General features: G+C 51.7%; 54 protein-coding genes, 3 tRNA genes, 1 other RNA gene and 1 riboswitch. Of the genes, 37 read left to right on the plus strand and 21 right to left on the minus strand.

Features of this window, described 5'->3' with window-relative positions; genetic code table 11:
* Window positions 1-209: 209 nt before the first annotated feature.
* Together PsAD5_RS06550 and PsAD5_RS06555 are read right to left on the minus strand one after the other, a co-directional pair.
* Window positions 210-584: a hypothetical protein gene (locus PsAD5_RS06550; protein WP_153040818.1), complete on the minus strand. Its 375-nt coding sequence runs from the start codon at window positions 582-584 to the stop codon at window positions 210-212.
* Window positions 585-1091: 507 nt separating this feature from the next.
* A complete protein-coding gene (locus PsAD5_RS06555) occupies window positions 1092-1901 on the minus strand; it encodes a metallophosphoesterase family protein (RefSeq protein ID WP_244272067.1) in 810 nt (269 codons plus the stop codon).
* Window positions 1902-2095: 194 nt separating this feature from the next.
* Here PsAD5_RS06555 and PsAD5_RS06565 point away from each other — a divergent pair, with 194 nt between their 5' ends.
* Window positions 2096-3202, plus strand: a complete 1107-nt coding sequence (locus PsAD5_RS06565; RefSeq protein WP_063291517.1) for an Acg family FMN-binding oxidoreductase — start codon at window positions 2096-2098, stop codon at window positions 3200-3202.
* Window positions 3195-3662 (plus strand): MarR family winged helix-turn-helix transcriptional regulator, encoded by a 468-nt coding sequence (locus tag PsAD5_RS06570; protein ID WP_063291518.1) that lies wholly within the window; start codon window positions 3195-3197, stop codon window positions 3660-3662. Before PsAD5_RS06565 ends, PsAD5_RS06570 begins: the two co-directional genes overlap by 8 nt.
* 128 nt (window positions 3663-3790) lie before the next feature.
* Here PsAD5_RS06570 and PsAD5_RS06575 read toward each other — a convergent pair whose 3' ends face one another.
* Window positions 3791-4303 carry a DUF2938 domain-containing protein gene (locus PsAD5_RS06575; protein WP_063291519.1) on the minus strand — a complete coding sequence of 171 codons (513 nt, stop codon included), beginning with the start codon at window positions 4301-4303 and terminating at the stop codon, window positions 3791-3793.
* Between the two features lie 96 nt (window positions 4304-4399).
* Window positions 4400-4945, minus strand: coding sequence for a TetR/AcrR family transcriptional regulator (locus PsAD5_RS06580; protein WP_063291520.1), 546 nt, complete (start codon window positions 4943-4945; stop codon window positions 4400-4402).
* Between the two features lie 130 nt (window positions 4946-5075).
* Between PsAD5_RS06580 and PsAD5_RS06585 the strand changes: the two genes are divergently transcribed.
* The 3 genes from PsAD5_RS06585 to PsAD5_RS06595 all read left to right on the plus strand — a co-directional run bounded on the left by PsAD5_RS06585 (window position 5076) and on the right by PsAD5_RS06595 (window position 8698).
* Entirely contained in the window at window positions 5076-5489 is a 414-nt protein-coding gene (locus tag PsAD5_RS06585) for a putative quinol monooxygenase (RefSeq protein WP_063291521.1), read from the plus strand.
* Between the two features lie 241 nt (window positions 5490-5730).
* Window positions 5731-6156, plus strand: a complete 426-nt coding sequence (locus tag PsAD5_RS06590; RefSeq protein ID WP_208988517.1) for a hypothetical protein — start codon at window positions 5731-5733, stop codon at window positions 6154-6156.
* Between the two features lie 112 nt (window positions 6157-6268).
* Window positions 6269-8698, plus strand: a complete 2430-nt coding sequence (locus PsAD5_RS06595; RefSeq protein WP_208988519.1) for a hypothetical protein — start codon at window positions 6269-6271, stop codon at window positions 8696-8698.
* Window positions 8699-8828: 130 nt separating this feature from the next.
* Here the strand turns inward: PsAD5_RS06595 and PsAD5_RS06600 are convergent, their stop codons facing one another.
* From PsAD5_RS06600 to tkt, 8 genes are all read right to left on the minus strand, one after another.
* On the minus strand, window positions 8829-9623 hold the full coding sequence (locus PsAD5_RS06600; protein ID WP_063291523.1) for an inositol monophosphatase family protein: 795 nt from the start codon (window positions 9621-9623) through the stop codon (window positions 8829-8831).
* Between the two features lie 68 nt (window positions 9624-9691).
* Window positions 9692-10258 (minus strand): elongation factor P, encoded by a 567-nt coding sequence (efp, locus tag PsAD5_RS06605; RefSeq protein WP_057462058.1) that lies wholly within the window; start codon window positions 10256-10258, stop codon window positions 9692-9694.
* Window positions 10259-10543: 285 nt separating this feature from the next.
* Window positions 10544-10756: a hypothetical protein gene (locus tag PsAD5_RS28235; RefSeq protein ID WP_208980557.1), complete on the minus strand. Its 213-nt coding sequence runs from the start codon at window positions 10754-10756 to the stop codon at window positions 10544-10546.
* Window positions 10757-10935: 179 nt separating this feature from the next.
* The gene (locus tag PsAD5_RS06615) at window positions 10936-12018 is read right to left on the minus strand and encodes a tetratricopeptide repeat protein (RefSeq protein WP_208982039.1); all 1083 of its coding nucleotides are present in this window, start codon (window positions 12016-12018) and stop codon (window positions 10936-10938) included.
* Between the two features lie 4 nt (window positions 12019-12022).
* Window positions 12023-12664, minus strand: coding sequence for a thiamine phosphate synthase (locus tag PsAD5_RS06620; protein ID WP_063291524.1), 642 nt, complete (start codon window positions 12662-12664; stop codon window positions 12023-12025).
* A gap of 213 nt (window positions 12665-12877) precedes the next feature.
* Window positions 12878-14068, minus strand: a complete 1191-nt coding sequence (locus tag PsAD5_RS06625; RefSeq protein WP_063290228.1) for a phosphoglycerate kinase — start codon at window positions 14066-14068, stop codon at window positions 12878-12880.
* 182 nt (window positions 14069-14250) lie between these two features.
* On the minus strand, window positions 14251-15258 hold the full coding sequence (gap, locus tag PsAD5_RS06630; protein ID WP_057461993.1) for a type I glyceraldehyde-3-phosphate dehydrogenase: 1008 nt from the start codon (window positions 15256-15258) through the stop codon (window positions 14251-14253).
* Between the two features lie 124 nt (window positions 15259-15382).
* Window positions 15383-17383, minus strand: coding sequence for a transketolase (gene tkt, locus PsAD5_RS06635; RefSeq protein WP_063291525.1), 2001 nt, complete (start codon window positions 17381-17383; stop codon window positions 15383-15385).
* 556 nt (window positions 17384-17939) lie between these two features.
* Here tkt and PsAD5_RS06640 point away from each other — a divergent pair.
* Together PsAD5_RS06640 and PsAD5_RS06645 are read left to right on the plus strand one after the other, a co-directional pair.
* Window positions 17940-18236, plus strand: a complete 297-nt coding sequence (locus PsAD5_RS06640; RefSeq protein ID WP_057461991.1) for a DUF4164 domain-containing protein — start codon at window positions 17940-17942, stop codon at window positions 18234-18236.
* Between the two features lie 5 nt (window positions 18237-18241).
* The gene (locus PsAD5_RS06645; protein WP_063290226.1) at window positions 18242-18679 is read left to right on the plus strand and encodes a cell division protein ZapA; all 438 of its coding nucleotides are present in this window, start codon (window positions 18242-18244) and stop codon (window positions 18677-18679) included.
* Here PsAD5_RS06645 and nagE read toward each other — a convergent pair.
* Window positions 18676-20094 carry an N-acetylglucosamine-specific PTS transporter subunit IIBC gene (gene nagE / locus PsAD5_RS06650; RefSeq protein ID WP_063290225.1) on the minus strand — a complete coding sequence of 473 codons (1419 nt, stop codon included), beginning with the start codon at window positions 20092-20094 and terminating at the stop codon, window positions 18676-18678. The genes PsAD5_RS06645 and nagE overlap by 4 nt on opposite strands.
* A 267-nt stretch (window positions 20095-20361) precedes the next feature.
* Here nagE and ssrS point away from each other — a divergent pair.
* From ssrS to PsAD5_RS06675, 5 genes are all read left to right on the plus strand, one after another.
* Window positions 20362-20521, plus strand: a non-coding RNA gene (gene ssrS / locus PsAD5_RS06655) — 6S RNA.
* A gap of 105 nt (window positions 20522-20626) precedes the next feature.
* On the plus strand, window positions 20627-21220 hold the full coding sequence (locus PsAD5_RS06660) for a 5-formyltetrahydrofolate cyclo-ligase (RefSeq protein ID WP_063291570.1): 594 nt from the start codon (window positions 20627-20629) through the stop codon (window positions 21218-21220).
* 242 nt (window positions 21221-21462) lie between these two features.
* Window positions 21463-22299, plus strand: a complete 837-nt coding sequence (locus tag PsAD5_RS06665; RefSeq protein ID WP_063291526.1) for a TIGR00282 family metallophosphoesterase — start codon at window positions 21463-21465, stop codon at window positions 22297-22299.
* A 235-nt stretch (window positions 22300-22534) separates the two neighbouring features.
* A complete protein-coding gene (locus PsAD5_RS06670; protein WP_063291527.1) occupies window positions 22535-23278 on the plus strand; it encodes a YebC/PmpR family DNA-binding transcriptional regulator in 744 nt (247 codons plus the stop codon).
* 158 nt (window positions 23279-23436) lie between these two features.
* A complete protein-coding gene (locus tag PsAD5_RS06675; RefSeq protein ID WP_208988523.1) occupies window positions 23437-24021 on the plus strand; it encodes a hypothetical protein in 585 nt (194 codons plus the stop codon).
* A 4-nt stretch (window positions 24022-24025) separates the two neighbouring features.
* Here the strand turns inward: PsAD5_RS06675 and PsAD5_RS06680 are convergent, their stop codons facing one another.
* The 3 genes from PsAD5_RS06680 to PsAD5_RS06690 all read right to left on the minus strand — a co-directional run bounded on the left by PsAD5_RS06680 (window position 24026) and on the right by PsAD5_RS06690 (window position 26358).
* Window positions 24026-24523, minus strand: a complete 498-nt coding sequence (locus PsAD5_RS06680) for an Lrp/AsnC family transcriptional regulator (RefSeq protein WP_057461985.1) — start codon at window positions 24521-24523, stop codon at window positions 24026-24028.
* 130 nt (window positions 24524-24653) lie between these two features.
* Entirely contained in the window at window positions 24654-25415 is a 762-nt protein-coding gene (locus PsAD5_RS06685; protein WP_208980554.1) for a sulfite exporter TauE/SafE family protein, read from the minus strand.
* A gap of 187 nt (window positions 25416-25602) precedes the next feature.
* Window positions 25603-26358, minus strand: a complete 756-nt coding sequence (locus PsAD5_RS06690) for a sulfite exporter TauE/SafE family protein (RefSeq protein WP_063291529.1) — start codon at window positions 26356-26358, stop codon at window positions 25603-25605.
* Between the two features lie 123 nt (window positions 26359-26481).
* On the opposite strand from PsAD5_RS06690, the gene ruvC reads away from it, so the two are divergent.
* From ruvC to PsAD5_RS06775, 17 genes are all read left to right on the plus strand, one after another.
* Entirely contained in the window at window positions 26482-27003 is a 522-nt protein-coding gene (ruvC, locus tag PsAD5_RS06695; RefSeq protein WP_082827053.1) for a crossover junction endodeoxyribonuclease RuvC, read from the plus strand.
* Window positions 27000-27614 carry a Holliday junction branch migration protein RuvA gene (gene ruvA, locus PsAD5_RS06700; protein ID WP_057461983.1) on the plus strand — a complete coding sequence of 205 codons (615 nt, stop codon included), beginning with the start codon at window positions 27000-27002 and terminating at the stop codon, window positions 27612-27614. The genes ruvC and ruvA overlap by 4 nt, the downstream gene beginning before the upstream one ends.
* On the plus strand, window positions 27614-28660 hold the full coding sequence (gene ruvB / locus PsAD5_RS06705) for a Holliday junction branch migration DNA helicase RuvB (RefSeq protein WP_063291530.1): 1047 nt from the start codon (window positions 27614-27616) through the stop codon (window positions 28658-28660). The genes ruvA and ruvB overlap by 1 nt, the downstream gene beginning before the upstream one ends.
* 9 nt (window positions 28661-28669) lie before the next feature.
* Window positions 28670-29131, plus strand: a complete 462-nt coding sequence (gene ybgC, locus PsAD5_RS06710; RefSeq protein WP_063291531.1) for a tol-pal system-associated acyl-CoA thioesterase — start codon at window positions 28670-28672, stop codon at window positions 29129-29131.
* A gap of 245 nt (window positions 29132-29376) precedes the next feature.
* Window positions 29377-30162 carry a protein TolQ gene (gene tolQ / locus PsAD5_RS06715; protein ID WP_063291532.1) on the plus strand — a complete coding sequence of 262 codons (786 nt, stop codon included), beginning with the start codon at window positions 29377-29379 and terminating at the stop codon, window positions 30160-30162.
* Between the two features lie 3 nt (window positions 30163-30165).
* Window positions 30166-30624, plus strand: coding sequence for a protein TolR (gene tolR, locus PsAD5_RS06720; protein ID WP_057461980.1), 459 nt, complete (start codon window positions 30166-30168; stop codon window positions 30622-30624).
* Window positions 30625-30630: 6 nt separating this feature from the next.
* On the plus strand, window positions 30631-31566 hold the full coding sequence (locus tag PsAD5_RS06725) for a hypothetical protein (RefSeq protein WP_063291533.1): 936 nt from the start codon (window positions 30631-30633) through the stop codon (window positions 31564-31566).
* Between the two features lie 55 nt (window positions 31567-31621).
* Window positions 31622-32959 (plus strand): Tol-Pal system beta propeller repeat protein TolB, encoded by a 1338-nt coding sequence (gene tolB / locus PsAD5_RS06730; protein ID WP_063291572.1) that lies wholly within the window; start codon window positions 31622-31624, stop codon window positions 32957-32959.
* Between the two features lie 140 nt (window positions 32960-33099).
* A complete protein-coding gene (gene pal / locus PsAD5_RS06735) occupies window positions 33100-33582 on the plus strand; it encodes a peptidoglycan-associated lipoprotein Pal (RefSeq protein ID WP_063290216.1) in 483 nt (160 codons plus the stop codon).
* Between the two features lie 218 nt (window positions 33583-33800).
* Window positions 33801-34688, plus strand: a complete 888-nt coding sequence (gene ybgF / locus PsAD5_RS06740; RefSeq protein WP_057461977.1) for a tol-pal system protein YbgF — start codon at window positions 33801-33803, stop codon at window positions 34686-34688.
* Window positions 34672-35997 (plus strand): tRNA lysidine(34) synthetase TilS, encoded by a 1326-nt coding sequence (gene tilS, locus PsAD5_RS06745; protein WP_063291534.1) that lies wholly within the window; start codon window positions 34672-34674, stop codon window positions 35995-35997. Before ybgF ends, tilS begins: the two co-directional genes overlap by 17 nt.
* A 270-nt stretch (window positions 35998-36267) precedes the next feature.
* A complete protein-coding gene (gene ftsH / locus PsAD5_RS06750; RefSeq protein ID WP_063291535.1) occupies window positions 36268-38196 on the plus strand; it encodes an ATP-dependent zinc metalloprotease FtsH in 1929 nt (642 codons plus the stop codon).
* A 253-nt stretch (window positions 38197-38449) separates the two neighbouring features.
* Complete coding sequence (gene glmM / locus PsAD5_RS06755; RefSeq protein WP_063291536.1) at window positions 38450-39799, plus strand: phosphoglucosamine mutase; 1350 nt, start codon at window positions 38450-38452, stop codon at window positions 39797-39799.
* 268 nt (window positions 39800-40067) lie between these two features.
* Window positions 40068-40859: an outer membrane protein gene (locus PsAD5_RS06760; RefSeq protein ID WP_063291537.1), complete on the plus strand. Its 792-nt coding sequence runs from the start codon at window positions 40068-40070 to the stop codon at window positions 40857-40859.
* Window positions 40860-41142: 283 nt separating this feature from the next.
* Window positions 41143-42315: a phosphoserine transaminase gene (locus PsAD5_RS06765; protein WP_063291538.1), complete on the plus strand. Its 1173-nt coding sequence runs from the start codon at window positions 41143-41145 to the stop codon at window positions 42313-42315.
* A gap of 128 nt (window positions 42316-42443) precedes the next feature.
* Window positions 42444-44042: a phosphoglycerate dehydrogenase gene (gene serA / locus PsAD5_RS06770; RefSeq protein WP_057461971.1), complete on the plus strand. Its 1599-nt coding sequence runs from the start codon at window positions 42444-42446 to the stop codon at window positions 44040-44042.
* Between the two features lie 143 nt (window positions 44043-44185).
* On the plus strand, window positions 44186-45232 hold the full coding sequence (locus PsAD5_RS06775; protein ID WP_063291539.1) for a M42 family metallopeptidase: 1047 nt from the start codon (window positions 44186-44188) through the stop codon (window positions 45230-45232).
* A gap of 68 nt (window positions 45233-45300) precedes the next feature.
* Here the strand turns inward: PsAD5_RS06775 and PsAD5_RS06780 are convergent, their stop codons facing one another.
* A complete protein-coding gene (locus PsAD5_RS06780) occupies window positions 45301-46221 on the minus strand; it encodes a DMT family transporter (RefSeq protein ID WP_063291540.1) in 921 nt (306 codons plus the stop codon).
* Between the two features lie 367 nt (window positions 46222-46588).
* Between PsAD5_RS06780 and PsAD5_RS06785 the strand changes: the two genes are divergently transcribed.
* The 4 genes from PsAD5_RS06785 to PsAD5_RS06800 all read left to right on the plus strand — a co-directional run bounded on the left by PsAD5_RS06785 (window position 46589) and on the right by PsAD5_RS06800 (window position 51772).
* On the plus strand, window positions 46589-47881 hold the full coding sequence (locus PsAD5_RS06785) for an adenylosuccinate synthase (protein WP_057461970.1): 1293 nt from the start codon (window positions 46589-46591) through the stop codon (window positions 47879-47881).
* 37 nt (window positions 47882-47918) lie between these two features.
* Window positions 47919-49685 (plus strand): hypothetical protein, encoded by a 1767-nt coding sequence (locus tag PsAD5_RS06790; RefSeq protein WP_063291541.1) that lies wholly within the window; start codon window positions 47919-47921, stop codon window positions 49683-49685.
* 129 nt (window positions 49686-49814) lie between these two features.
* Window positions 49815-49922: riboswitch (TPP riboswitch) on the plus strand.
* Window positions 49923-50096: 174 nt separating this feature from the next.
* The gene (locus tag PsAD5_RS06795; protein WP_063291573.1) at window positions 50097-50807 is read left to right on the plus strand and encodes an ABC transporter permease; all 711 of its coding nucleotides are present in this window, start codon (window positions 50097-50099) and stop codon (window positions 50805-50807) included.
* Window positions 50808-50833: 26 nt separating this feature from the next.
* Complete coding sequence (locus PsAD5_RS06800; RefSeq protein WP_063291542.1) at window positions 50834-51772, plus strand: ABC transporter substrate-binding protein; 939 nt, start codon at window positions 50834-50836, stop codon at window positions 51770-51772.
* A gap of 72 nt (window positions 51773-51844) precedes the next feature.
* On the opposite strand, the gene PsAD5_RS06805 is transcribed toward PsAD5_RS06800, so the two are convergent.
* The 3 genes from PsAD5_RS06805 to PsAD5_RS06815 form a co-directional block, all read right to left on the minus strand.
* Entirely contained in the window at window positions 51845-53908 is a 2064-nt protein-coding gene (locus tag PsAD5_RS06805; RefSeq protein ID WP_063291543.1) for a CHASE2 domain-containing protein, read from the minus strand.
* A gap of 261 nt (window positions 53909-54169) precedes the next feature.
* A complete protein-coding gene (gene rpoH, locus PsAD5_RS06810) occupies window positions 54170-55063 on the minus strand; it encodes an RNA polymerase sigma factor RpoH (RefSeq protein ID WP_057461965.1) in 894 nt (297 codons plus the stop codon).
* A 150-nt stretch (window positions 55064-55213) separates the two neighbouring features.
* The gene (locus PsAD5_RS06815; protein WP_057461964.1) at window positions 55214-56263 is read right to left on the minus strand and encodes an RluA family pseudouridine synthase; all 1050 of its coding nucleotides are present in this window, start codon (window positions 56261-56263) and stop codon (window positions 55214-55216) included.
* Between PsAD5_RS06815 and PsAD5_RS06820 the strand changes: the two genes are divergently transcribed.
* From PsAD5_RS06820 to PsAD5_RS06835, 4 genes are all read left to right on the plus strand, one after another.
* Complete coding sequence (locus PsAD5_RS06820; RefSeq protein ID WP_057461963.1) at window positions 56262-56618, plus strand: hypothetical protein; 357 nt, start codon at window positions 56262-56264, stop codon at window positions 56616-56618. The two genes, PsAD5_RS06815 and PsAD5_RS06820, sit on opposite strands and share 2 nt — an antisense overlap.
* Window positions 56619-56708: 90 nt before the next feature.
* A tRNA-Glu gene (locus PsAD5_RS06825) sits at window positions 56709-56783 on the plus strand.
* A gap of 72 nt (window positions 56784-56855) precedes the next feature.
* Window positions 56856-56930, plus strand: a tRNA-Glu gene (locus PsAD5_RS06830).
* Between the two features lie 71 nt (window positions 56931-57001).
* Window positions 57002-57076 (plus strand) — tRNA-Glu (locus PsAD5_RS06835).
* A 193-nt stretch (window positions 57077-57269) separates the two neighbouring features.
* Here the strand turns inward: PsAD5_RS06835 and PsAD5_RS06840 are convergent.
* Window positions 57270-57539: a hypothetical protein gene (locus PsAD5_RS06840; protein WP_208988525.1), complete on the minus strand. Its 270-nt coding sequence runs from the start codon at window positions 57537-57539 to the stop codon at window positions 57270-57272.
* Window positions 57540-57671 lie beyond the last annotated feature (132 nt).

A 57671-nucleotide genomic window follows, 5' to 3' on the forward strand; every position in this document is an offset into this window, starting at 1 on the left:
CACTCTCGCCATACGTCCCTCAGACAAACCTGAGATCTTCAACGTATGTTTTGCAGCAAACACAGTCGCAAAAATCGACTTAACATCATAACATGACCGTCACCCATGTCCCCGAACAAACGTCAACTATCTCTCCGGGACAAACATCTACGCCCGGGATGATAGCGTGGAGGAGCTGCCAATGGCTTATCTGCGCAGCTCCAAGTCGCTTACGTCTTTTGATCGAAGAACTGGAACGTCATGCACCGGCCTGTATAGAACGTGTTGCCGGTTTCTGCATCGAATGCTGGTCTGTAAGGTCGCCCATGCGGGTAGGTTTGGATCTTGCTATCTGCTGCATGGATTACACCAGTCGTATATCCTTTGTCCTTACAAGCTTTGTCGATTGCAAATCTGGCGGCTTTCTCAAGCGTTCCAGCATTGTCTGGACCGCCTTTTATTGCCAACCCAATTTTTTCGTCTTTGACTGATGTGTAACGCACGCGCAAACCATTGTGCTTTACTGAATGGCGCAGTTTGTGCTGCTTTACACCCTCAATCGGATCATACAATTGTGAAATGGGTATTCCCGGTTGTGGTCCCAAAATTGCGTCTCTGAATGAAGATTTAACATTTTGCTTGGCAGTCTCACTGCATCCAACCAGGAGAAGGCTGCATGTGATCAGTGCGGTAATTTTTTGCATGTTTCTGTTTCTTTCACGATTGTCTCAAAGAGCAATGTAGAGAAAGCTTCGTGTGTAAAAATGGATTGTGTGATTGGATCAAAAACACAAGTAACTTGGCTCGTGTGGGTATAGGTCCCGGCTCGAGGGCCGGGATGACACCGTGGGGCGCAGTTGAAGGTTTAACCGTACCGCTCTGGTTCCAGCGTCGCTGCGTTTGCGTGAGATGGCAGCGTGCCCTAAAGCAGTTCGCATTTAAGTTGAAATACCTGGACTGCTTTAGCTCTGCTTTTGCGTATCTTTACCCGAAAACCGGATGCCACTTTTCGGCGATACGCCGCATATACCCCCTTGCTCAGCCCGAAATGGGTGCCCTGCTGGTCTGCGGAGCTGTCATCCTTCTGCAGGCCAGTGCTTTGTTATGGGGGGCTACTTGTGGGTGGGGATGAAGTCGAAGAGGTCCCAGCCGTCGGTGGTGGCGGTGATGAACTTCATGTCGGCGCCTTCCAGCACCGCGCAGGTGAGGCGGCCTGAGGCGTAGGCTTCGGTGTCTACGTCGAGCCGGTTGGAGCGGCGGTCGATGTGTTCGACCGGGGTGTGGCCGTGGACGACGAAGACGCCGAAGTCCTCCTGAGAGCCGAGGAAAGGGCCGCGGATCCACATCAGCTCCTCAGCGCGTTGGTCTTCCAGTGGAACGCCAGGGCGAATGCCTGCGTGGACGAACAAGTAGTCTCCGCATTGGTAATGGAGCGGCAGAGATTCGAAGAAGGTTTCGTGTAGCTTGGAGAGGTTTTCCTTGAAGATAGTCTGCACGCTTTCCGCACCTGCTGAGCCCATGAGATCGTGAATGGAAAGGCCGTAGGAGAGCAGGGTTTCTGTGCCGCCCAGATCCTCCCAATGGTAGAGCGTGCCTGCGTCTTGCAGAAACTCCAGAAGCGAGGCTTCGTGATTGCCTTTCAGACAGACCTGGCGCGGGGTGCGGTGGTGGTGATCGACAAGGAAATCGATAACGCCCTGACTGTCCGGGCCGCGGTCGATGTAATCGCCAAGAAAGATGGAGACCGGGTCCGTGATCGGGCGGTTTTTCAGGTCGCTCTCAATGGCTTTGCCCATGACTTCCAGCAGGTCGAGCCTGCCGTGAATGTCTCCCGTCGCATAAACGCGTGTCCCTTCCGGAAGAGTTGGATGGGTGTTTTGCATGGTCGTCCCGTTCCAAATGCTTGTCTGTGTCGCGGTCACTGGTGGTCCAATCTACTTTAAGAAAACGAATGAGGAGCAAACCCACAGCCTCAATTTGTTGGCTTTGAGGCTGTGGGAAGTGGGCAAGTTGATGGGTGTTGAAAATTGGTTCAATAAGAATAGTTCGATATCGCACTTGTTTTGTGTGCGGTGTTATGTGTATAGTTCGATATCGCACTAAATGGAGTTGAACGATGAACCTTTCCAGACGCAAGATGATTGGCCTTATGGGTGGTGGTGTGGTTGTGGCAGCGACTGCCTCGGCTGGTGCATTTCTGGCGACCCGTCGTCCAACGCGGGCGCTGGCTCCCTGGGAGACTGCGGGCGCTTACACTGAGCCGCGGATGAAGGCGCTGTCCTACGCCTTGCTTGCGCCCAACCCTCATAACCGTCAGCCGTGGGTGGCTGAGCTGCGCGGAAGTAACATGCTGGCCATTTACCGTGACAAGAGATTGAACCTGCCAGAGACTGATCCGTTTGACCGCCAGTTGACCGTTGGCATGGGGTGTTTTCTTGAATTGTTGCGCATGGCTGCGGCGGAAGATGGGTACGATTTGCAGATGGAGCTGTTTCCACTGGGAGAAGATGGGCCCGTTGCAACGGCTTACTTTGCGAAGGGGGGCACGCCTGATCCGCTGTTTGCGCATGTTTTTGAGCGTCATACCAACCGTAACGCTTATAAGGATATGTCTGTTTCAGCAGAAGCGCAGGCGGTTTTGGCTGACTATGCCACGATCAAAAGCAGCAAGGCTGAGGTTGCGGCCCTGCGGAAGCTGACGTGGGAGGCGATGGATGTTGAGCTGACAACGCAACATGTGATGATGGAAAGCGTTGATCTGATGCGGTTTGGTAAAGCCGAGATTGAAGCGAACCCGGATGGCATTGCGCTGAGTGGTCCGTTTTTGGAGAGCCTGATGCTGGCTGGGATGTTAAGCCGCGAAGATCAGGCAGATCAGACCAGCTCAAGCTTTCAGCAGGGACGGGATATGATCCGGGAGGCGATGAACGCGACACAGGCGTATGCGGTGGTCACCAGTCCGGACAATTCGCGGGTCGATCAGATTAAAGCAGGGTATGACTGGATCAGGTTGCAACTGGCAGCTACTGGATTGGGCCTTTCCATGCAGCCGGTTAGTCAGGCGCTGCAGGAGTTTTCTGAAATGGCAGAGCATTATTCTGCGGTGCACGAAATGCTGGCCGGTCCGGGTGAGACTGTTCAAATGCTTGCACGATTGGGGTATGGTCCCAAAATTGATCCCAGCCCGCGCTGGCCTTTGGAAACACGAGTACCGAATGTCTGACGATATCCCCTCCCAAGATCTGACGCCCTACTTTTCTATGTTTGTTGAGGTGGGGATTATAAACCAGATCGGCTCTGCGTTTTTAGAAGCGCGGCTGCCAAAGGGCCTTCTGGTTTCGCATTTCGGGGTGACCAGCCATTTGAGCCGTGGATTTGATGGGGCCACTCCGCTGGAATTGGCCCGGTCGTTTCAGGTTGCGAAAACAACCATGACGCATACGCTGAGCGGTTTGGAAAAGCATGGCTTCGTGGAACTGCGCCCTAACCCAGATGACGGGCGCTCCAAGCGGGTGTGGCTGACACCAGAGGGGCGGCAGTTTCGTGATGATGCTGTGCAGCAGCTGGAGCCGCTGTTTCAAAAGCTGGCCGAGCGGTTTCCACCTGAGCAGGTCTCTGCCTTCTTGCCGGGCATAAGTGAATTTCGTGCGGTGATTGACCAGCTGCGGGAAGAGGAGAAGTAGCAGCAGGTGTTGCTGCTCTTCGTGCCTTAGAGCGTGTTGCGTTTATATGTAGTCACGCACCAAGCTCTAACTCTTTATTTTTTGCGTATTCTTATCCTAAAACCGGAGTTGCTTTTCAGGAATGCATTCTAAGATGTTGCTCCTGTTACCAGCAGCAGGCTGAGGCAAAGCCCGGTGAGGTATAGGCCCAGCCCAAATGAAAGATGGGCGATAAGACTTCTTATTCTTGCGATTGTCGGGGTTGGTGTTTTGGAGGCGGCAACTCCAAAACCGAATGCTGGCTGCATGAAGAAGAAGGGGAACCCCACTGAAAGCAGACCGATTAGGAACGGCATCAGGATGGTTGGATTTTGCAGCCAGTTTGGTCCGGTCAGAGCAAGCAAAACGAGCGCAAATACAGCACCGATGACGTAATGAGCGATCCAACCGATGGAGCGTTCAAACGGCTGTGGAGGGCTCTGTATGATGTTCTGATGCTGGAAACGCCCGCGCAACATGCTTAGCATCCAACGGCCAACCAGTCGGTAATCCAGAGCTGGAATAGCGAAAAACCGAAGTCGCACCCAGGCGACCAGATCCATGAAAATTGTTGCGCCAATGCCAAGCAGGGCAGCATTGATCAAAAGACTTGTTGTGTGCACGGTTTTGCCTTTCCTGATAGGTAGTTGGCGGCACCGTGCCACTTCAAGTCGACTTGAGGTCAAGAGAATTCTCTAGATTTTGATGGATAATATTTCTCAGGTTAACAGTGCTATTAAGCCTGCCTTTTGGGTGTTCAGGAGGGTGAGAAGCTGGGTCTCATCCCGCGCGTGATCGCGAATTCCAAGTGAGGAAAGTACCAGATATTCTGCGAGTTGCTCAGCGCTGTGTCCCTGAAAGCTATAGTGCGCCAGCATTTCGACACAGGCGGTGATGTTGGTCGCTTGTGCTTCCAGTGTGGCCGCTTTGCCTTCTGCATTGAACCCACCGATCATGTCTCTTGCATCAGGAGATGCGGTGATGACCTTGAAGGATGGGATGATGGAGTGCTTGTAGTAGGCACTTAGCTTGTCTTCCAGAGTTTCCAGAGCGGACCATTCTTTTTGCACGGCTGCCAGAGACTGGTTAGAAAAGTGCCTGATGGAGGCGCACAGGATCTCGTTTTTGTTCTTGTAGTTTGAATAGACTGTCTGGCGCGCAACGCCTGCCTCTGACGCGATGTCGTGCATGCGGGTGCGGTTTACGCCAAAGCGCATGAAGGCCCGCACGGCGGCTTCCAGAATCTTCTCTCGCAAATTTTCCATGGATGCATCTTGACAAAAAATGTCATTTTGTCAAGAATTACAAAAATACGAAAAATGTCATTTTGTAATTTGCAGAAGAACGCTTCCTACATGGACATGCAAAGCTTTGGAGCTGAAGAGGACATCGAGAATGGAAAGACGCGCCGTATCGCAGGCACTAGCTGCAAGCATCGTGACTGGCTTGGTGCCAGGGCATGTTTTTGCAGCCGCACAGAAATTGGAACAGAAGGATAGAGCTATGATTATTGTCACTGTTGAAGTTGAGTTTGAAGACAACCAGATTCAGCAAAAACTTGCTGCTGTTCAGCAGATGGATGCGGCAACTGCTGAAGAGGCTGGATGTATTTCCTACAAGTCTTCTCTGGATGCGACCAATCCGAACATCCTGAGAATCTATGAAATGTGGGAGAGTATGGATGCTCTTATTCCGCACTTCCAAACGCCACATATGGCGGCGTTTCAGGCAGAACTTAGCTCGTTAAAATCAAAAGGCATGACGGCAAAAGTCTTTGAGGTCAGCAAAGAACTGCCGTTTCCAAACTAACTGGCAGGCCATCTGGATCAGCTTGCAGGCAGGATTGAGGTTTAAGCTGGTCCAGAGCTTTCGAGTTTAGGTTATTTTATTTCAATGATTCCAATTTTAGGGAAATAAAATATCAATTTTGTCGTTTGGTTGTGCTCTTCGATACACTTGGTGCTTAGGTGCTTCTTTACGCTTGTTCTGTTCGCTTTTGCTTCATGCAGTTGTTTGGGAGAGCATTTTGGAGCGATGTCAGGAAACGGAATTGCAAGACCTATTTGATGGTTTGGCGGCGGGGCTCCAATTGCCTGCTCTGGCGCCGAATACTGCGGGGCAAGTTGCCCTTCACTCTGAGGAGCATCATCTTACGACATTGATTTCGGCGCGGTTTCAGGAACGGCGCTATGAGGTGCAGCTGGAAGCTGATGTCTTTCCAGAAAATGATCTGGAGATGCCTCAACTGATAACTCTGTTGGCTCGTGTGGGCCAACTAACGTCCTGTGGCCTGATACTCGATGCTCAGCAGCGATACGCTGTGCGGCAACACCTCCTTTTGCAAATGACTGACCCGGTTGAACACCTGATGGAGGCTTTGAAGAGCTTTATTGGTGAGGCATTGCAGCTGCGCCATTCGCTGATCAACGCCGGAGACGCAGAAAGCCAGTGGTCCTCAGAGCATATTTTGGTCTGAGTGGTTTGGGAGGGACGCCACGATGAGGAATACCGGAATATCAACGCAGTTCAGCACGGCCAGTTCAAATGTTAGTCAGGCTTCCGAGCAAACAGGGGTTAGGCCGGAAAGGGTGCAGTCCAATACTCAGTTTGCGCGGATGCCTTACCGGCTTTGTGCAGTGCCTGTTGCTGGTGGGCATGAGCGGCGGGCACCTCAACAGCAGAGCAGGGTTTCTCTGGTAAGTTTTCAGCCCCGGCGTGTTCCTGCTTCTGGCGTGTCCGGGCAAAATGCACGGTCAGAAGCAGGGCAAGGTGTCTCCTCCATGGAGCGAGCGCTGCTGGATGCTCGCCTTAAACTTCAGCCTGTTCAGCGTGATTATCTGGGTCAGACGGCCCGGTTTGGTGACAAGGTTGCTGGGGTTGGGGCTGAGAACCGGATGCTTCAGGAGCTGCAGGCCTTTGCAAAAGACCCAAGCTTGTTGACGAAAGAACGGGCTGCAGAGCTGCATAAGCAGTTAGGGGCTGTGTCGTTCTCTGACCCTGAACAGGCAGAGACAAAACAAACACTGGTCGATCACTTCAAAAGGGTTGCACGAGGCGCGACGCCTAACCGGCAGACTGTGCGGGTTCTGCGTCCAGTTGTTGAAGATTTGCAGCGCCACATTGAGGACAGACAACCCGCGCTTGATCGGGCGCTGGGTGGTGGCAGGGCGCAGTCGCAGCTGCGTGCCAGCCAGAGCGAATGGAATGAAGTCCGGACCAAGCAGCTTTCTGAGATTGCGGGTGGGCAGGACAAGGACGCCGGGTACCATCCCTCCCGTGTGACTGCACGGGGCGCCGTTGTTGAGGGCGTACAGACAGAGGGGCTCGTTAGGAATGTTCTGGGCAAGTTTCCTCACAATGTCACGCCGCTGATCAACGGTGCTGTGAATGGCCGAGCAGAGATTTTTCGTGGTGAAATCCCGATTACGGACGGCGTTGCCTATGGCCGCTTTGGGTTTACCAGCTTCTATTATGCTTTGGGGGCGATCCAGAGTCTGATCTCTGCACGCTCTGCTTACACCAGCATGAAGGCCGCAGATGCAGCGCTGGATACTTTTCACTCTGAAGGGTCCCAGTTTATTGAGGCGCAAAAGGACATTGCTGAAGTGGCTGCGTTGTCCCGCATGGTCAAGGATGTGCAGAAGAGTGGTGGTTCTCCTCTGACATTGTTGGATACGTTGGCTCAGGCGGTCAAAGCCGGCAAGGTTTCTCAGAGGGGGCTTGGTGTTGCTCTGCGCGGGATGTTTCCTGAGTTCTCGCCGCGTGCGACTGCTGCTTTGGAGGCTTACGTTAACGCTGAGAAGGGAACTGCTGGAGAGACTGAGTGTCTGACCGCTTTGCGTAATGAAGTGGCGCTGCATTACGGTGAGAGTTCCACCAGTGACAGCGCGCATTTGAAAGGCGGTCTAGATCATCTTGAGGGCGCGCTTAAGATGAAGATGCGAGAGGCTGATCGGGCCCACAAAGCGTTGACCGGGCTTGTTGCCAATTACGGCAAGAATGCTGAGTTGGCGAAGGCCATGCGGGATGACTACCACAAACAGATGCATGTGAATATTTTCTCTGCTGAAGTGTGGGGACTTGCCATGGTTGCAGATGGCATGGCGATAGCGGAAAGAGCGCTTTCCTCTAATGTTGAGGGGATTTCTCTAGTCACGACCGGGTTAGGCTATGCCGCTGGCACTGTTGGAGCGGGCGTTGGTGTGCTTGCGGTTGGCCTGTCGGCTTATGATGCCAGTGTCACGGCTATTCGTGCTTTCAAGCATCATCAGACCGGGAAGAAAGCGCAGGCTCTGCATCGCTTGTTCTCTGAGCGGCAAGAGGCGCCGGTTTCCGGTCTGGACAGTTCGCGGAAGGTTTCTCAGCCGCGGGACGCGGAGTTGGCGATGATTACGAAGACCATTGCGAACAACCAGTCCAAGGCGCGAAACACCAAGATTGGTAAGGCTGTTTTGTCTGCAGTTGACGGGCTTGGGTTTGCTGCGCTGACTGTAGGTGGCGTTGCGGGTGTTGTTGCGACTGCCACTGGCGGCGTTGCTGCTGCTGGCGTTGCTGCTGCGGCTGGACCGGTTGGGGCTGCAATTGGCGGGGCGTTTGTTTTGGGCTCAGTGGCCTTTGTAGCCACACGGTTGATCAGGTGGGGTGTGCATCACTATCAAAGCAAGCAGCTTCAGAAGGTGATTGCGGGTGATCAGCAAGCCATGCAGAAATATGCAAGGAAGCACAATATTACGACTGGGCAGGGGGGCTCTGCGCGGCGAAGTACCGTTGTTGCGGAGATCAAGAGACATGCCATTGATACGCTGACCAAGCACAGCACAAAGTTTGCTCTGCACCGGTTCCATCAGCGGCTCATGCAGGAGATTTCGCATGTGGACAGAGCACATTGGGATCAATCACCTGCGATTGCAGTGATGAAGTGCTTCTTCGATGAGCCTGCACAAATTCAAGCTATCGCAAGCCTGAGCGAAGATGCCGCTGTGAAGGTGCTCGCGAAGAAGTTTCAGGTGCGGACGTAGGTGAGTTGTTGTCGTTTGATTGAAGCCAATCAAACGGAACGCGCTCCAGAGGACAACAAAAAAGGCAGCTTGCCGGAGTGATCCGAAGCAAGCTGCCTTTTGGAATTCTTAGGTTTGGGTGCTGTAAGCCTTATGCTTTAGCTTTTGCCAGCAGTTCACGCATCTGAAGGTGTGTGAATTCGTTGCCTGCGATGATGGAGCGGGTTTCGAACATATCGTCCTTACCGTTGGCATCGGACACGAAACCACCAGCTTCACGCACAAGCAGAACGCCTGCTGCCATGTCCCAAGGATGCAGACCGTTTTCCCAGAATGCATCGAGGCGACCAGAGGCAACCCATGCCAGATCCAGTGCAGCTGCACCAGCGCGGCGGATACCTGCAACTTCACCCATCACGTGGCGGATTTCCTTCAGCGCGCGGCCATGGTCGCCAACACCGATGAATGGAATGCCGGTGCCGATCAGGCAGTCGGTCATGTCTTTACGGGCTGCAACGCGGAGGCGGCGGTCATTACAGAATGCGCCAGCGCCTTTTTCTGCGGTGTAGAGCTCATCCATGATCGGGTTGTAGATCACGGCTGCTACGATCTGACCTGCACGTTCCAGAGCGATGGAAACACCAAAGATCGGAATACCATGAAGGAAGTTTGTTGTGCCGTCGAGCGGGTCAATGATCCAGCGGTGCTGACCATCTGTGCCTTCGATCTCGCCGGATTCTTCCATCAGCAAGCCGTAGGTTGGGCGTGCTTTTTGAAGGTCTTCACGAACGATTTTTTCTGCTTTGTGATCTGCCTGAGAGACAAAGTCACCTGGGCCCTTGCGGGATACTTGCAGATTTTCAATTTCGCCGAAGTCCCGTGCCAGAGAGCGACCAGCTTTTGTCGCAGCCTGAACCATTACGTTGAGAAGGGCCGTACGTGCCATTTTTTATTCACCGTTCCTGAATGGGTAATGAGGCAACCGTATGCTGCCTCATCTTTATTGCTTTTAGATTATTTCTCTGCGCGACGAACGTATTCAACGGAGTCGGTGTCTACAATGATCTTCTCACCGGAGGTGATGAATGGAGGCACCATACAACGTACGCCGTTTTCCAGAACTGCTGGTTTGTAAGAGGAAGACTGGGTCTGGCCTTTTACAACTGCGTCAGCTTCTACGATTTCCAGAGTGACGTGGGTTGGGAGAGAAATGCCGATTGGCTTTTCTTCGTGCAGTTCAACAGTCACGGTCATGCCATCCTGCAGGAATGCTGCGCGCTCACCAACGAATTCCTTCTGGAGTTCGAGCTGCTCATATGTTTCGTTATCCATGAAGACCAGCATGTCGCCTTCTTCATAGAGGAACTGGAAGTCTTTCTGCTCAAGGCGAACACGCTCAACGGATTCAGTTGCGCGGAAGCGTTCGTTCAGTTTGCGACCGTCGAGCAGGTTTTTCATTTCGACCTGAGCGAATGCGCCGCCTTTGCCTGGCTTGACGTGCTGAACTTTAACCGCAGCCCAAAGTGTGTCCTGGTGCATAAGCACGTGGCCCGGCTTAATTTCGTTGCCATTGAGTTTCATAGAACTACCAATCAGTTTGATAAGTTCAGAGTATGTCGCGTTCACTTGGATTGACGCGCCACATTCTTAACTTTTGTTTTCATGCGTATCCTGATCTGAGGTCCGGTTGGCCCTTGTCAGGGATATGCTTTAGCAAAGGCTGGCACGGATTGGCGCTGGGCCTAGGATCGCAGCCTGTCTGGAGGTCTGTGCAACATAATTTCGCGCGATTTTCAAGGAAAAAGAGCGGATGCTCACCGTGAACCTACATTCCGGTGCATATCCACAAGGTTAGTGCGGACAACCTTAGGGCTTTTTATCGCTTCTGCGCTTGGTAATCTGTTCAACAAAGACGACGCTGAGAACGAAAGTCGCCACCTTGCCCAGCCCAGCTATTGCGGTGGTAGCGCCAATATCAAGTAAGCCAGTTCTGACCATTTCTCCAAATGTCAGAAATGAAATTACACCAATTCCTAAGGCTAGCGCCAAGCGACTGATGAATATACTTATTTGCTTCATGGGTTTTCTTTTGCGATTAAAGTACCGGAGTATTTTAATTGCCTGACGTTGCGCGAAGCTGGGTGTTGGTAAGTTGATTATGGTGTGTGTTGGAGTCTACCTGTCCTTCTATACTTCGACTGGAGATAATTTTACATAAAAACTCATCGGTTTTTCATTAAGAGGATTGCGGTTAAGCGTTAGCGAGCTGGCTGGAGAACTGGAGAGGCGCCGATTTTTATTCCAATTTCTGCCGCTCGTTTGCTGGCTTGCTCTTGCTGTTCGAGAGAAAGAGAATTGGAAATAGCTTCCAACTCACTGTCCAAGATGCCTTGACGGCCTGCGTGGAACTGCCAGGCAGAGGCTTCAATCAGATCAACCGGTCGACCGCGGCCATTGGCGTAGATGCGGGCGAGGCGGTTCATGGCGATTGGGTTGCCTTTGGTTGCTGCACGCTCGAACCAGTCTGCGGCCTCGGTTTCATTCGGGACAAGACCTTCGCCTTTGAACAGCAGGGTTGCGTAGTAAATCTGCGCAGGGACCAGTCCGCGGCGGGCGGCTCGGCCCATCCAGAAGGCCGCGCGCAGTGGATCGCGGATTTCCTCCGGGCCATCCTTCAGGTAGATGCCAAGTTCCAGCATAGCGTCGGCATCACCGGTTTCTGATGCGCGTTCCAGCAGGTCTTTGATCTGCTTGGGATCATTCGGGCGGACTTTGCCTTCCTGATGCAGGAGGGCGAGATTGTAGAGTGCTTCGGGGATGTTGACAGCAGCAGCTTTTTCCAGTTGCTGGGCGGCCTTGTTCTTGTCAGCTGTTGTGCCAGCACCAGCCAGATAAAGCAGGCCGAGGCGCAATGCTGCTTGTGGATCGCCATCATTGGAGGCGAGTTCGTACCAGCTTGCGGCCAGTGGTAGATCCTGAGGGACACCTCTGCCGGATTCGTAAAGCACGCCGAGCAGTGTCTTGGAGCTGGTGATGCCAGCTTCTGCCTGACGGGTTGCCAGTGCCAGAGCTGTCAGATACCACCCGCGCTGGAATGCACCATAGGCCGGATCGCCTTTTATAGTCTCCGGCGTTGGAGCAACCTGCGGAATGAATGGTGCTTTTGAAAGAGGAGAGGGCAGCAGGATTGATCCGTTTGGATTATACGGATCAACAGTTCTTGCGCCTTGAGGTGTGGTTCCACCGCTCGGAGTTGTTTGTGCAACAGCCATGCCCTGTAAGCCGAGCAGACCGGTCACAGCTGCGACAGTTACGAGTTTGATAGAACCAGACAACTTCAAGATATCAGTCCTCAGCTTCTGCCAGTGTGTGTGTTGAGAGGATTGCATTGGCCTGCTCAACAGCTGCTTTTGGCCCTTCAGGGTGATTCCAGACAGCTTCACGTACTGCTACGAATTCAGCGCCAGTTTGGGCTGCGGTGTCAACTGAGGAAACTGAGGTGCCCGCCAGGATGACACATGGCGTTTCGAACACTTCAGACCACCAGTGCCCGTAGTCCAGTGATTTACGATGTGGCTCTTCTTCCTGATTGAGTGAAAGCAGGCCGAAGAACATGTAATCGACGCCCATAGAAGCAACAGTCATCGCTTCGTGGCGTGTTTTGATGCCAGCGTGCCCGATGATGCGGTCTTCCGAGAAGGACTGCATGGCTTCTTCCAGATCCTTGTCAGAACCGGAAACGTGCAGGCCATCTGCGCCGGAGCGACCCATGATCTGGGTGTTGTTTTCAATCAGAACAGCAACTTCTTTGGCCTGTGCCAGTGGCACCAGACGCTTTGCAGCCGCCTGCAGGTCGCTTTCGTTTGCGTCCGGCATGGAGATCAGCAGGCTCGCAATGTCGCCACCTTCCAAAGCTTGATTGAGTTGTCCTTCGAATTCGTCGAGGTCAAAGGTTGGCGGTGTGACAAGATACAGACGCGGATGCACTGAGGTTGCTCCTGATAAAATTCCAGTAAAAAGAGATCATGGCGGTAGTGTAACCTACGTCAAGCCTCTGGCCCATTCATTGGGATAAGTTCTAAACAGCGTCTTGATCTCTTTTTCAAGAGGCTGTGTCAAATTCTAGGCAAAAGCGAGAATAAAACGAAAAGAGGGACCAAAAAGGCCCCTCAATCCATAATAATGTAAGAACTAACTGTCTTATGCTTCCAAAGCAACAACGCCAGGTAGTGCTTTGCCTTCCAGCCACTCAAGGAATGCGCCGCCAGCAGTGGAGATGTAAGAGAAGTCTTCACTTGCTTTTGCGTGGTTGAGGGCTGCAACGGTGTCACCGCCACCAGCAACAGTTTTCAGCTTGCCTTCTTTGGTGCGTGCTGCTGCATGCTGTGCTGCTGCAACAGTTGCCTTGTCGAATGGTGCGATTTCGAATGCGCCGAGAGGACCGTTCCAAACGAGTGTCTTCGCGGTGTCGATTTTTGCTTTCACAACTTCGATGGACGCTGCGCCAACATCGAGCATCATTGCGTCTGCAGGGATTGCATCGAGAGCAACAGTTTCGTTCTTGGTGTTGGCTGCAAATTCCCATGCAACAACAGCATCTGTTGGCAGAACGATTTCGCAGTTTGCTTTTTCAGCTGCCGCCATGATGCGGATTGCTGTGTCAGCCAGATCGTGCTCGCACAGGGATTTGCCAACGTTCACGCCTTTAGCCGCGAGGAAGGTGTTCGCCATGCCGCCGCCGATGACCAGGATGTCTACTTTAGACACGAGGTTTTCGAGCAGGTCGATCTTGGAGGAAACCTTTGCGCCGCCAACAACTGCCAGAACCGGACGCTCAGGCGTGGAAAGTGCGGAACCGAGTGCTTCCAGCTCTGCCTGCATGGTACGGCCTGCGAATGCAGGAAGCAGCTTTGCAATGCCTTCGGTGGAACCGTGCGCGCGGTGTGCTGCTGAGAATGCATCGTTTACATACAGATCGCCGTTTGCAGCCAGTGCTTTTGCAAATTCTGGATCGTTCTTTTCTTCACCAGCATAGAAACGGGTGTTTTCCAAGAGGAGAACGTCGCCGTCAGCCATTGCATCAACGGCAGCTTTGGCTACGTCACCGGTGCAATCAGTCGCGAAAGCAACTGGTTTGCCAAGCAGGTCAGCAACAGGGCCAGCAACAGGCGCGAGGCTCATCTCTGCAACGACCTGGCCTTTTGGACGGCCAAAGTGTGCGAGAAGGATGACTTTGCCGCCAGCCTCGGAGATTTCGCGGATGGTTGGCAGGACGCGTTCGATGCGTGTGGCATCGGTAACGATGCCATCCTTCATCGGGACGTTGAGGTCTACGCGGACGAGAACACGTTTGCCGGAAAGCTCGGCATCGCTAAGAGTTTTGAAAGACATAAAAATCTCCGGAATTTCTGTCTGTGACCTTATACTGGTCGACTTACTTACAGAAAGACTTTGCGGAGTTCGTGATCAAATCTATGGGAGACATCGCACTGAATGGTGCGGCTCAGGGATTGGATCACTCCGCACTGGTATATGTGAGAAAAAAGGGCCGCTTAAAAGCGGCCCCTTTCTGATTAGATGAGCTTTGCCATCGCAACAGCGGTGTCCGCCATGCGGTTGGAGAAGCCCCACTCGTTGTCGTACCAGGTGAGGATACGAACCATTGTGCCTTCCATGACCTTGGTCTGGTCCATGTGGAAGATGGAAGAGTGTGGGTCGTGGTTGAAGTCGCAAGAAACGTTTGGCACTTCGGTGTAACCAAGAACGCCCTTCAGTTCGCCTTCAGCCGCTGCTTTGATTGCTGCGTTGATTTCTTCTACGGAAGTTTCTTTCTTCGCGATGAAGGTCAGGTCAACAACAGAAACGTTTGGAGTAGGTACGCGGATTGCAACGCCGTCCAGTTTACCAGCCAGCTCAGGCAGAACCAGGCCAACAGCCTTAGCGGCACCTGTGGAGGTTGGGATCATGGAAAGAGCTGCTGCGCGGCCGCGGTACAGATCCTTGTGCATTGTGTCGAGAGTAGGCTGATCACCGGTGTAAGAGTGAACGGTGGTCATGAAGCCTTTTTCGATGCCAACCAGTTTGTCCAGAACGTAAGCTACCGGAGACAGACAGTTGGTGGTGCAAGATGCGTTGGAAACAACCAGATCTTCAGAAGTCAGGGTGTCGTGGTTTACGCCGTAAACGATTGTTTTGTCAGCGCCTGCTGCAGGAGCAGAAACCAGAACGCGCTTTGCGCCAGCTTCCAGATGCAGGGAAGCTTTTTCTTTTGCGGTGAAGATGCCGGTGCACTCCAACGCAACGTCGATACCCATTTCACCCCAAGGCAATTCTTTAGGATCACGGATAGCGGTTACTTTGATTGGACCACGACCACAATCGATTGTGTCGCCGTCTACGGTCACTTTTGCAGGGAACTTGCCGTGTACGGAGTCAAACTGCAGCAGGTGTGCGTTCGTTTCAACCGGGCCGAGGTCGTTAATTGCTACAACTTCAATGTCGGTACGACCGGATTCAATGATTGCACGGAGAACATTACGACCAATGCGACCAAAGCCATTGATGGCTACCTTGACTGCCATTTAAGAACCTCTTTCGGTACGGCGCCTTAAAAAACGCCCTCGTTTTATATATTCGCCAGCTCTTGCCGGCCGTCTTCTGAGAGGCCTCTGGCTGAGAGGAGCCAGAAGCTTCATTTAGTCAGCTTTAGGCGTTATCGCTATCGCCAAGGCGCTTTTCTGCCTCTTGGACCACTGCATCAGCAGTAATCCCGAAATGCTCATAGAGCTCCTGGTAAGGGGCGGAGGCACCAAATCCTGACATGCCTACGAAACCACCATCAGAACCGACAAAGCGATCCCAACCCATACGAACGCCCGCTTCCACAGCGATCTTCACCGGACTACCACCAATGATGGCATTCTTATATGCGTCAGATTGTTGCTCGAAGAGTTCGAAGCTAGGGACGGAGACCACACGGGTCGCAATTCCCTTACCGTCGAGCTCTTTTTTCGCGTCGACTGCGATCTCAACTTCGGAGCCGGTTGCGAACAGAGTAACGGTCGCTTCTTCTTCACAATCAGCGATGATGTATGCGCCTTTGGCACACAGGTTTTCGCTTTCGTAGTGAGGACGAAGGGACGGCAGGTTCTGACGGGTCAGAGCCAAAACGCTTGGATTATCAGCGGCTTTCATTGCCAACTGCCAGCATTCCAGGGTCTCAGTGATGTCCGCTGGGCGGAAGAACTGCAGATCTGGGATACAACGTAGAGCCGCGAAGTGCTCCACAGGCTGGTGCGTTGGGCCATCTTCACCCAAACCGATGGAGTCGTGGGTCATTACGTGAATGACGCGCTGCTTCATCAGGGCTGCCAGACGCAGAGACGGACGGCAGTAATCGGAGAAGATCAGGAAGCCACCAGAGTAGGGGATAACTCCGCCGTGCAGAGCCATGCCGTTCATTGCTGCAGCCATGCCGTGCTCACGGATGCCCCAGTGAATGAAGCGGCCGGAGAAATCGTCCGGAGTGACTGGTGGTGTATGCTCGGTGTTGGTGTTGTTGGAACCAGTCAGGTCAGCAGAGCCGCCGATGGTTTCAGGCACAGCACCTGTGATCACTTTCAGAACAGCCTGGGACGCCTTACGGGTCGCAATTTTTGGCTGGGTGTCTGCAAGCTCTTTCTTGTAGGCGTCGATTGCTGCATCGAAGCCGGATGGCAGATCGCCACGGCAACGGCGTTCAAACTCGCCACGCTGCTCAGGGTTTGCTTCGTTGAAGCGCTGTTCCCACTCTTTGCGAGCGTTTGCGGAACGCAGACCTGAGATGCGCCATGCATCGAGAACGTCGCTTGGTACTTCAAACGGCTCAGCAGACCAGCCAAGAGCTTCGCGGGTTGCTGCAATTTCTTCAGCGCCCAGAGGAGCACCGTGCACTTTGTTAGTGCCGGATTTGTTTGGAGACCCGAAGCCGATTGTGGTTTTCGCCGCAATCATTGTTGGCTTGTCGCTCTTGCGAGCTTCGGTCAGCGCTGCTTCGATTTCTTCCGGATCATGACCATCGATTGAGATGGTGTTCCAGCCAGATGCCTTGAAGCGTGCAATCTGATCGGTGCTGTCTGACAGATCTACGGAACCATCAATGGTGATGCCGTTGTCGTCCCAGATGAGGATCAGCTTGTTCAGCTTGAGGTGACCTGCCAGAGAAATAGATTCCTGAGAGATACCTTCCATCAAGCAACCGTCACCTGCGAGAACGTAGGTGTAGTGGTTTACGAGATCTTTGCCGAAACGCTCTTCCTGCAGACGCTCAGCGATTGCCATGCCGACTGCGTTGCCAAGACCTTGACCAAGAGGACCAGTGGTGGTCTCGATGCCTGCGCCATGACCGTATTCCGGGTGGCCGCATGTCCGTGCGCCAAGCTGGCGGAACTGCTGAAGCTGTTCAATGGAGAAGTCTTCGTATCCCAGCAGATAGAGTGTGGAATACAGCAGCATGGATCCGTGCCCTGCGGAGAGCACAAAGCGATCGCGGTCTGCCCATTTCGGGGAGTTCGGATCAAACTTCAGAAACTTGGAAAACAGGACCGTTGCGATGTCAGCTGCACCCATTGGAAGTCCTGGGTGGCCAGATTTTGCTTTTTCAACGGCATCCATTGAAAGAAAGCGTATCGCATTCGCCATGCGAGAGTGCTTTTCGAGATCGGTCATCTTATTCCCGCTGTCGACCCGGCAGGGCAGCCGGTTCTTTACTAATAGCTAGTGTAAATTCGATGACAGTTGCCATAGTCTTTGCCCCAGACTAATGCGAATTGGCAGTTGTCCACGAACGAATAACGGAAGGAGACATAGCAGGTCAGAAAGTTGAGTCAATGAAACTGAGCTCTTCTGGTGCCGTTTATTGCGTAAGTTGAGCGCTTTTGAAATTTGAATAGCATTTGTCAACATAAGTTATGTTGCCAAGGTCTCTTTAATGAGTGAATTTGCTTAGCGTAAAATGCGTGTTCATTAGATTTTTATGGTGGCGAAGCTTGTATTTTGTTCACGAATGTTGCGTCGGGTAATTTTCCGAGTCGAAGACCTTTGTAAGTTCTGTAATCACTGATAAATGAGATGGTTCTCGCACATTCCTAAGATATGATGTGAATAAAGCTCGACGATTCCCTCCAGCTAATGGATAATTGTCTTCCGCTTCCCTAGACGGGATTAGGTCGGGTTGCCATCTCCCAATGGTAACTGATGTTTTGGTGAGTACGGATACAGGTAGATGTCAGAGGTGAAGATGGATAGTGGGCAAGATCTGGATCATGCGCTGGATCGTATTACTGCCTCCATCACGAAGCTTGAGGGGGCGATTCATCGCAGGACGTCCCGTGACAAGACCCTTGATGCGTTAGAAAACGACTTGCAGAGAATTGGTGAGGATCGAACACAGCTGGCATCAAAGCTTGATCAGGCCGAGGCGCGTGGTTCGCGACTTGAAGATGTCAACAAAGATGTTTCCCGCCGCCTTGTTGCTGCCATGGAATCCATTCGTACTGTTCTCGACGGACAGGAGAGCTAAGATCAATGGCGCAGATTACAGTTACAATCAATGATCGCAGCTTTCGCATGGCGTGTGATGATGGTGAGGAAGAACGGCTTCTCGGTCTTGCTCAGCGTTTTGACGACAGCATCAGTAGCCTGAGAGAGAACTTTGGTGAGATTGGCGATCAGCGCTTAACCGTGATGGCGGGCATCATGGTGACGGATCACCTTGCCGAAGTTGAGCGGAAATTGCGTGCCGCCGAAGGGCGTATCGAAGAACTCGGGAAAGCTGAGGCTTCTGTTGAAGAGCGCCTGGCTGCGCAAGAGCAGCGTTATCTGAGCCGCATTGAAGAGCTCGAAAAAGAGCATCGTGAGAAAGAAGCCAGAATTGTTGCGCGCCTGCTGGAAAGCGCAGACAAGATTGAGCAGCTGAGCACTGATATGGACAGCGAGCTGCGCGAAGACGAAAGCGCGGCTTAAGACTTTTTTGTTTCTTCTTTTATCTCGCCTGCAAGTTGGTCTGCTATCGGGCCAACAACCACCTGGACCGAGCCAGCGGCAGGTTTGATGACACCGTGAACGCCGAGTTGCTTCAAAACCGCTTCATTGATGGCATCACTATCTACCACTTTCAGGCGCAACCGGGTTGCGCAGGCATCTATCTCCAAAAGGTTGGCTGAGCCACCCAAGGCTTCAAGATAAGCATGCGCTTTGCTGTTTGTTTCGGTTAGGTTGTCCGCTGTCTTAGCCGCTTTTTCAGTTTCACGACCCATGGTCTTCAGATCAAAAAGCTTAATGGTTGCCACGAATAGAAAATAGTAGACGGCGAAGAATGCTGCTCCAACCGGGATTAACAGGAGTGGTTTTGTGGAAATGCCGTAGTTGATCAGGTAGTCAAACAAACCCGCCGAGAAACCAAAGCCCAGCTTCACACCCAGCACGTTCATGACAACCATCGAGACGCCTGTGAGGATTGCGTGGATCACGTAAAGTGCAGGAGCCAGGAACATAAAGGCAAATTCGATCGGCTCAGTTATGCCGGTCAGAAATGACGTGAGTGCCATGGAGAGCAGTATGCCTCCTACGGCTTTGCGATTTTCTGGCTTTGAGCAATGGTACATGGCAAGGCATGCGGCGGGCAGTCCAAACATCATGACCGGGAAAAAGCCGGCCATGTAAGCTCCGGCGGTTGGATCTCCTGCGAAAAAGCGGTTCAAATCGCCGGTAACCACATCTCCTGAGGCGGTGATATAGTCGCCCAGAATGAACCAGGCGATGTTGTTCAGGATGTGATGAAGGCCTGTGATGATCAGCAGCCGGTTTAAAGCGCCATAGAGGAACAAGCCCACATCACCCATATGCGTAATTGTGTTTGTGAGGGAGATTAAAGCCCTGTCGAACCAGAGCCAGCCATACCCAAAGAGAGCGGCAACGAGCAGCGCGGCGACGCCGGTCACTATGGGTACAAAGCGGCGGCCTCCGAAAAAGGCGAGGTAGTCGGGAAGTTTGATATCCCGGAACTTGTTGTAGAGCAGGCCTGCCGTAATACCCATGATGATCCCGACGGGGACTGCAATACGACCTTCCATCTTGAGAGCTTGTTCTGGACTGAGCCTTGCCAGTTCAACAGCGCCTTGTTGTGCAACGAGGAAGCCGACCAAACCCGCCAGAGCTGCTGCGCCGTGGTTCTCCTTGGCAAAGCCGACTGCGATACCTACTGCAAACAGCATGCCCAAATTGGCGAAAATTGCACTCCCTGCAGAGGCAACGAAGGGAAGATTAAGAAGGTCGGCTTGTCCAATGCGCAGGAGGATCGCTGCGACCGGCAGCACTGCAATTGGCAGCATCAAGGATTGCCCGAGCTTCTGAACGCCTGCAAATGCATTGTTTGACATTCAACTTTCCTTCCTCTCGATAAGTCCCAAGGGCCTTTAAGTCCGTCTTCCTCTTCAAGTGCCCTTATTTACGCGGAAACTATGAAGAAGCTGCCGAACATGCCCCGCGTTATGAAGGGTTCTCGGTAATCGAGTTAATTGTCTTGAAAAATTACCCGCATACGGGATGGCGATACTTGTTTATGACAGTGGGTTACGCTTGATTTAATGTGAAGGTTGGATCCGAGGGGCTGGTAATTTTATTCGCTCTGGCCTATATCACCCATTGCGTTGCTGCGCGGTTCGTCAGGAGACACATATCCCCGGGGCCTTACGCATTCCTTTGGGAGCTGTTCCTTCCCTCGCTCGTGGGCTTGGGGACACGGCGCCCACCTACATAGTAGGTTCTCCGGGATTGCACACTCTCCAACGGCTGTTGTGGCGCGCTCTTATCTTTTTGTTTTCCTCTCTCATTTCAGTGATGTTCTCTTGCTTTGCGATTTTTCGCAGGCTGCATCATACTATGCTGGATTATGCAATAATGAGGTGCGTGTTGACATCCCAAGACATCGAGAATGATGAGTGCAAGCTGGCCAAGCGTGAAGTCCGCAAAGCAGGACTTGCTGCGCGGGCGGCTCTATCGCCAGTAGAGCGGATTGAGCGGTCGCTTGATCTTGTTGGGTATATTGGTGAGCTTGGGGTGGAACCGGGATCGGTTGTTGCCGGGTTCTGGCCTATTCGGGATGAGGTTGATCCACGTCCGTTGATGGATGCGCTGGCGAAGACCGGCTGTTCTTTGTGCCTTCCTGTTGTCCTTGGTGATGATCTTGAGTTTCGCCGTCTGGATAAGGGCGGGCCGCTGGAACCGGCGGGTTTTGGTAGTATGGCACCGGGGCCTGAGGCAGAGGTTGTGCACCCCAACGTGGTGCTGGTGCCACTCTCTGCCTTTGATGGGGATTGCAACCGCATCGGATATGGCAAAGGTTTTTACGACCGTGCATTGAGTGATCTGGAAAAACTTACCGATCTCACTGCGATTGGGGTTGCATTTGCGGTTCAAGAGGTAGAAGAGGTTCCGATGGAACCGCATGATCGTCAATTGGATGGAATCCTGACAGATCATGGGCTTCTGAAAGCTGGTGATTAGAGTGATTTGTCAGGCACTGGGCCTTCTGCGATTTGCATGAAATGCTCGAGAGCTGGCGGGTCTGCTTTGGTCCAAATGATGTGCGCGTATTCTTTCATTATAAAGCCTTAGGTCTGGAATACGTGGCAGGGCATGCCTCGCGTTTAAATGCAATTACGCGCCATGTTCTACGGTTTGTTTTGTGCGTGTCCTGATAGAAAGCCAGCTGAGCATTTCGGGGATACGTCTGAAAGGGTGTATAAATGCAGCTGCTGTTTCTTGGGGATCTTGTTGGGCGCGCTGGTCGCAACGCTGCGACTGATGAACTGCCTCAACTTGTTGAAGACAACCAATTGGATTTTGTCGTTGTGAACGGCGAAAACTCCGCAGCAGGCTTTGGTATCACCGAAGAAATTCTAGAAAATGTACTGGATGCTGGTGCTGACGTTGTTACCACTGGCAACCACATTTGGGATCAGCGCGATACGCTTGTTTATATTGAGCGTCAGAACCGCTTGCTGCGCCCTGCAAACTATCCATCAGGTACACCGGGTAAGGGCGCAAACCTTTACCGTGCAAGAAATGGTGCTGATGTGCTGGTGGTGAATGTGATGGGCCGCGTTTACATGGATGCGCTGGATTGTCCGTTTGCTGCTATCGACAAAATTCTTGCAGACTGCCCGCTGGGCGCTATGGCTGATGCGATCATTATTGATATGCACGCCGAAGCGACCTCTGAAAAGCAGGCGATGGGTCATTTCTGTGATGGCCGTGCCTCTCTGGTTGTTGGCACCCATACGCATGTTCCGACTGCTGATCATCAGGTTCTGGTGGGCGGCACGGCCTATATGTCCGATGCGGGCATGTGTGGCGATTACGATTCTGTTTTGGGTATGGATAAGGAAGAACCGGTCAACCGCTTCCTGCGCAAAGTGAATGGCAGCCGTTTTACACCTGCATTGGGTGAAGCAACGGTTTGTGGTGTTGCTGTTGAGACGGATGACCGCACGGGTCTGGCCAAGCATGTCTCTCCAGTACGGATTGGCGGGCGTTTGTCGCAGATTATCCCACCATTCTGGCCAAGCGCAGCAAACGGCTAAGCCTGAATATACGTCATGCTTACACGTTGATTGGTAGGGAAGAGGAAGGTCGGGAGCTCTCTCGCGGTTTCTTGCTCTGGATTTTGTCGTGTAAGCGTCTTATAAGCTTTCATCAAATTTGCTCGACGTTTTGGCGACATGCGTGTCGGGGAGAGCGTTGTCCAAGCTATCAGCGGCTTGGTGAGCGCTCCTTTGAGCTATAAGTTTAATTTGCAAACACAAGCCGGGAAGACCTATGGCCGGACATTCAAAATTCAAAAATATCATGCACCGCAAGGGGCGTCAGGATGCTGTACGTTCCAAACTGTTCTCTCGCTTTTCCAAAGAGATTACCGTTGCTGCGAAGATGGGTGATCCTGACCCGGACAAAAACCCTCGCCTGCGCCTTGCTGTGCAGAACGCGAAGGCCCAGTCCATGCCGAAGGACAACATTGCCCGCGCGATTGCAAAGTCTCAGGCTGGTGAAGGTGCTGACTATACCGAGATTCGCTATGAGGGTTATGGCCCGGGCGGCACCGCGATTATTGTTGAAGTCCTGACTGACAACAAAAACCGCTCTGCTGCAAATGTGCGCTCCTATTTCACCAAATACGGTGGTTCCATGGGGGAAACCGGTTCTGTTTCCTTCATGTTCGATCGTGTTGGCGAGCTTGTTTACAAGCCTGAAGCTGGTGATGCGGACACCGTCATGGAAGCTGGCATTGAAGGTGGTGCTGATGACGTTGAGAGCGATGAAGACGGCCACACCATTATCTGTGCCTTCGAGGATCTCTCCGACGTTTCCAAGGCGCTGGAAGAAGCGCTGTGCGAAGCTGAGTCTGTAAAGATCATCTGGAAGCCGCAGAATCTTGTAGAAGTGAACGAAGAGAAAGCTGGCACCATCATGAAGCTGATGGATGCGTTGGAAGATGATGATGACGTGCAGAACGTCTTCTCTAACTTCGACATCTCAGAGGAAATCATGGCAAAGCTCGGCTAAGCCTGTTTTCTGATTAAGTTTTAAAGGCGGTGCGTTTTGCGTGCCGCCTTTTTTGTTGTGCGCTTGTTTTGTGAGGGTGCCCCTGATTTCAATGGAGTTGGCTTCGTTCGGGCTCTGTGAAACCTTTTTGCGACTATGATCAGGGTTGAGGCAGGTTGGTGAGTGAGGAAAACGATAAGGTTCGCGTGATTGAGCATGCCATAGGCTCGGCGTGGCGGTTACATTTACTGGCTATTGCCTACGCGGCGCTGTTGGTTCTTGGTGCCGTGCTGGAAACGCCTTCCGGTGTCTGGGAGGAGAGGGCACCGTTGGTGGCGCGGGTCTACGGCTTTTGTGTGCTCAGTGCACCGTATGTGCTGACGATAACTGGCTTGTTGACGGCGCTGTATCTTCGGCAGGCGGTGAACATTGCCCGGACAATGAAAGAGCGCTGTCTGATTGCGACAGCTGCTATTCTAACCATGCCGATCAATGGTTTTCATAAGGGAGAGTGGTGGGTATCCCTGTGCTCAGTCACTGTGACTGTGTTCCCACCTTTGCTCTATATCGGCCTTGCTTTGCTCGGGCAGCCCCTCTCCTTTATCGGATTGGGGCTTTGTGTCGGTGCGTATCTGTTCTGCCTTTATCAAAGACAGATGCTGCTCATCGCTCAAAACAGCAACTTCCTTCAGGACAGAATTTCCGAGCTTGTCAGTATGGCGCAGATCGTTACCGGCTCAGGTAAGAACGAGGACGCCTCCTGATTGATTAATCATCGTCGATGATGGATTCCAAATGCTGCAGTGGCAATGCGCCGTTTGCCTTGAGTGTGCGGATTGCAAAGTTGGAGCGCACATCCTCGACACCGTCCAGTGACATCAGGAAGTCAGAGAGGAAGACGTCGTAGGCTTCCAGCGTTGGGACAACGATCTCAGCAAGGATATCAGATTGACCTGAGACCAGATGACAAGACACGACCTCTGGCTGAGAGGTGACGCGCTCGATGATCGACATGATCTGCGCTTTGCTTTGTTTGCCTACGCGCATTTCAACAAAGACCGTCATGCCAAGACCAACAGTCTTGCGATTCACGGATGCCTGATAGCCGTTGATCACGCCGCTGTCCTCGAGGTTTTTGACGCGGCGCAGGCATGGAGATGGGGATAGGGCAACTTTACCTGCCAACTCTACGTTGGTTAGGCGACCGTCCTCCTGAAGATTCTTCAGGATTTCTAGGTCAATCTTGTCGAGCGATGATTTTGGCATAAATCTGGTTTTTTCGTCTGTTTATAGGGATATTATTGCGGAAACTAAGTTGTTTTTCTTTGTTTCGCAAGATGTGTCGGTTGTTCTTGGCTTCTTGTGGCCGTTATTAACGTGTGTGTATGGTCTTAGGTCATCTGAGAATTCCATCCAAAATTGGCATGCTTGTGATGGCGGCTCCCAAGATGAGTGAATAAGCGAGTGCGCGGTACGAGCGACCGCTTGATAGTGAGAAGCCTTTGGCTCCCAAGTAGATGCTCAGGCCGTATGCCGGGCAGATCAGGAGTGAGAGGAGCAGCAGCTCCTGTGTGATCAGGCCATTCCACCAGAACGCCGCAAATGAGCCGAAACTGGTGAAGAAGAAGTAGGTGATTAGGTTGGCGCGAATAACGCTGACGGGCAGGGGGCCAGACATCCAATAGGTAATGACCGGAGGGCCAGCCAGTTGTGTCATGCCACCGAGCAAGCCGGAAACTGCGCCAACCCCAAAGGAGGTGCGCTTGTTGGGTGCCTTGGTGTAGCGCCAGCCTGAAATCAAAATGATTAGCAAGAGGAGTACCACTCCGGACAGAACCCAGCGCAAAACGTAGGGATCGGCATTCGTGAGTACCCATGCGCCGATAGATACGGTGATCACTGCCCCTCCTGCTGCTGGAAGGACTGTTCTCCAGTCGCAGATTTTGGTGGCTGAGACCACCATGGGGAGTGAGATTGTTGCATCGACCATGAGAAGGGAGGCGGCGGCCAGCTTTGGCTCCATAATGGCGGAGGCGATGGGCATGTAGATCATCGCGGCACCGAAGCCGGCAAACCCACGGGTCAACCCGGCGAGCGCTATAGTTGCGCACACCATCAAGAAGGCCGGGGATTCGAGTCCTGCGACGTCTGGGAGCATATATGCCTCTGCTGAGAAGGTCGGTTTTAGGCTTCCTAGTTGTGCGGACTATAAGTTACGAAGGTGCCTTCCTCCAATCGGGACAATTGGAGGAATTGTCGAGAATTTCTCAATTACCCTCTGGAGAACATCGCAATTTGCCCTTTAGCCTTGTGAAACTGCGGGAAATTGAGTGAGGCAGGTATGGCTAGAGGTCGTGGAAGAATGGCAGGGAAACGACCGCAGCGAGGAAGATGATGCCTTTTGCAGCCCATTTGAAATACGTAGGTGGTGCGCTTTTGAAGGCTTTCGCACCAAACATAAGACAGCCCAGATAGATTGGGCCGGCGATGATCAGGACCGGTATGAGTTCTTTTGTGAAAAGGCCGTTGTAAGCGTAGGAGGCATACGCGGAGACGTCAGCTATCGCGATAAACACGATCATGTTAGCGCGGATTACGTTTTGTGGATGGGGGCCGGTTGCCCAAAGTGTGTAGATGGGGATGGATGGCATCTGGCTGAAGCCGCCAAGCAGGCCAGAGAGTGCACCGACACCGAGGTTCTGTTTACGGCTGGGTTCCTCTGAATAGGTCCAGTTGGACATGAGGACGGCCAGCAGTGCGAGCACTACGATGGATATGCCCCAGTGCAGAATAAAGGGTGGTGCGTTGGCGAGGATCCATGCGCCGACAGAAACGGCAAGGATCGCTCCAATGGCGGCAGGTACGACGCTTTTCCATCGGCACAGCTTGGTTGCCGGAAAAATGAGTGGCAGCGCGACTATGGTGTCGAGGATGAGTAGGGCAGCTGCTGCGAGTTTGGGGCCGATGACCAGCGCAGCGAGGGGGATCCAGACCATACCTGAGCCAAACCCGGCAAATCCGCGCATCAAACCTGCCAAAAGGATGGCTCCAGCCACCAGACACAACTGCAAGGCGGAGTGTGCAGACAATGCTTCAATCATACCGGGTCCTTACCTGCAGGATTTGCAGGAACGCGTGGATTACTCCTGAATTTTAACGGATTAAGCGATTGGTTGAGGTTACCGGCTAGCGTCTTCGGAGATTTTTCGTTACCGGTTTGTTCTATGGATCATTCAATTCGAATCATGGGTGTTGACCCTGGCCTCAGGAACACTGGTTGGGGCATTATTGATGCCAAAGGTAATCGCGTCAGCTTCATTGGAAGCGGCACGATACAATCCAACAGCAAGTACTCTCTCGCAGAACGGCTCAAGCAGTTGTACACTGGCTTGCAAGAAGTGATTGAACGCTATGATCCTTCCGAGGCTGCGGTTGAGAATACGTTTGTGAACAAAGATGCCGGAGCTACGCTTAAGCTGGGGCAGGCGAGGGGGATCGCTCTTCTTGTGCCATCTCTGCACAATCTCGTGGTTTCAGAATATGCTCCGAACCTGGTGAAAAAGACTGTGGTGGGAACCGGGCATGCGGAAAAAGAGCAAATCCGTATGATGGTGAAGGTGTTGATGCCGAAGGCGACGTTTAACTCGGACGACGCGGCGGATGCACTGGCGATTGCGATCTGCCATAGTCATCATCGGGGTAGTGTAACGGGCCGTCTGGCCGCAGCGGAGGCGCGTTTGAAATGATCGGGAAACTCAAGGGTGTCGTCGACAGTTACGGCGATGATTTTGTACTGCTGGATGTGCAGGGTGTTTGTTATCAGGTGCATTGCCCCTCTCGCGTGTTGCAGCAATTGCCGCGTGTCGGCGAAGCTGCTGTGCTGGCCATTGAGACCATGGTCCGTGAGGATATGATCAAGCTCTTCGGTTTTTCCGAGGACAACGAACGTGAATGGTTCCGCATTCTCATGACCGTTCAGGGTGTTGGGGCAAAGGTTGCGCTGGGCATTTTAGGCATCATGCGCGCGACAGAAGTGGCGAACGCGATCGCGCTGGGCGATAAGACTGCGATTACACGGGCACCGGGTGTTGGTAAGCGTGTAGCTGAGCGTATTGTGACAGAGCTGAAAGACAAGGCACCTGCCTTTGCCTCTGTTGAAGATGACACCATTGCTGTTTCCCAAAGCGTTGCGGAAAATGTAGCGTCCCGGCCTGTGGCAGATGCTGTCTCGGCTCTTTCCAATCTCGGTTATCAGCCTGCTCAGGCTTCAGCCGCTGTGGCGGCTGCTGTGAAAACAGCAGGTGAAGATGCGAGCGCTGAAAAACTTATTCGCCTCGGCCTTAAGGAACTTGCGTAATGAATGAGGGTGAGGATCGCCTTGTTACTCCTGAAATTCGGGGCGACGAGATTGACAGCGGAACGCGTCCGCAAACGCTGGATGACTTTACCGGACAGGCGCAGGCTCGTGAAAACCTGAAGGTTTTCATTGGAGCGGCGAAAGCACGGAGTGAAGCGCTGGATCATGTGTTGTTTGTCGGGCCTCCGGGCCTTGGCAAGACAACGCTGGCGCAGATTATGGCGCGTGAACTTGGTGTGAACTTCCGGGCAACTTCCGGCCCCGTGATTGCAAAAGCGGGTGATCTGGCTGCGCTGCTGACCAATCTGGAAGACCGGGATGTTTTGTTCATTGACGAGATCCACCGTCTCAACCCTGCGGTTGAAGAGGTGTTGTATCCGGCGATGGAGGATTACCAGCTCGACCTCATCATTGGTGAAGGGCCAGCTGCGCGGTCTGTGAAGATTGACCTTGCCAAGTTTACTTTGGTGGCCGCAACGACCCGTATTGGCTTGCTGACGACGCCGTTGCGTGACCGGTTTGGCATTCCTGTTCGGCTTGAGTTTTATACTCCGGAAGAGCTGGAGCTGATTGTGAAGCGCGGTGCGCGACTCTTGGGAATCGGTATGAGTGATGCTGGTGCACGAGAGATTGCCAAGCGCTCCCGCGGGACACCGCGTATTGCAGGACGTTTGTTACGTCGTGTGCGGGACTTTGCGATTGTTGCCGGGGATGCTGAGATTGATAGTGGGCTTGCTGACCGAGCTTTGCGGCAGCTGGAAGTGGACAGTGCTGGCTTTGACAGCCTCGATCGGCGTTATCTGAAGCAGATTGCGCTGAACTTTGGTGGTGGCCCTGTTGGGATTGAGACGATTGCAGCTGCTCTTTCTGAGCCGCGGGATGCGATTGAAGAGATTGTTGAGCCGTATCTTATCCAGAATGGCTATCTACAACGGACACCGCGTGGTCGAATTTTGACGCCAATCGCTTTCAAACACCTTGGTTTGGTGGTGCCTGATAACCCGAATGCACCTCAGATGGCTCTTTTTCAACACGCTGAAGACTGACCTGCAGATATGAACACTAAAAAAACTGAGGCAAATTGGCCCGATCTGACGGGGCGAATTGACGGTAACGAACATATTTTGCCTGTGCGTGTGTATTACGAGGACACCGACTTTTCCGGCGTCGTCTATCACGCGGCTTATCTGAAGTTCATGGAGCGTGGCCGCACTGAGCTGCTGCGTATGCGCGGTGTGCATCATCATGAACTGGATTCAGGCATGCATGGGGAGCGTCTGGCGTTTGCTGTTCGCCATATGGACATTGATTTTCTCAAGCCTGCACGAATCGATGATGTGCTTGAAGTTCATACGGATATCAGTGAAGTGAAGGGTGTCCGGATGTTTATAAGCCAGAGAGTTATGCGTGGTGACGAAGTTTTGATCAAAGCGCGTGTGACTGCCGTGGCCATTTCTGCGGACGGGAAACCACGCAGATTGCCCAAGGATCTAGTCGCCCAAATGAACGGCGAATAAGCGCGATAATCATCGCGAAAAATCACCAATATTCATTCAAAGTAAACGGGACTGGAAACCTTTTAATCCTTCAGTAACCTTAAACAGGTCTTTTCATTTATGCCTTCAATGCTGGCTGTAGTCGAAGTTTCGCCAAATTCGACAGGCAGGAAGGCTGCTAAATGTTTAATAGACTGGTTGTGTCCATGGCAGGGGTTCTACCGTGGACAGGTCTTTGGGTTATCAGGGCAAGAGGTCCTTATTACATGAACTCTAAGGTGATGAAACTCGTTGTGGCCATGAGCGCAGCGGCGGCTTTGTTGACGCCATTGGCTGCAACGGCTCAGGACGTGCAATCTGTTGAGCTGGGTGCAGCTCCGGGTTCGGGCTTGTCCTACATTTCGTTGTTTCTGGAAGCAGACATCGTCGTCAAGATTGTAATGATCGGTCTGATCGCTGCTTCTGTCTGGAGCTGGGCGATTATCTTTGACAAGATTGTTCTTTACGGTCGCTCTCGTCGCCAGATGAACCGTTTTGAGAATGTGTTCTGGTCCGGCCAATCTCTCGAAGAGCTTTATAAGTCTTTATCCTCCCGCGCGAATAACGGAATGTCCGCATTGTTTGTGGCTGCGATGCGTGAGTGGAAGCGCTCTCATGAAGGGGATAAGCCTGCGATTGCCAGTTTGCAGCAGCGTATCGACCGCGTGATGGATTTGACCATCTCCCGTGAAGTTGAGCGCCTTGAAAAGCGTCTGTTGTTCCTTGCAACGATTGGCAGTGCGGCTCCATTTGTTGGTCTGTTTGGTACGGTTTGGGGCATCATGAATGCGTTTACGTCCATTGCAGCTTCCAAGAACACCAACCTTGCCGTTGTGGCTCCAGGTATCGCCGAGGCGCTGTTTGCGACCGGTTTGGGCCTGATTGCAGCTATTCCGGCGGTTATTGCTTACAACAAACTGCAGAGCGATTCCGGCAAGCTTGCCGCGCGTATGGAAGGCTTTGCAGACGAGTTTTCCGCCATTTTGTCCCGCCGCATTGATGAGCGAGGATAACCCATGGGTATGAGCACTGGAGCAGCTGGTGGTGGTGGTCGTGCAGGTGGCAGACGTGGTCGCCGCAGGCATTCTCACGCACCGATGAGCGAGATCAACGTAACGCCGATGGTGGACGTGATGCTGGTACTGCTTATCATCTTTATGGTGGCAGCTCCCTTGCTGACTGTCGGCGTGCCGATTGACCTGCCTGAAACTCGCGCAAAAGCGATGGAAGGTGATACTGAGCCGATAGCAATTTCGGTGAAGTCTGATGGGGGCGTGTTCATTCAGGATACCGAAATCCCTATTGATGAGTTGATCGCGAAACTCGGTGCGATTGCCGAGAATGGTTACAACGAGCGTATATACGTGCGTGGTGATCAGGATGCCGATTATGGAATCATCATGAAAGTTATGGGTCGCATCAATGCTGCTGGATACAAGCGCATCGGGCTCGTCACTCTAGAGGAGCAGGGTTAACCGGGAATGCGTGCAGGCCTTATCGCATCGCTAGTTGTTCACGTGGTCGTGCTTGTTGCCGGAGCGGTTTCGCTTAACTTCGGTAAAGAGCTGACCACTGCCCCGGTGGATTCACTGCCCGTGGATCTTGTGCCTGTGAGCGAGCTGACAAAGCTGCAGCTAGGCACAAAAGAAGCGAAGGAAATCAAAGAGGCTGCGTTGCAGCCGACCAAGAAGCCTGCAGAAAAGCCAGAGCCGGAGAAAAAGACCGGTGAAGCTAAGAAAGAGGTGAAGAAGGTTCAGGAAGCGAAAAAGGAAGTGCAGCAGGCTGAAACACCGCCGCCGCCACCAGAACCAGCTGAGCCAGAACCAGCCCCAAAGGAAGTGCCAAAAGAAAAGGCTCCTGCGGAGACTGCAGAACTTGGTCCTGAAATAGAAAAAACAGAAAAGCCGAAGCAGGTCGTTAAAGTCCGTCCACGTTCCAAGCCAAAGCCTCCAGCGCGCCCTAAAGCGCCGAAGAAGGAAGAGCCGAAGAAGAAGGAAGACTTTAACTCGAAGATGGCGGCTTTGCTGAACAAAACGAATGCGAAGTCGAGCGGGACTGCAAAGTCCGCAAAACCGGCTTCTCTTGGATCCGAATTGGGTCAGACCAACGTGAAGATGAGCCAGTCTGAACTGGATGCGCTTCGCGGACAGGTTGCCCGGTGCTGGAACCCACCTGTGGGTGCCGCTGGTGCTGAAGATCTTAACGTTCGCCTAGAGTTTAACTTGAGCCGTACCGGTGAAGTTGAAGGGCAGATAAAGGTTCTGAATTCCAGCAGTAACCCGACATTCAGAGCTGCTGCAAGCAGTGCAGAACGCGCGGTCTATCGCTGCGGTCCGTATTCTCTGCCAGCAGCTAAATATGATGCATGGAAAACCGTCATCTTGAATTTTGATCCTCGCGATATGCTTGGATACTAGGTATTGAGATTGAAAGGAGCTTAGGTCTATGTCCTTTGTGATGGGGCTTAACCCAATGCGTACAACAGGAGTCAAGCAGCTGTGGCGTCATGCATGTCGCCTTGTGGCTGCTGCTGTTACTGTTGCTGCGATCTCTCAACCTGCATATGCCCTGATTGAACTCGATATTACTCAGGGCAACGTTGAACCTATGCCGATTGCAATTTCTCCCTTTGCAGGTTCCGGCTTGCAGGAAGATGTGGCAGGGCAGATTTCTCAAGTTGTTGCAGCGGATTTGCAGCGCTCGGGCTTGTTCCGTCCGATTGATCCGACAGCGCATATTCAGCAGGGAATGAATGTAGGCACCATGCCGCGCTTTGGCGATTGGAGAACCATTGGTTCTCAGGCTTTGGTGACTGGTTCCATTGCGCAGCAGGCAAACGGACAGATCCGGGCAGAATTTCGTTTGTGGGATGTGTTTGCCGGTCAGCAGTTGATTGGCCAGCAGTTCTTCACCACACCGGAAAACTGGCGTCGTCTGGCACACATTATTTCCGATGCGGTTTACCAGCGTTTGACTGGTGAGAAAGGCTACTTCGATACCCGTGTGGTCTTTATTGATGAAAGCGGTCCGAAGGATGCGCGCCGTAAGCGTCTTGCGATCATGGATCAGGATGGTGCTAATGTGCGCTACTTGACCCGTGGTGATGATCTTGTGCTGACACCTCGGTTCTCTCCTGTCTCACAGGAAGTGACCTACATGTCTTATGTGGGCGGTAATCCGCAGGTTTACCTGTTCAACATTGAAACTGGACAGCGTGAGGTTCTCGGCAACTTCCCGGGTATGACGTTTGCGCCGCGCTTCTCGCCTGATGGTCAAAAGGTCATCATGAGTTTGCAGCAAGGCAGCAACGCCAACCTTTATCTCATGGATTTGCGTACTCGCCGGACAACGCGTCTGACCAACACAGCTGCAATTGACACCAGTCCTTCCTTCTCTCCGGATGGAAGTCAGGTGGTGTTTGAAAGTGACCGTGGCGGTTCTCAGCAGCTTTATGTGATGAATTCTAATGGAAGTGGAGCAACGCGCATTTCCTTTGGTCCAGGTCAGTATTCTACGCCTGTGTGGTCGCCGCGCGGTGATTTGATTGCCTTTACCAAGGTGCATCAGGGGCGCTTCATGATTGGCGTTATTCGTCCGGATGGCAAAGGGGAGCGTATTCTCACCGAGGGCTATCACAACGAGGGGCCTGCGTGGTCTCCGAATGGACGTGTGTTGACTTTCTTCCGGGATACTGTGGGTGAGCAGGGCGGTCCTCAGGTCTGGACGGTTGACCTGACTGGCTATAATGAACAGCTGGTTCAGACGCCAAACTTTGCTTCAGATCCAGCGTGGTCTCCGTTGCTCGACTAATCAAAAAGCTGAGCCCCTAATTTCTTGCGGGAATTTGGGGGCATTAGCACTTCATTAACCAATAAATTCAAGTTACCCTTAACCAAGTTGGTCTAGGGCTTTTTTAACCCTCGGGGTTTGAGGGACAGGAGATTCTATAAATGTCAAAGACGCTGTTCGCGCGCGGAGCGCGTTTCGCCGCTGTGGTGGCTGTGTGTCTCGTCGCAGCAGCTTGTTCGCAGACACGCCCTGAACTAACCAGTGGCAATAGTTCTGTTGCAGCTGGCTCTGGACAGGACTTCGTTGTGAATGTTGGGGATCGTGTATTCTTCCTCAATAACCAGAGCTCCATTGATGGTTCTGCTCGAGCAGTGCTGGACAAGCAGGCTCAGTGGCTGCAGCACTATAAAAATTACTCAATTACTATTGAAGGTCACGCTGATGAGCGCGGCACCCGCCAGTACAACATTGCACTGGGTGCGCGACGTGCAGCTGCAGTTCGGGAATACCTTGTTGCAAAAGGCATTAGCCCAACCCGCATCAAGACTCTTTCCTACGGTAAAGAACGTCCGGTTGCGGTTTGTAATGCGGCTTCCTGCTGGAGCCAGAACCGTCGTGCTGTGACAGTTCTGAACGGTCAGTAATTGAGTTTGACTCGCTGAAATATGGAAAAGGCTTCTCTAAATTGGGGGAGCCTTTTTTGTTGAAACTCCTGCAAACTTGTAGGAGAACGGAAATTGGTCGGGGAGAAGCCGCAAATAGGAGAGAAACACTGAATGTGTGCCCTATTTTCGTCTTTTCCTCTTGCCAAGAGATGAGAAATTCCGACCCGGCCCCTGTAGGGTGTCTCAGGAGATAATTGATGGCTCTTTACCGACGTATTGCAACTAGCTTTGTTGTTCTTGCGCTTGTAACCTCTACAAGTTTACCAGCATCTGCGCAGCTTTTTGGTTCATCTAAAAATGATGAAACCGCACAGAACACTGCTCGCCTTGGTCAACTTGAAGAGCAGGTTCGCTTGCTGACAGGCAAGGTTGAAGAGCTCAATCACAAACTACGCCTGACTGAAGATGCGCTGCGGCGCTCTCAGGAGGACGTTGAGTACCGCCTGCAGCAGTTGGAAAATCCGGGTCAGACACCTCGCGTTGTCCAGCCTCCTGTTGTTCAGCAGCCGAGCACGACGGCTCCGACAAATAGGTCTCAGCAACTTTCTACGCTGAATACGCCTGCACAGGGAACGAATAGCGGTCCGTTGGATCTTTCTCAGATTGCACGCGGCAACAACGCTGCGCCTACCGGTTCCACACCTGCACCAAGTTCTGGTTCTCTTCAGTTCTCTGGCAGCGTGAATGAACTGCTGAGCGGTGATCCGCAGTCGGACTACAATGCTGTTTATGGTCTGATGGTAGGCGGTAACTACCCTGCCGCGACCGAGGGTTTTGATACTTTTCTTGGCATGTATCCTGATCATGAGCTGACTGCGAATGCGCAGCATTGGCTTGGCGAAAGCCTGCTGGCTCAGCGTCAGTATGAGAACGCTGCACAAGCTTTTCTAAAAAGCTATACTGATTTTCCTGAGAGTGAACTGGCTCCTGAAAGCTTGCTGAAATTGGGGACTGCCCTTACAGGTATGGGGAATGCGCCCGCTGCTTGTGAGACTTATAAGCAGCTTCTCGCCAATTTCCAGTTTGCAGCCCCTGCTGTGCTGGAGCAGGCCAAGGTTCAACAAAAACGTGACAACTGCCTCTAATCAAGTTGCTCTCTTTTCTTCCGACGAGCTGAATGAGCTTTTCGGAGAGTATAAGTCTTTCCGCCGGATCGCCGTTGGTGTGTCCGGCGGTGCTGATTCTATGGCTCTGCTTTACCTGTTGAAGCAGTGGACGCAGGAACTGGGGTTTTCTGCTCCTGAACTTTATGCTTTCACAGTCGATCATGGTTTGCGTGCTGAGGCTGCCAGCGAAGCTGCAGGCGTTGCGCAGTATTGCCGGCGCATTGACGTGCCACATGAGACCTTACATTGGATTGGTGAGAAACCGTCTTCAAACATCCAATCGGAAGCCCGAGATGCGCGCCATGCTCTTTTGCGACAGGCTGCTGAAGACCACGGATGTGAGGGGCTCTTTCTAGGTCATCATCTGGAAGATCAGGCAGAAACGTTTTTGACACGTCTGGCGCGGGGCAGTGGGGTTTATGGTCTTGCGTGTATTCGTAAGGACCGCGAGTTGGATGGATTTCAGATTTGCCGTCCATTACTCGAAATCAGCAAGGTTCGGCTCAAGTCGCTTTTGCATTCTGCCCAGGTGCCATGGTTTGAAGATCCCTCTAATGAAGATGAGCAGTTTACGCGTGTAAAATTTCGACAAGCGCAGCAAGAGCTCGACGAACTTGGGTTGACTGCGGCGAAGCTTTCCGACACGGCGCGACGCATGGCCCGTGCTGCTGATGCGATTGATGTTTGGGTGGATGAAGTAGCTGAGAAATCCTGTACGTTTCATAGTGCCGGACCCGTCCGTTTTGACAGTTCGTGTCTGGAGTACATTCCCGATGAGATTGGCTTGAGGCTGGTTGGACGGCTCGTCCGCTACATTTCTGGCGCGCCTTATATGCCGCGCCTTGCCAAGCTTGAGGGGCTTTATGAAACTCTGAAAACAGAAGATGGGAGCAGGGCGGCCACTCTAGGCGGGGTCAGGTTTGCGCTGGCGAAACCGCATGACGAATCTACCTGGTTTTGCTTTCGAGAGGCCGGCAGGGCTGGCTTGCCGGAGATTGAAGTTAAGCCGGGAGATGAAGGAATATGGGATGATCGCTGGCGTTATAAAGCGGCGCATTCTGCAGAAAGCTTCAAAATCACTTATGTTCAAAAAGAGCTTTGTGGAGATTTTGAGCTAGAAATTCCTGCTAACTGGCTGAAAACAGCATTTCTGACAGCTCCGCTTATTGTTTTTGCGGGTGGGGTATCCTACATGCCTTGGAAGAAGATTGGTCGAACAACAGCTGATGCTGATGTAAGATCGAGGACCTACGGGATTTCGATGGTTCCAGTGAGCAGAACATTTTGAGTAAATCTTAGTTTTGCTGGCGTTCTGTTAAATCTATGCATTTATGCTTTAGAGGAATGCAACTTGAACGTCTGGGCTGGTAAAGTCGGAATTAACGGAGCATCAATCCTGAATTTTCAGGGGTAACCGGCAAAATTCCGTTGGCCTTAAGAAAACTGAGAAAGAATCTGTGTCATTCTCAGGAAAACGTAGAAAGCCCATTAGGGCTCGCTATGATCTTGACAGAGACACGTGCGAGGATCGCCGCCACCTTGCGGTAAAGGGATCGAAATGAACACCAATTTCCGGAATTTTGCCCTCTGGGTGATTATCGGTCTGTTGCTGATAGCGCTGTTCCAGCTCTTTCAGAACCCGACCTCACGAAGTAACACTAATGAAATTGCTTATTCTCAGTTTATCAATCAAGCTGAGCAGGGCGATATCCGTGAGGTCACGATTCAACAACAACAGATTACCGGCAAATACAGCAATGGCGGTACTTTCCAGACCTATGCGCCTAGTGATGCCAAATATGTTGATGTGCTGCAAACCAAAGGCGTTTTGATTAACGCGAAGCCACCTTCCGAGAGTTTCTCTCTCTTTGGAGCCTTGATTTCATGGTTACCGATGCTGTTGATCCTCGGTATCTGGATCTTTGTGATGCGTCAGATGCAAGGTGGTGGTGGCAAAGCTATGGGCTTTGGCAAATCCAAAGCGAAACTGCTGACTGAAGCTTCTGGCCGTGTGACGTTTGAAGACGTTGCGGGCATTGACGAAGCGAAGGAAGACCTTCAGGAGATTGTTGAGTTCCTGCGTGACCCGCAGAAATTCCAGCGTCTTGGTGGTCGTATCCCACGCGGTTGTTTGCTTGTTGGTCCTCCAGGAACTGGTAAGACCTTGACAGCCCGTGCAGTGGCTGGTGAAGCAAACGTGCCGTTCTTCACCATTTCCGGTTCTGACTTCGTTGAAATGTTTGTTGGTGTTGGTGCTTCTCGTGTTCGTGACATGTTCGAACAGGCGAAGAAAAACTCCCCATGCATTATCTTCATCGATGAGATCGATGCTGTTGGCCGTCACCGTGGTGCAGGCCTTGGCGGTGGTAACGACGAACGCGAACAGACCCTCAACCAGCTCCTTGTTGAGATGGATGGTTTTGAAGCGAATGAAGGTGTGATCATCATCGCAGCGACCAACCGTCCTGACGTGCTTGATCCTGCGCTTCTGCGTCCGGGTCGTTTTGACCGTCAGATTGTTGTGCCAAATCCAGATGTCACTGGCCGTGAAAAGATCCTCAAAGTTCACATGCGTAAAGTGCCTTTGGCTCCAGACGTAAACGTGCATACACTTGCTCGTGGAACACCTGGTTTTTCTGGTGCTGACTTGATGAACCTTGTGAACGAGGCTGCGCTTCTAGCCGCGCGCCGCTCCAAGCGTCTGGTCACCATGGCTGAGTTTGAAGATGCTAAAGACAAGGTGATGATGGGTGCGGAACGTCGTACGCTTGTCATGACCGAAGAAGAGAAAAAGCTGACTGCTTATCATGAAGCTGGTCATGCGCTGGTTGCGATGCATATGCCTGCGTCTGATCCGGTACACAAAGCAACTATTATTCCTCGTGGTCGTGCGCTGGGTATGGTGATGCGGTTGCCTGAGAAAGATCAGGTTTCTCTGACCCGTGCGAAGTGTAAAGCTGACCTTGCTGTTGCTATGGGTGGCCGTGTGGCTGAAGAAATGATCTTCGGTTATGAGAAGGTTACTTCTGGCGCTTCCGGCGATATCCAGATGGCAACCAAGCTTGCGAAGGCTATGGCGACGCAGTTTGGCATGTCCGATAAGCTTGGCCCATTGCTTTACGGAGAAAACCAGGAAGAGGTCTTCCTTGGTCACTCTGTTGCGAAGAGTCAGAATGTTTCTGATGAAACCCAGAAAATGGTTGATGCGGAAATAAAAAGCTTCGTTAATCAGGGCTACGAGACCGCGAATAAGGTTCTGAAAGAGCATGAAGATCAGCTGCATCTGATTGCTCAAGGCTTGTTGGAGTATGAAACTCTCTCCGGTGATGAAATTCGCAAGATGCTTGATGGTGAGCAGCCTGTGCGTGATACCGGTGATGATAGTCCATCTACTCCGCGCTCTACTGGCGTGCCTACTGCCGGCGGAAAAAAGCATGGCGGTGAAGGTGAAGCTTCTGATGGGCTTAACCCACAGCCGCAGAGCTAACAGCCAGTCTTCTTGATGGCGCTTTAAAGTATTAAATGCCCGGCTGTTCAGTCGGGCATTTGCTATTGAGGCTCAATTGTTTGGCTTTGTATTGATGAGAATTCACCTTTGCTGCTGCGGCAAATTGCGGGTGAAACGTAATATTTGGACACATCATTTGACAGGACCAGGCAAGGGCAAGCGTGTATCACCATTTCAATTAGATTTATCGTGAGCGATACGCTCCGCATTTGAGAGTTCAGGGAAACATTAAATGTCGCGAAAATACTTTGGCACCGATGGAATGCGCGGTACTGCAAACAAGTGGCCAATGACCGCGGAAGTTGCGCTGAAGGTTGGAATGGCTGCTGGTGTGGTGTTCCGCCGTGGTAAATATCGGCATCGCGTGGTTATCGGCAAAGATACGCGCCTGTCTGGTTACATGTTTGAAAATGCTCTCGTCGCTGGCTTTACTGCGATGGGTATGGATGTTTTTGTGCTTGGCCCGATGCCAACCCCAGCGGTTGCAATGTTGACGCGTTCGTTGCGTGCTGACATTGGTGTCATGATTTCTGCGAGCCATAACCCATTCGAAGACAACGGGATCAAGTTCTTTGGTCCAGATGGGTTCAAGTTGTCTGATGAAGTTGAGCTTCAAATTGAACGTCTCATCGATAGTGACATGAGCCAAAGCTTGCCGGCACCAGACACTCTGGGTCGAGCAACGCGTATCGATAGCATGAAGGATCGCTACATTGAGTTTGCAAAGCGCACCTTGCCGCGGGATCTGAACTTGAATGGCATGCGCATCGTGATCGATTGTGCAAACGGTGCTGCCTATAAGGTTGCTCCAGAGATCCTTTGGGAGTTGGGTGCAGAAGTGTTCCCGTTGGGTGTTGATCCGGATGGCTTCAATATCAATAAGGACTGCGGTTCCACTGCACCAGATGCACTTGCAAAGAAGGTTCATGAAGTTCGGGCGGACATCGGGATCGCGCTGGACGGTGATGCAGACCGTGTGATCATCGTGGATGAAAACAGCAAGGTGGTTGATGGAGATCAGCTGATGGCCGTGATTGCTGAATCCTGGAAAACAGATGGCCGTCTCTCGGCGCCAGGCATCGTTGCGACCGTGATGTCGAATCTAGGTTTGGAGCGTTTCCTGAAAGGGCTTGGCCTTTCTCTTGAACGTACCAAAGTTGGTGACCGCTATGTTGTTGAGCGGATGCGTGAAGGTGGCTTCAATGTTGGCGGAGAGCAGTCCGGCCATATTGTGATGTCTGACTTTGGTACGACTGGCGATGGTCTCGTCGCTGCATTACAGATTCTTGCTTGCGTGAAGAAGACGAAGAAGCCGGTCTCAGAGGTTTGTAACCGATTCGTGCCAGTGCCTCAGGTCCTTAAGAATGTGCGCTATGCGAGTGGTAAACCTCTCGAAGATAAGGCTGTAAAAGCGGTTATTAAGGCTGGAGAAGAGAAGCTTGGTAAACAGGGTCGCCTTGTTATTCGCGCTTCTGGTACTGAGCCACTCATTCGTGTGATGGGTGAGGCTGATGATGCAAATCTTCTGAACAAGGTGGTTGATAGCATTGTTGACGCAGTTAAAAAGGCTGCAGCTAGCTAGCTGAAATTATTTAATTTATCGAGTTTTGAGAGCGGGTATCTTCGGATGTCCGCTTTCTTTGATTTGAAATCTGAGGGGTGCATAAGTAAATGTAAATTAACTTTCTAGCATTTGCTTGGTTTGTGTCTGTTAGTTGTTTGTTAATAATAAATATTAGGGTTAAGAATACTGGTTAATTTATAGGTAATTCTTTCTCTGTAGAAAGTGCTTAGGTTTTAATCAAGGGCAATCATCTCGCGTGACAGGTGCCGTTTGAGAGGACATAAGCATGAAGTATTTTAGTAAGGTGCTGACATTGAGCGCAGCTGCGCTGGTTTCGTCTGGTGTTGCTTATGCAGCCGACCTCCCAGCACCTGTATTCGTAGAAGAGCCAGAGCTCCCACAAGTGGAAATTGGTGGTGGTTGGTATCTGCGTGGTGATATCGGCTACAAAGTCTATCAGAATCCAAAAACGAAATTCTCTCATATCAAATTCAATGATGAAGAATTAGAGCCAACGGGAATTGTTGGTGTTGGTGTTGGTTATCGCGTGAATGATTTCATTCGCACAGATGTGACACTGGACTATGAATGGGATGCTGACTTTACGGCAAAAGCTGAGTGTATTGGTACTTGTAGTACCTCCGGCACCTCAGATGAGTTTGCGACACTCGATGTCTGGACTGTTCTTTGGAATGTCTATGCTGGCCTAGGGTATTACAATGGCTTCACTCCATATGTTGGAGCTGGTGTTGGTGCATCTTATGTGAACGCAAAGAACGTCCGTGCGATCAATCCAGATGGTACCAGAGTCAAATATCCAAAAGGACATTGGTGGAATTTCTCATGGGCTCTTATGGCAGGTACGTCCTATGAGATCGATGATAACTGGAAAATTGATGCAGGCTACCGCTATCTGAACATTGGTGCGGTGAAGACAAAGTCGTTCTCCAGCAATGGTAAGACCTCCGGTATCAAGTATGACAATCTCGCTGCGCATGAAGTGCGTGTTGGATTGCGTTATGAATTTGGTGGGTCTTCCAATGGTGGTTATGACCAGCCGATCGTCACAAAATATTAGGTCACAGACTGGTGCGTCTCCAGTTTAACTCCTGACCAAAACTTTCAAGAGCCTGTCCTGCGACAGGCTCTTTTTTTGATCAAAACCAGAGGATATGCGGAATTGAAAGATTGGTTATCCACTGGATGGATATGCAAAATATATCTAATCGTACGCAGCGTTTAATTGATTGAATGTTGCTCTGCAAAAAAAACATTTGTTGACGAGATAAGTCGTTTCGCATAGACCCGTCGGTGGGACACCCCTCCCCAACGAGGGGCACCTATCTGAAAGGGTAGTCATTATGACGAATACGACAATGCCGGCCACAAAACCGGTAAACCCGAACTTTTCTTCGGGTCCATGTGCCAAGCGTCCGGGCTGGACACTTGCAATCCTTGCAGATGCGCCTCTTGGCAGATCTCACCGTGCAAAGATTGGTAAGGCGAAGCTGAAAGAAGCTATCGAGTTGACGCGTGAAGTCCTCGAAGTGCCTGCTGATTACAAAATCGGAATTGTTCCTGCTTCTGATACAGGTGCTGTTGAAATGGCACTTTGGTCGCTGCTTGGTGCGCGCCCAGTTGATATGGTTGCCTGGGAAAGCTTCGGGTCCGGTTGGGTTAGCGATGTCATGAAGCAGCTCAAGCTTGCGGATGCACGCAAGATTGAAGCTGGCTATGGCGAGTTGCCAGACCTCAACTCTATAAATTTCGACCACGATGTGGTCTTCACCTGGAACGGCACCACCTCTGGTGTGCGAGTGCCGAATGGTGATTTTATTCCGGCAGACCGTAAAGGCCTGACCATCTGCGATGCGACTTCTGCTGCTTTTGCGCAGGAGCTGGAATTCGATAAGCTGGATGTTGTGACGTACTCCTGGCAAAAAGTGCTGGGTGGTGAAGCTGCTCACGGCATTCTGATCCTGTCGCCTCGTGCTGTTGAGCGCCTTGAGAGCTATACGCCTGCATGGCCGATGCCGAAGATCTTTCGCCTTACTAAAGGTGGCAAACTGATCGATGGTGTGTTTGAGGGCGCCACCATCAACACGCCGAGTATGCTTTGCGTTGAAGATTATCTGGATGCTTTGGGTTGGGCCAAAGAACTGGGTGGCCTGAAAGCACTGATCGCGCGTGCTGATGCAAATACCGCTGCAATTACTACTTGGGCTAAGAAAACTGATTGGGTTGACTTCCTGGCAGTAGACCCGGCAACCCGTTCCAATACTTCTGTTTGTCTGAAGATTGTTGATCCGGAAATCACGAAACTTGATGACAAAGCGCAAGCTGCATTTGCCAAAGCGATCGTGAACCTGCTCGACAAAGAAGAAGTGGCATTCGATATTGGAGCATACCGTGATGCGCCGTCTGGTCTTCGGATCTGGTGTGGTGCAACGGTTGAAACTGCCAATGTGGAAGCGCTTATTCCTTGGTTGGATTATGCTTTTGCTGCTGAAAAAGCAAAGCTGGTTTCTGCTTAAAACTCCTTTTTTTGAACGAAAAAGTTCCGGTCGCCCTGTGTGACCGGTTAACCTGACGCAAGAAGTGTATCTGGCTCCCGCAACATGTGAATGGGAGGGTACCTTCGTTGACTTGAAAGGTTAGCCCGATGGCTCCTAAAGTTCTTATTTCCGATAAGCTCTCTGATAAAGCAGTTCAGATTTTCAAAGAACGCGGTTGCGATGTCGACTTCCTGCCAGACGTTGGCAAGGATAAAGAAAAACTCGCTGAAATCATTGGTAAATATGATGGTTTGGCGATCCGTTCCGCAACCAAAGCAACAGAGAAAATCATCAAAGCGGCGACTAACCTGAAGGTTATCGGTCGCGCTGGTATTGGTGTCGATAACGTTGACATTCCGGCAGCTACTGCCAAGGGTATCGTTGTGATGAACACGCCGTTTGGTAATGCCATCACGACTGCTGAACATGCGATTGCGATGATGTTTGCAGTGACCCGTCAAATTCCGGCTGCTGATGTTTCCACGCAGGCTGGCAAGTGGGAAAAATCCCGCTTTATGGGTAACGAAGTCACCTCAAAAACACTGGGTCTGGTTGGCTGCGGTAACATTGGTTCTATCGTTGCAGACCGTGCTATCGGCTTGAAAATGAAGGTGATTGCGTTCGATCCGTTCCTGTCTCATGAACGTGCTATCGACCTTGGTGTTGAAAAGGTTGAGCTGGAAGACCTCTTCAAGCGCGCCGACTTTATTACACTGCATACCCCGCTGACTGATCGTACCCGTAACATTATTGATGCGGATGCAATCGAGACCATGAAAGATGGTGTCTACCTCATCAACTGTGCCCGTGGTGGTCTCGTTGATGAAGATGCTCTGCGTGCTGCGCTGGACAGTAGTAAGGTTGCGGGTGCTGCGGTTGACGTGTTTACTGTAGAGCCAGCTAAAGAGAACGTATTGTTTGGTGCTCCAAACCTCGTATGTACGCCTCACCTTGGTGCCTCCACTTCTGAAGCTCAGGAAAACGTTGCGCTGCAGGTAGCTGAGCAGATGTCTGACTATCTGGTCAATGGCGCTGTTTCTAATGCTCTGAATATGCCGTCTATTACTGCAGAAGAAGCGCCACGGCTTGCTCCATTTGTGAAACTGGCGGAGCAGCTTGGTTCCTTTGCTGGTCAGGCGACAGAGACAGGCATCAAAGCGGTTCGTATTGAATACGAAGGCGATGTTGCAGAAATGAACGTCAAGGCTTTGACTGCTGCTGCACTTACAGGTGTTCTGCGTCCTCTGCTGCAAACTGTGAATATGGTTTCTGCTCCTGAAGTTGCTAAAGAGCGCGGCATTGTGATTGAAGATGTTCGCCGCGAACAGCATGGTGCTTATGAAAACTATATTCGCCTGACAGTTATCACTGAGCGTCAGGAACGTTCTGTTGCTGGTACGGTGTTTGGTGATCAGAAGCCGCGTATCATTCAGATCAAAGGCATCAACATGGAAGCAGAGCTTGGCGAGAACATGCTCTATGTGACCAACCAGGATAAGCCAGGCTTTATTGGTCAGCTGGGCTCCATTCTTGGTGATGCGAAGATCAATATCGCGACATTTAACCTTGGCCGTAAGGTTGAAGGTGAAGAAGCGATTTGTCTTGTTGAGATTGATGGTGAAATTGCTGAGACGACCGTGGATGAAATCGCTGCGATTGCGCAGGTGAACCAGGCGAAACTTCTGCATTTCCCTCAACAGGGCTAAGCTATTTTGGGGAATAGATTAAGAAAAGGCGGTCTTCGGGCCGCCTTTTCTTTTTCCGGTGGTCATATGACTAGTGGAAATTGCTTATCTTTGAACTTGGCTCCATGATGCAGGCTGGTTCCATTTTGAAGTAGAAAGCTATTATGAATATTGATCTGCTGCGCCGTCTCTGTGAAACCCCCGGCGTTCCTGGGCATGAGCATCGAGTACGCGAGATTATTCTGAAAGAGATTGAAGGCCTGTTTGATGATGTTCAAACGGATGCCATGGGGTCTCTTATCTGCCGCCGTGATGCACGCAAAGCGCCTGAAAATGGTGAGAAGCCAAAAAAGGTTATGCTGCTCTGCCATATGGACGAGATTGGCTTCCTTGTTTCGCATATTACCGAGAAAGGCTTTGTCTATGTACAGCCGGTTGGCGGTTTTGATGCACGCAATCTCTTCTCCCGTCGCGTGCTGGTCTCCACAGATGAGGGTGATCTGAAGGCGGTGATGAATCCAGCCGGGCGACCGGTTCACATTGCTCCGCCTGAAGAGCGCAAAAAGATCCCTCAAGTTACTGAGTTCATCATCGATCTTGGTTTAGGTAAGAAGACCGGGGAAGTGGTCAAGGTTGGTGACATGGTCACTCTTGATGAGCCGCTGATCGAGATGGGTGAAAAGGTTGTCTCCAAAGCGATGGATAACCGGGTTGCATGCTGGCTTGGCATTGAAGCTATGCGTGCGCTTGGCGATGCGGATCATTCCTGCGAAATCTATGTCGCTTTTACCTGTCAAGAAGAGGTTGGGCTGCGCGGTGCGAAGACTGCGGCCTATGCCATTAAACCGGATATTGGTCTTGGCGTTGATATTACGCTTTCCTGTGATACGCCAGGGGTGCCGGAGCAAGATCAAACGACTGAGCAAGGTAAAGGTTTTGGGCTTCACGTGAAGGACGGTTGGTTCATTGCTGACCTGGAACTTGTGAAAGAAATCGAAAATCTGGCTATTGAAGAAGAAATTCCATACCAGCGCACCATGTTAAACGGTGGTGGGCAGGATGGGGCAGCAGCTCAGCAAGCCGCTGCTGGTGCTAAAGCAGTCGGTATCATGGTTGGCACTCGTTATGTGCACACAGTGACCGAGATGATTGATAAGAGTGATCTGCTTGCTGCACGCGATATTTTGGCTGCTTATCTGAAGCGCTGCTGATACCGCTGACTGTTGCTTAATAAGAAGCCTCCAGATCCTAACTGTGGTAGGGTCTGGAGGCATTTTTGTTATGCGATTGCTTGTTTCTTGCCTATCCATTTGCTGGTTAAGCGACCATCGATCAGTAGCAGTGCAATGAAGATTGCTGCCATGCCAATCCAGTGGTTGGCTTCGAGGCGTTCATTCAGGAAAATTGCGCCCAGAATGATTGCGCTGACTGGTATTACAAGCGTGACAGAAGCTGCGTTGGTTGCTCCTGCGAGTTTGAAAAGCTGGAAGTACAGGATGTAAGCAAAAGCAGTGCAAGCGAGAGCGAGAACGAGAACGCTTGCCCATGTTGAAGCGGATGCCTCCATCAGTTGCTGAGTTGGCGCTGTATAAATAAGCGCAGGTATCAGCAAGATTGTTGAAGCGGAGAGCTGGCCGGTTGCCAGAGCTGCTGGTGGTAGCTTTTTGAGGCGCATGATGATGAACGCGGCGAATGCATACGAGAGAGCGGCCCCTAAAACTGCGAGCTGAGGCCAAACCTGATTGCTGGCACCGCTTAGAGCATCACTGCCAACCATGATGGCAACTCCGATAACCCCGATCACTGCCGCGATGAGCTTGGTTGCTGTCAGCTTCTCCTCATTGCTGAGGACCTGCATGACAATCATCGTGAAGATGGGTGTGAAGGCGTTGAGCACGGATGCTAATCCGGAGGCAATGTATTGCTGCCCCCAAAAGATGAGGGAGAAGGGGACTACGTTATTTAAGAAGCCCAGCAGGAGGAAGCTGCCAATCCATTTTGTAGAGAGCGGTATGGACTGCTTTGAGATGAGTAAGAAGCCCCACATGGCGAGTGCTGCGATTGCTACTCTTAAGAAAACAAGTGTGATGGGATTAAATTCTGCAACCGCGACTTTGGCAAAGAAAAATGCGCCACCCCACAGGGTGCCCAGCAATAGAAGAATAGACCAGCCCAGCCAGTCAAGTTTTTGTGCGTTCATAAAGCGTATTCAACTTAGTGAAATTTCTTGCAGGAATTGCAAAAAATGAGAAATTGGAACTTACGCTAGTAATATCACTTGCTGTTGTGCCTGTACCACCCGATTTGCGAGTAAAACAATCAACAGAGGTTCACTCTGATCGCAAAAATTACAGTCTTGGCCTAATTTTGAAGGAAAAGGGCTCGTATTTAAGAGATTGACAGATTATAAGGCGCTGTAACTGCGCCCCGGCTCTTACGCCGGGGTTTCTTATGTTGTCTCTCACGATTTGCATTCTGAGCTGGCAAGCCACTTTATACAGAAATAGCAAATCGTATGACGGCGTATTTTAGGAATACGCTGGCAGCCGCAGGAGGGCTGAAGAATCATGGCCAACGTTGTCGTAGTTGGGTCACAATGGGGTGACGAAGGTAAGGGTAAACTTGTCGATTGGCTCTCTGAGCAAGCCGACATCGTTGTACGCTTCCAAGGCGGACACAATGCAGGTCATACGCTTGTAATTGACGGAACGAGCTACAAGCTGGCACTGCTGCCATCTGGTGTTGTTCGTGGGAAACTTTCTGTCATTGGCAATGGCGTTGTGATTGACCCTCATGCACTGGTTGCTGAGATTGCACGTCTTGAAGAGCAGGGCGTTAAGATCTCCCCGGAAATCCTGCGTGTTGCTGACAATGCTACTCTTATTTTGAGCCTGCACCGCGAGCTTGATGCTTTGCGTGAAGATGCAAGCCCGGCAGGCACCAAAATCGGTACCACCAAACGCGGTATCGGCCCTGCTTATGAAGATAAAGTCGGTCGTCGTGCAATTCGCGTGATGGACCTGGCAAACATGAGCACGCTGCCAGCCAAGATTGATCGTCTGCTGACCCACCACAACGCTATTCTGCGCGGTCTGGGTCGCGATGAGATCTCTGCTGAGACCATCTACAAAGAGCTGGAAGACGTAGCTGATAAGATCCTGCCGTACATGGATAAAGCCTGGTACATGCTGGACAAAGCGCGTCGTGAAGGTAAGCGTTTGTTGTTTGAAGGTGCGCAGGGCGCGCTGCTGGACAACGACCACGGCACTTATCCGTTTGTAACCTCCTCCAATACAGTTGCAGGTCAGGCTGCTGCTGGTAGTGGTCTGGGTCCAAACTCCATCGATTACGTTCTGGGTATCACCAAAGCTTACACTACTCGTGTAGGTGAAGGTCCATTCCCAACCGAACAGCAGAATGAAGTTGGTGAGTTCCTCGGTACCCGTGGGCACGAGTTTGGAACGAACACTGGTCGTCGTCGTCGGTGTGGCTGGTTTGATGCAGTGATTGTCCGTCAAACCGTTTGCACCAGCGGAATCAATGGGATTGCATTGACAAAGCTTGACGTTTTGGACGGACTGGATGAAATTAAGATTTGTGTTGGTTATGAGCTAGATGGTGAGCGAATCGATTACCTTCCGGCATCTCAAGGTGCTCAGGCGCGGGTTGTTCCTATTTATGAGACCCTGCCTGGTTGGAAGGAAACGACCAAAGGCGCACGGACTTGGGCAGAATTGCCAGCACAAGCTGTGAAATACGTTCGGCATGTTGAAGAGCTGATTGGTGCTCCGGTTGCTCTGTTATCAACAAGCCCTGAACGTGATGACACAATCCTGGTTCAGAATCCATTCCAGGATTAAGTCTTGAAATGAAGCTCTGGGGGCAATGGGCAGTTAAATGGCGGACTACAATTCCGTTCTAAAAAAAGCGGTAGCTGGTTTACAAGAGAACACAGGTTCTGCACGGCGGGCAGTTTATCAACGCGCGCGGAATGCAATTGTAAAGCAACTTAAAAGTTACGACCCACCTCTGTCTCCCTCCCAGATCACTGAGGAGCAGCTGAAGCTTGAAGAGGCCATTCGTAAGGTCGAAGCGGAAGCTGCTCGTGAGTCTCTCGGGTTGGGGCGGTCTAAAACCACCCCAGCTCCAAGTGCTCCAAAACCTGCAGCTCCAGAAATCTCTGCTGCATCTTCACCCGCTGGCGATACGCCTAAGGCAGGTACAAAGGCCGATACTCCAGCGCGCGATGAGCCGAAAGCACCTGCTGCTAAAGCAGACGTGTTTAAAGAGGCGGTTCGTGCTGCTCAGGATCTCGGCAACGCCGCACATCAAGCCAATCAGATGGCGCGTGATCAGCTGCCTGAAGCTTCCAGCGAGCGCAAAGAGCCTGACCTTGGCTCCATGGATGACAAAGAGACGGGTGAACCTGCTGCGTCTCTGCCAACCAAAGGTGCTGTTGAGACGAGCGCAGAAGAGCGCTCTTGGGTGCCGGGTGAGGCACGCCGAACCAAGCTGGAAACAAAAAGTAAGTCGCGTCCTGAGATCGATGAGCCTGCCAAGGTTAAGCCAAAGACAAGCCGTAAGCCTGCTTCCTCCCGCAAGCCAGCCGTTGCGCAGCGCGTTGGCGATGCGATTGAGCAGGAAGAAGGGCTGAAGCCTTCCAATACATCGGGTATTGTCGGCATCATTGTGGTCATACTGATAATCTTGGGCGTTACCGCAGGTGTCTATAGTCTGCGCGATGTTATTCTCTCTTTAGTGCTTCCAGTTGAAACCGGTGAGACTGTTGCGCCAGAGAGCGCACCTTCTAATGAAGATGAGCCGCTTCGGGTTCAGCCGGAACGCACGCCAAAGAAGAACACTGACCGCTTGTTGCCATCAGATGAAGGGGCAAAGGTTTCTCCGGATGCGACACGGGTGCAGACTACCCGGATTACCCGGAATTCTTCCAGCGCAGCGCCAACCGAGGCAGTAACTGAGCCTCCAGTCGTGCGTGTGGTCGAAGCTCCAGCAGCACCGGTAGAAGACACGCCTTCTGCGCAGGTTTTGCCGGTGACCGAACCTGCACAGCAGAGTACTGCAGTTGAGACCAATTCTGTACCACCTGCTGAAACCATTGGAACCGAAGCTGCGGTTTCTCCTGTTGCACAACAGAGCATACTTTACGAAGAGGCTTTGACGCCGGGTGCGGCAGGTTCTGCATCACGCGGGAACGTTGTTTGGTCATTGGATGAAGCTAATGGCGATTCTGTCATCAAGGCTGTTGCGACGCTGCCATCTCGTAACTTCTCTGTTGAGATGACGTTGAAGCCGAATAGTGATCAGTCTTTGCCAGCCAGCCATCTGCTTGAGCTGAACTTCATCTTCCCAGAAGGATTTGATGGCAAAGGTGTTGAGAAGGTGCCTGGCCTGATCCTGAAGAAGACAGAGTCCGAAGCAGGTGATCCGCTTGATGGTGCTGCCGTGAAGGTTTCTGACACTCTCTTCTGGATTGCGCTGTCTGACAGTGATGAAGAAAAAGCAAAGAACCTGAAGCGTCTTTCTGAGCGTGAGTGGATTGATGTTCCACTGCTGTATAACAGCGGTCGCCGTGCAATGTTGACCTTTGAAAAAGGTACAACCGGCAACAAAGTTATCGCAGAGGCAATCAAGAGCTGGAAGTAATCTAGTTTCAGATATTTAGATTAGATTTCAAAGGCCTTGGCTCTCTCAGAGCTGAGGCCTTTTTCATTATGCTGTCGTCCGTCAGAGCAAAATCTGCTTGCATCCTTCAGCAGAAACGCGCATGTTCCTTGCTATTCCGAGGGGTGCTTTTCTTTCGAAAAGCTGAGATTGCGATGAGCTAAACCCTTTGAACCTGATCCGGGTAATGCCGGCGAAGGGACGGGACCTGAGCCATTCTTCCCGGATCTCCATGTTTGCATTTTGCTGTAACGGGAGCTCCTGTGCTGAAAACATCCCAGAGAGCTAATGTAGCTCCGTTCTTCCGCCTGTTTGTGATGCCCAATACCATTGTTGGGAGTCTGCATGCTGAAGCGAGCTTTGAAACGAATTCTCCGAAGTCTTTTCGGGATTTTGCTTTTTATCGCCATTTGGGAAAGTGTGGTTCGGATTGGAGAGTTTCCTCCGTTTCTCTTGCCAGGTCCGGCGGCGGTTTTTTCCGCTTTTCTCAATCAGGGCGTCTTTCTGCTGCATCATGCAGGCATTACCGCTTGGGAGACTGTTCTCGGTTTTCTCTTTGGCGTGAGCGCTGGAGCTTCGCTGGCTGTTTTGCTGGCAGTGTCTCCTCGGATACGCCTGTTTCTGCTGCCTCCGATTGCAGCGACCCAATCTCTTCCTGTGTTTGCAATTGCACCGCTTCTGGTGCTGTGGTTCGGCTTTGGGCTCGCCTCCAAGGTTGTGATGGCCGTGATTGTGATCTTCTTTTCTGTGACCTCGACCTTCTTCGATGGTTTGCGCAGGACTGATCAATCACTGCTCGACCTTGGCAAGCTGCACGGTCTGAACCGCTGGCAAACACTTCGCTACATTCGCATTCCAGCCGCCTTGCCATCTCTGGCTTCTGGTATGCGCATTGCAGCGGTGTTCGCTCCTATTGGGGCGGTGGTTGGAGAGTGGGTTGGTGCAAAAGGGGGACTAGCTTTCATCATGTTGCAATCCAATGCACGCATGCAAACAGCGACGATGTTTGCGGCGTTGATTTTGCTTGCGGTGATGGTGTTGAGCCTGAGGGCAGTTGTTGAGTTCGCCACTTCTCGGATGATCTATTGGCAGAAAGAGATCTAGGTCTCAGAGTATGAGGACGTAACCTTATGAAAAAACTAGGTATGCTGTTTGGTGCGGCAATGCTTGCGAGCACGCTTCAAGTGCAAGCAGCGGACAAGCTGACTGTGTTGCTGGATTGGTTTGCGAATCCAGACCATGCACCAATCGTGGTTGCCAAGGCACGGGGTTTCTTTGAAAAAGAGGGCCTTGATGTTGAGCTGATTGAGCCTGCTGATCCTTCCATGCCACCAAAGCTTGTTGCAGCAGGGCAGGGTGATATTGCGGTTTCCTATCAGCAGACGTTGCACCCTCAGATTGATGAGGGCATGCCGTTGATGCGGATCGGGACGCTGGTCTCTACACCTCTGAACACGCTAATTGTTTTGGAAAACGGACCGATCAAGGAGATTGCAGACCTGAAAGGCAAGCGTATTGGTTATTCCACATCCGGGTTTGAGAACGCCATGCTTGGGAAGATGCTTTCCAATGCAGGTCTAAGTTCTGATGATGTGGAGCTGATCAACGTAAACTTCTCGCTCTCACCATCTTTGATGGCTGGGCAGGTTGATGCGGTGATTGGTGGTTATCGTAACTTCGAGCTGAACCAGATGGAGATTGAAGGTGCGAAAGGTCGCGCGTTTTATCCTGAAGAGAACGGTGTGCCTGTCTATGATGAGCTGATTTATGTGGCTCACAAAGACAAGCTGGATGATCCGCGTTTGAAGAAGTTCATCAATGCGATTGAGGCAGCTACCGTTTATCTGCTTAATAATCCGCAGGACTCCTGGAAGAGCTTCCTTGAGATCTATCCAAATCTGGATGATGAGCTGAACAAGCGTGCCTGGGCGGATACTCTGCCGCGTTTTGCCAGCCGTCCAGCTGCTTTGGACAATGGTCGCTATGAACGGTTTGCAAACTTTCTGATTGAGCAGGGGCTCATTAAAACAGCGCCTCCAGTTGAAACCTACGCGGTTGAACTGCGCTAACCGGTATAGGTCTAAACTAAAATTTGAGCCTCCGAGTTTCGGGGGCTCTTTTTATTTGCAGGCCAAATGCCGTTATTGCGCTGCATCCTTGACCGCTTCGTGTTGAGCCAGATCGCTAAGGATGTATTTCTCAAAAGCAGCATAGATGGTGTTGTACTCGCCCTCAGAGAGTGATTTGCATTCATCTACCAGTGTCAGGGCTTTCTTCTTGTCATTCTCCTCAAACAGCGCGAAGACCATGTTGCAGTGGACGTTCTTGAGCTTGAGGAAGTTTTCTGAGAAGGCGAGCGACGGATCACCTAGCAACGCAAACGAACGCATCTGGTAACGGCTGGTTTTGACTGGAATTGTCTCCAAAGCTGCCAGTTCAGGCATCTGACCGCGTGTGGTTTCGCACATAAGAACGCTATGACCGGCATCTTTGCAATGACGGGCTAAATCTTCTGCTAAATCAACGCATTTACCGAGCGGGGCGTACCTGAAATGACGCCGTGTACCTGTTTCGCCAAGCGTTGCCAGGCCGGTTGAGATGCCGATATCGATTGTGACCGCGTGGTCCTTCATATTTTTCTGGTTGAAGTTGAACCGGTCCTTGAGATTGAAGCGCTTCATTTGCTTCTGCATTTCAATCGCTGTTCGACCGGCATGAGCAGCGTGGAATGGATCATCGAGCGGCGCGTTCCAGTAAGCGTTCAAGCCGGATGTGCTCAGCGTGTTCAGTGTACCATCGTGGATATGCACTTCATCGAGATGAGCTGTTTGGAAGCCGTTGGAGAAGCCTGCGAGATCCTGAGGAGACAAACCCTCATAATACCGGTGAAAGTGCCTCAAACGTGTCGAGAGGCTCGTGATTTCACGTTGCTGACCCTCAAGAGGGAGTTGCTCTGACTTCGCGAGTACTTTTTGCATTTGTTTGGGAGAAAGAATTCCTGCAAATCGTTCAGTTGTTTGGTTTCTGTGACTCTTGAATGTCACACGCCGGATTGTGCAGGAGAAAGCGAATATCAGCAGGACAACGAAGGATGGGAAGAATGGCTCAAGGACGGTGTTTTGCAGAGCGAATTGGTGGAATGCAACTCCGTTGATGACCAAGACAGCGACGCCTGTAAGTGACAGACTTAACCAGAAACCTTGCGTGGCGGATATGATCGCAATGGCGATGCCAAATCCGATTAGTGCCAGGATTTCAGCATATTGTGCCCAGGTGGATACATTGAGGAAGTTGCCAGACTGAAGTGTTTGCAGTGCCTGTGCATGTCGTTCTGAACTTCTGTCCTGAGTGCCTATGACGAACTGACTTCCAGAAGCTGGTGGCCAGAGTTTGGAGGATACTCTGTTCTTTAAGACATCGCTCGCCGCAAGGATGAAATTGCTGGCATTGTTTGTTTTGAACACCAGCATTTCCGTCTCTTCAGTGACAGGAATTTGGATATCAGTGCTTTTTAGCTGATAGCCATCTTCTGCTTGCGTGACTTGGAACGGTTGCGTGTTTGTCTGATTGGACAGGCTCCATGCCGCTAATGCGAGAGATGGCAACTGCGCTGTGTCGCTTTGGAGTTGAAGTGGATAGAACAGCGCATTTGAACCGTATGCGTATTGGGTGTCGCTTTGATACCCTGTGGCCTGCGAGAACCTTATGTAGTTGGAAAGAGGAGGTTTTTCAGCTACGGCCTCGCTCAACGGTCTGCTGAGCAGGACTGGGTAATGAGAGATGATGGTTTGTAAGAGCAGGTCGTGATTTGGATAAGTTGCCCTCAAGGAGGGCTGCAGATCGTCGTAGATTCTACTTCTTAAGGTGGGGGAGGTTGGATCGGCTTTTCTGAAGTCTGCATCTATAATCAGAAGCTTGGGATTATACTCCCCCAGTTTTTGAAGGATTTGTGCAAGCTCCAGACGCTGATATATCGGCTCCTGCGTTTGCTGGATTGATTCTGGCGTAAGATGGATCGTGTAAACTGGCGGCGTAGAAGTTGTGTTTGGCCATGCCAATTGCAGCGCGTTTTGGCTGAGATATCCGACGTTATCCAGTACCTGCGGGTATAGGGTACGGACAAGTATTGCTATTGCAATGAATAGACAGGATACAACCGCTGCAAGTGCACGGTTGGTTTGTGACAGCCAGCTAGAGCCGAACATGTAATTCCCCCCAAAAGGGGAAGTGACCCAACTCACATAAATTCCCCTCATCATTAACCTTAGGAAAGCTCTGAGGGGACGACAAGCTTAGCTGTTTATTTAAAAGGGTGTTCCTACAGTTGATTTGTATTTTAAGTTAATTCAACTCAACTTTTATGCAGCTGAGCGTCTTAAAGCACTTTGCAGCCATGTTGACTACGTGAGTTGCTTTAAGTTTTAGCCTTACCTGAGAAATCGGTAGCCCCGTGAGGGGAGCACACTTTATGCACCTGCCTCATGACCTGCCATTGCCATGGCGCTTTCCTGAACGGCCTTTTGAACCTTCTCAAAAGCACGCACTTCAATCTGGCGTACACGCTCGCGGCTTACGCCAAACTCGGTCGAGAGTTCTTCCAGAGTGATCGGGCTTTCAGAAAGTCGACGAGCTTCAAAAATGCGGGTCTCGCGCTCGTTCAGTACGCCCATTGCGTTTTTCAGCATATCGCGGCGGACATCGTATTCTTCCTGCTCAGCCAGAACTGCTTCCTGACTCTCGGCATCATCCACGAGCCAATCCTGCCACTCGCTGGATTCACCTTCGCTGGAGCGCAGAGGTGCGTTCAGGGAAGAGTCGCCACCCAGACGGCGGTTCATGGAAACAACTTCTTTCTCGGTTACACCGAGAGTTGTCGCAATGTGCTGGACCTGATCCGGACGCAGATCACCATCTTCAAACGCCTGAATTTTGCCTTTGACGCGACGCAGGTTGAAGAACAGGCGCTTCTGGTTTGCTGTGGTGCCCATTTTAACGAGCGACCATGTGCGCAGGATGTATTCCTGAATGGAAGCCTTGATCCACCACATGGCGTAGGTTGCCAGACGGAAGCCTTTGTCCGGTTCAAAGCGTTTTACAGCCTGCATCAGACCAACGTTACCTTCTGAGATAACTTCGCCCAGAGGCAAGCCATAGCCACGGTAGCCCATTGCAATTTTTGCAACGAGGCGCAGGTGAGAATTTACAAGTCTTTCAGCAGCTTTAGGTTCGTCGTGTTCCCGGTAGCGCTTGGCGAGCATGTACTCTTCCTGCGGCTGAAGCATCGGGAATTTTCTAATCTCATCTAAATAGCGGCTTAAACCGCCTTCGCCACCCGTGAGGGCTGGTAGGTTACGGGCCATAAAGCACCCCTCCTTGCTTGGTGTTCCCGCCTGATCGAAGGATCAGGCTTTTCGGCAAACACACATTGGTGCCTTCAGATGAAGCGCACCTGAAGTGTCTATATGGGAACATTGTGGCCAAAACGCTACCAGATCGGCAATCTTTTTGGCCTAAATTTTTCGTAATGATTGAAGAATACCAGCAAAATCAGCGGGTAACTCCGATTCAAACTTCATGAATTCCTGCGTTCTTGGGTGCGCAAACGCCAAAAGTCCTGCATGCAGGGCCTGTCGCTTGAAATCCGCCAACTGGGTTTTCAGTGGTTCTTGGAATTTATTGTATTTGGTTCTGAATCCGGAACCGTAATCCATATCACCTATTAGCGGATTTCCGATGTGGGACATGTGTACGCGGATCTGGTGGGTTCTGCCTGTTTCCAGACGGCACTCGATCAAGCTTGCAACGGGTGCTGCATCCTGAGGGCCAAACCGTTCCTGCACCTGCCAGTGAGTGATGGCGTGGCGACCGCCGGTTTTCAGCACCGAGATTTTCTGCCGGTTTGCCGTTGAGCGGGCAAGGTTGGCGTCTACTGTGCCTTTTGGTGCTGTTGGGGCACCCCAGACAAGAGCCTTATAAGCGCGCTCCAGTGGGCCGGTTTTGCCATGGTCGGCAAACTGAGCTGCGAGGCCCTGATGGGCCATGTCGTTTTTAGCAACAACGAGCAGACCTGTTGTGTCTTTATCGATGCGATGAACGATGCCAGGGCGCTTGACGCCGCCAATACCAGACAAAGATGAACCGCAGTGGTGAATCAAGGCGTTGACCAGTGTGCCCGTTGGGTTTCCGGCACCTGGATGCACAACAAGGCCCGCAGGTTTGTCGATGACGATCAGGTCGTCATCCTCAAAAACGATATTGAGCGGGATGTCCTCTGGCTGCGGTTCTGCGTCTTCCGGCTCTGGAACAATAAGAGTGATTGTATCTCCGGCACAGACTCTATATTTAGGCTCCAACACCGTGCGCTGGCCAATTTGAACCTGACCAGCCCGGATCAAGGCTTGAAGTCGGTTGCGACTGAAGTCATCTATATGCGCAGCAAGCACAGCATCCAAGCGGCGACCGGTATCTTCCGGCTCCGGGGTGATGACTGTTGGTTGCTGCTCGTCGGCAATTACAGAGTTTGTGAGTGGCTGGGTGCCCTCAGGAGATTTATCGTTCATGCGTGATCCTAATACTGACAGCGATGAGACTGTACAGAACGAACTTGATCCAGCAGCTTTGAGGCTTCAAGGGAAGTTACGTCGCCTCCTGATGGGATCAAGCCTTGTCATGGTGCTTGGCTTATTAGCTGTCTTTGCGGCTATCTTCTATAAGATTAACGCCGGCAATTCCAATGTTAGCGCAGATAGTATTGCTGCAACAATTGCGATTGGCCCTGAAGCACAGGTTATATCTGTTACTCAGATGGACGGAAATCTGGTGATGCTGATCAAAGAAGGTCCGACGCAGGCTCTTGTCTATGTTGATCCTGTCACCGGACGAAAAATCGCACGTACGGATTTTGTTGCGAGATAGGTGGATAAACCCCCTTTTCTTTCGAGGAGGGGGCTTGCCAAGCGGGGGATTAGCCAATATACCCCCGTCCATCGCGAAAGCGAAGCCTAGGCGCCCATCGTCTAGCGGTTAGGACGCCGCCCTTTCACGGCGGAAACAGGGGTTCGATTCCCCTTGGGCGTACCAAAGGCTTCTATTGCGATACCAGGCAGTTATCTGCTTGAAGACAAGACTATGAAAAGTCTTCTCACTATGTGAGCGCCCATCGTCTAGCGGTTAGGACGCCGCCCTTTCACGGCGGAAACAGGGGTTCGATTCCCCTTGGGCGTACCATAGTTGTCTTCTCAATACCGAGTGGTTATCTGCTTGAAGACCGAGCTTGAAAGAGTTCTCTCACTTTGTGAGCGCCCATCGTCTAGCGGTTAGGACGCCGCCCTTTCACGGCGGAAACAGGGGTTCGATTCCCCTTGGGCGTACCACTTTTTATCTCCCCAATACATCTTTGATAAATCTGAGCGCAGAGTTTTTCTCACGACGTATGCGTTGTGTTTGAGCTATATGATCCGCGATTTTGCAAAGAAGAAGATGTGGTCTTGGTTCCCCTAGATAGGGGGATGCAGCACTTCGAGATTGCGAATTGGTGTTTTGCAGCAAGCAGTCCTGGGACGTGATTTAGAACCAGCGGCCGTTTAGTCCTGCACCCAGGTGATGGTCTTCTTTGTCCCCGTCAACATCAGCCCAGAGTTTTTCGTCTGTCTGAGATTCATTGCTAACGGTTTTTGCCAGGCTTTCGCTGAGTTGAGCATTCATTTCTTTCAGGGCATCGATGTCATCAAGAACTTCGATGCGAGCCTCAGCAGTCTGGAGTTTGCTTTTCAGTGCAGCCGGTTTCTTGCCAGCAAACCTATTGGCACTGTATGGCCGTTCCATTACGCGAGTCACAGTTTGTCCCTCTTCGCTTTTTTAGCTGAACTTTGATAAGACAGTGTATTGATCCGCGTGAGCTTTAACGGGCTTCTTTGGGCGGTATCATGACAAAGATGGAAAAAGTTGCAGCTTGTCCCCTTTTTGTGA

The sequence above is a fragment of the Pseudovibrio sp. Ad5 genome (assembly GCF_001623095.1).
In the GTDB taxonomy this organism is placed as follows: Bacteria; Pseudomonadota; Alphaproteobacteria; order Rhizobiales; family Stappiaceae; genus Pseudovibrio.

Coding starts and splice junctions, on each gene's coding strand:
- PsAD5_RS06565 (WP_063291517.1), top strand. CDS start 2,096: ATGAACCTTTCCAGACGCAAGATGATTGGCCTTATGGGTGGTGGTGTG.
- PsAD5_RS06570 (WP_063291518.1), top strand. CDS start 3,195: ATGTCTGACGATATCCCCTCCCAAGATCTGACGCCCTACTTTTCTATG.
- PsAD5_RS06580 (WP_063291520.1), bottom strand. CDS start 4,945: ATGGAAAATTTGCGAGAGAAGATTCTGGAAGCCGCCGTGCGGGCCTTC.
- PsAD5_RS06585 (WP_063291521.1), top strand. CDS start 5,076: ATGGAAAGACGCGCCGTATCGCAGGCACTAGCTGCAAGCATCGTGACT.
- PsAD5_RS06600 (WP_063291523.1), bottom strand. CDS start 9,623: ATGGCACGTACGGCCCTTCTCAACGTAATGGTTCAGGCTGCGACAAAA.
- efp (WP_057462058.1), bottom strand. CDS start 10,258: ATGAAACTCAATGGCAACGAAATTAAGCCGGGCCACGTGCTTATGCAC.
- PsAD5_RS28235 (WP_208980557.1), bottom strand. CDS start 10,756: ATGAAGCAAATAAGTATATTCATCAGTCGCTTGGCGCTAGCCTTAGGA.
- PsAD5_RS06625 (WP_063290228.1), bottom strand. CDS start 14,068: ATGTCTTTCAAAACTCTTAGCGATGCCGAGCTTTCCGGCAAACGTGTT.
- gap (WP_057461993.1), bottom strand. CDS start 15,258: ATGGCAGTCAAGGTAGCCATCAATGGCTTTGGTCGCATTGGTCGTAAT.
- tkt (WP_063291525.1), bottom strand. CDS start 17,383: ATGACCGATCTCGAAAAGCACTCTCGCATGGCGAATGCGATACGCTTT.
- PsAD5_RS06640 (WP_057461991.1), top strand. CDS start 17,940: ATGTCAGAGGTGAAGATGGATAGTGGGCAAGATCTGGATCATGCGCTG.
- PsAD5_RS06645 (WP_063290226.1), top strand. CDS start 18,242: ATGGCGCAGATTACAGTTACAATCAATGATCGCAGCTTTCGCATGGCG.
- nagE (WP_063290225.1), bottom strand. CDS start 20,094: ATGTCAAACAATGCATTTGCAGGCGTTCAGAAGCTCGGGCAATCCTTG.
- PsAD5_RS06665 (WP_063291526.1), top strand. CDS start 21,463: ATGCAGCTGCTGTTTCTTGGGGATCTTGTTGGGCGCGCTGGTCGCAAC.
- PsAD5_RS06670 (WP_063291527.1), top strand. CDS start 22,535: ATGGCCGGACATTCAAAATTCAAAAATATCATGCACCGCAAGGGGCGT.
- PsAD5_RS06680 (WP_057461985.1), bottom strand. CDS start 24,523: ATGCCAAAATCATCGCTCGACAAGATTGACCTAGAAATCCTGAAGAAT.
- PsAD5_RS06685 (WP_208980554.1), bottom strand. CDS start 25,415: ATGCTCCCAGACGTCGCAGGACTCGAATCCCCGGCCTTCTTGATGGTG.
- PsAD5_RS06690 (WP_063291529.1), bottom strand. CDS start 26,358: ATGATTGAAGCATTGTCTGCACACTCCGCCTTGCAGTTGTGTCTGGTG.
- ruvC (WP_082827053.1), top strand. CDS start 26,482: ATGGATCATTCAATTCGAATCATGGGTGTTGACCCTGGCCTCAGGAAC.
- ruvA (WP_057461983.1), top strand. CDS start 27,000: ATGATCGGGAAACTCAAGGGTGTCGTCGACAGTTACGGCGATGATTTT.
- ruvB (WP_063291530.1), top strand. CDS start 27,614: ATGAATGAGGGTGAGGATCGCCTTGTTACTCCTGAAATTCGGGGCGAC.
- ybgC (WP_063291531.1), top strand. CDS start 28,670: ATGAACACTAAAAAAACTGAGGCAAATTGGCCCGATCTGACGGGGCGA.
- tolQ (WP_063291532.1), top strand. CDS start 29,377: ATGAACTCTAAGGTGATGAAACTCGTTGTGGCCATGAGCGCAGCGGCG.
- tolR (WP_057461980.1), top strand. CDS start 30,166: ATGGGTATGAGCACTGGAGCAGCTGGTGGTGGTGGTCGTGCAGGTGGC.
- PsAD5_RS06725 (WP_063291533.1), top strand. CDS start 30,631: ATGCGTGCAGGCCTTATCGCATCGCTAGTTGTTCACGTGGTCGTGCTT.
- tolB (WP_063291572.1), top strand. CDS start 31,622: ATGCGTACAACAGGAGTCAAGCAGCTGTGGCGTCATGCATGTCGCCTT.
- pal (WP_063290216.1), top strand. CDS start 33,100: ATGTCAAAGACGCTGTTCGCGCGCGGAGCGCGTTTCGCCGCTGTGGTG.
- ybgF (WP_057461977.1), top strand. CDS start 33,801: ATGGCTCTTTACCGACGTATTGCAACTAGCTTTGTTGTTCTTGCGCTT.
- ftsH (WP_063291535.1), top strand. CDS start 36,268: ATGAACACCAATTTCCGGAATTTTGCCCTCTGGGTGATTATCGGTCTG.
- glmM (WP_063291536.1), top strand. CDS start 38,450: ATGTCGCGAAAATACTTTGGCACCGATGGAATGCGCGGTACTGCAAAC.
- PsAD5_RS06760 (WP_063291537.1), top strand. CDS start 40,068: ATGAAGTATTTTAGTAAGGTGCTGACATTGAGCGCAGCTGCGCTGGTT.
- PsAD5_RS06765 (WP_063291538.1), top strand. CDS start 41,143: ATGACGAATACGACAATGCCGGCCACAAAACCGGTAAACCCGAACTTT.
- serA (WP_057461971.1), top strand. CDS start 42,444: ATGGCTCCTAAAGTTCTTATTTCCGATAAGCTCTCTGATAAAGCAGTT.
- PsAD5_RS06775 (WP_063291539.1), top strand. CDS start 44,186: ATGAATATTGATCTGCTGCGCCGTCTCTGTGAAACCCCCGGCGTTCCT.
- PsAD5_RS06780 (WP_063291540.1), bottom strand. CDS start 46,221: ATGAACGCACAAAAACTTGACTGGCTGGGCTGGTCTATTCTTCTATTG.
- PsAD5_RS06785 (WP_057461970.1), top strand. CDS start 46,589: ATGGCCAACGTTGTCGTAGTTGGGTCACAATGGGGTGACGAAGGTAAG.
- PsAD5_RS06790 (WP_063291541.1), top strand. CDS start 47,919: ATGGCGGACTACAATTCCGTTCTAAAAAAAGCGGTAGCTGGTTTACAA.
- PsAD5_RS06800 (WP_063291542.1), top strand. CDS start 50,834: ATGAAAAAACTAGGTATGCTGTTTGGTGCGGCAATGCTTGCGAGCACG.
- PsAD5_RS06805 (WP_063291543.1), bottom strand. CDS start 53,908: ATGTTCGGCTCTAGCTGGCTGTCACAAACCAACCGTGCACTTGCAGCG.
- rpoH (WP_057461965.1), bottom strand. CDS start 55,063: ATGGCCCGTAACCTACCAGCCCTCACGGGTGGCGAAGGCGGTTTAAGC.
- PsAD5_RS06820 (WP_057461963.1), top strand. CDS start 56,262: ATGCGTGATCCTAATACTGACAGCGATGAGACTGTACAGAACGAACTT.
- PsAD5_RS06815 (WP_057461964.1), bottom strand. CDS start 56,263: ATGAACGATAAATCTCCTGAGGGCACCCAGCCACTCACAAACTCTGTA.